The sequence below is a fragment of the Kitasatospora sp. NPDC038210 genome (assembly GCF_055600605.1).
In genome coordinates, this window is record NZ_JBVJYK010000037.1 from 1 (window position 1) to 53,779 (window position 53,779).

Consider the following 53,779-nt stretch of genomic DNA (forward strand, 5'->3'; position numbering starts at 1 on the left):
GCCCAAACTCCTCCACAAACTCACCAACCTCACCTACAAACACACCACCGCCACCCAACACGCCCTCACCAACCTCCACCACCACCTCACCAACAACGCCGCCGAATAACAGCGCCGAATTACAGCGCCGGAAACCACAATCGGAAACAGGAGGGCCTCATGCAGACCGCCGTCGAAATCCCCGAGCTGCCGGCCGATCACGCCGTCACCGCCACCGATCACACCGCGACCACGGACGACTTCGCGCGTCTTGCCATCACGGTCCACCAGCCCGCGACGCCCGACCCGGCACGGCCGCTCGTGGTCCTCGTCCACGGGTGGGCCGCCTCTCGGACGGTCTGGCACAGCACCGCGAGCCAGTTGGCCGCGGCGGGGCACACCGTGGCCACGTACGACCAGCGGGGGCACGCCTCGTCGACGGTCGGGCGGGAGGCGATCGGCATCGAGCGGCTCGCGCGGGATCTGGACACCGTCGTGGGGACGCTGACGACACCGGAGCGGCCGGTCGTGGTGGTCGGACATTCGGGGGGCGGCTACGCGGCGCTCGCCTGGGCGGCGCAGTTGTCCGCGGCGCGGCCGGCCGATGCGGGTAGGCGGATCGCCGGGCTGGTACTGGTGTCCACGGCTTCGCACGGGCAGGAGACCCCCGCGAACGAGGTGAAGATGATGGGTTCTCAGCTGTTCAGCCGGGCGCTCCGGACGCCGTGGCTGGGGCGCAAGCTGCTCGGGCAGACGCACGGGCCGCGGGCGACCCTGGAGGCCCGCGAGGCCAACCGCCGGCTGTTCGCCCGTACGCTGCCGCAGACCCGAGCCGCCTGCTTCGCTTCGACGCAGGAGATGGACCATCGGGCCGGGCTCGCCGGGATCACGGCGCCCACCGTGGTGATCACGGGTACGGAGGACAAGGTCGTGAAGCCGAGCTTCAGTCAGGAGCTCGCCGTCGCACTCCCGCAGGCGACGTTGTACGAGGTGCCGGGGACCGGGCACATGCTGCCGCTCGAAACGCCCCGGTTCATCGCCCACCACATCCACCAGCTGGTCCTGGCCGGCCGCTGACCGCCGTGACCACCACCGCTCCCGCCGGCGTCCTGGGCTCGCTGCTCCCGCCGTACGTCCACTGCGCCGAGGCGTTCGGCACCCTGGATGCGGGCCGTCTCCACCCTTCGGAGGCGGCCTACATCCGGGACCGGTCCCCGCGCCGCCGGCAGCAGTTCACCACCGCCCGGACGCTGGCCCGCCGGGCCCTCGCCGAGTTGGGCCATCCGCCGGTGCCCCTGCTGCCCGGGCCCGGGGGTGCGCCGCAGTGGCCCTCGGGTGCCGCGGGCAGCATCACCCACACCCGTGGCTACACCGCCTGTGCCGTGACGAGTACCGGTCGGCACGTTTCGCTGGGCATCGACGCCGAGCCCGTCCGGCCGCTCCCGCGCGGGGTCCTGGACCTCGTCAGCAGCCAGGACGAGCGGCGGGGGCTCGCCGCGCTCCCGGTGGGCGAGGTCCCCTGGGACGCCGTGTTCTTCAGCGCCAAGGAGGCGATCTACAAGGCCGTCCACCCGCTGACCCGCCGGTGGACGGCACTGGCCGCGATCACCGTCGCGGTCCACCCCGACGGCACGTTCACCGCCCGGCATCCTCACCACGACGAGGTCGGCACGGGTCGGTGGGGCGTGCACCGCGGCATTCTGATGACCGCGCTCGCCCTTCCGCCGACGGCGTGAGCGCGGGCGTGCGGGTGCCCGGGTGCGCGGGCTGGGCCGGTGTCCCGGTCTACTTCTGCGAGCCCGCCAGCCCCTGGCAGCGGGGCACCAACCAGAACACGAACGGCCTGCTGCGGCAGTACTTCCCCAAGGGAACCGACCTCGCAGCCCAAACCCCCGAGCGCCTGGCCGCCGTCGCCGACCAGCTCAACAGCCGACCACGCAAAACGCTCGGCTGGGAAACCCCAGCCGAGCGCTTGCGTACACTGCTCGCGGCTTGATCAACTCACCACGTGTTGCAACGACCCTTCGAATTCTCCTGGTGCGCGGGGCCTCACCCGGTCGATCCGGGTCGCCGGGACCGGCCGCCGTTACGGCGCGATGGCGTAACAGAAGAACCGACCCTGCTGGGTGACACTGGCACCGGTCCCGTTGTCGGTGACGGTCACCTGCAGGGTGGCCGCCAGGTTCGTCCGGCACGGGCCGTAGGCGCTCGGGGCGGTGCGGCCGGAGAAGAAGCCCGCGTTGCTGACCGCACTCCACGAGTAGCTGTAGTTCCCGCTGCCGCCGGTGGCGTGGGCGTCGCAGGACCAGACGCTGTTGCCGGAGTCGCAGAGCACGGTGACGCTCGGCGCAGCGTCCGCGTGGGCGGGGGCGGCGAGCCCGAGGGCGGCGAGGGCGAGCAGCGGAGCCGCGAGGACTCCCGGGCGCCTGGTCGAGGTCTGGAGCACGGAGCTGGTCATCTGACCTCCTGTGTCGGGGTGTTCGGGTCGAGCGGGAACGAGTGTGCAGCGCGCACAGAATCCTCACAACCCCTGATCCCCGAACGCCGGACGGGCTACGTCCGGGTCATTGCGCACGGAGTAGTGCCGCCTCGGTAGTCCCCGTCGTACCCCGGTCGTGACGGACGGTCAGCGCCTTCGTCGCGGTCAGGGCGCCAGCGGGCCGCCCGGGGTGAGGGCCAGCCGGGTGAAGCGCTCGGCGATCAGGCGGTGGGCTTCCGGGGAGGGGTGGAGGCCGTCGGGGTGCGGGTGGGTGCCGTAGTCGGGCTCGCCGTAGAGGGCGAGTCCGTCGAGGTGGTGCAGGGCGAGGTCGCCGTCGGCGCGGCGTTCGGCGACGATGCGGGCCAGGTGCTCGCGGATGACGGTGAGGGTGAGGCGGCCGGCGGCGCGTTCGGCCGGGTCGCCGGTGGCCCGGAAGCGGAGGGTGCCGCTGCTGAAGTCGGGGGCGAGCGGGCCGGGGGTGTCCTCGTGGATCGGGCAGAGCAGCGGGGAGACGACGAGCAGCGGGGTGGTCGGGTGGCCCTCGCGGACGGTGTCCAGGAAGCCGTGGACGGCCGGGGTGAGGGCGCGCAGCCGCATCGCGTCGCTGTTCACGAGGTTGATGCCCAGCTTCAGGCTGATCAGGTCCGCGGGGGTGTCGCGGATGGCGCGGGCGGTGAAGGGGTCGAGCAGGGCACCGCCGCCGAAGCCGAGGTTGACCAGGTCGAGCCCTGCGCCGTTGGCGACCAGGGCGGGCCAGGTGCCGGTCGGGTGGCTGGCGTTCGAGCCGTGGCTGATCGAACTGCCGTGGTGCACCCAGCGCTTGCGCGGGCCGGCCGGGACGGGCTGCAGGGGTGCGTCCGTTTCGAGCGCGATCAGTTCGGTGGTCTCGGTGTGCGGGAGCCAGAGTTCGACGGTCTTGTCCCGGGCGGGCAGGCCGGTGAACCGGGCGCTGCCGGGCGGCCCTTCGGTGAACTCGAAGCGGCCGGTGGCCAGGTCGACGGTGCGCAGGTTGCCGCCGGGGACGGTGGCCTGAGCTGCGAGGACGCCGTCGACGAGGAGGTCGTAGACACCGTCGGGCACGTCGGGGACGCCGGGGTAGGCGCGTTTGGTGGGGACGGCGTGCAGTGTGACCGCGGTGGCGCGGGTGCGGAAGGCGAGGCGGACGCCGGAGGGCTGGGACTCGGCCATCGCGAGCTGGTCGTCGGGTATCTGTCGGCGGGCGCCGGCGGGTAGCCGGTGCGGCAGCAGGCCTCGGCGGGTGTGCTCGACGTCGAGGTGGCCGTGCAGCAGGTCCTCGGTGACAGGGGTGGTGATCGTGGTCATGGCGTTTGCGTCTTCTTCGGGTCGGTGTACCGGCGGTGGCAGCGAGGCGCGCCGCACGGGCGGCTCAGGCGGTCGGGCGTTCAGTCGGTCGGGCGTTCAGGCGTTCAGGCGGTCGGGCGGGCGCCGCCCTGGCGCAGCAGGGTGTCGAGGGAGTCGACGATCCAGTCCCAGGACTGCCGGGCGTCGACGGCGGTGTGGCTGAAGCCGCCGGCCGCCTCCAGGCTGATGTAGCCGTGGAAGACGCTGCCGAGCATCCGGACCGCGTGGGTCTGTTCGGGCTCGGTGAGGTCGTAGCCGCGCAGGATCGCCCGGGTCATCTGGGCGTGCCGGACGCCCGCGCTGGCGGCGGCCGTCTCGGCGTCCAGGCGCAGCCGGGTGGCGTCGTAGCGGCCGGGGTGGCGGGCCGCGTAGTCGCGGTAGGCGTCCGCGAAGGCGCCGAGCGCGTCGCGGCCCGCCCGGCCGGCGAGGGCCTCGGCGACGAGGTCGGCGAGTTCCTCCAGGGCGTACAGGGCGATCCGGGTCTTGAGGTCGTGGGAGCTCTTGACGTGCGAGTACAGGCTGGCGGTCTGGACGCCGAAGCCGCGCGCCACGGCGGCGACGGTCACCTGGTCGAACCCGACCTGGTCGGCGAGTTCGGCGCCCGCGACGACCACGCGTTCGACGGTCAGTCCTGCCCGTGCCATGTGTTTCCTCCCGTACCGGCGCGCGCCGACGCGTCGGCGCACTGGTACGCCGACGCACTACGGCCAGTATGGGATTACCTAAACGGTTTAGGCAAATGGGAAACCACTATCGGGCGGAAGCCCCCGGCCTCGGCCTCAGCCTCGGTCTCAGCCCGCCAGGATCACCGTCTCCGCCGGACCCGAGAAGCCCACCGGCTGCGGCGGGGTGCCCGTGGCAGCGAGGCGGCGGTGCTCCTGTGGGCTGATGCCGCGCACCCGCTTGAACGCCGCCGAGAGGGCGAAGGCGTTGCTGTAGCCGACCTTGCGGGCGGCGAAGGCGACGGTGCACTCGGGCTCGCGCAGCAGGTCGGCGGCGACGGCCAGGCGCCAGCCCGCGAGGTAGGCCATGGGGGGCTCGCCGACCAGGGCGGTGAAGCGGCGCGCCAGGCCGGCCCGGGAGACCCCGACCCGCTGGGCGAGTTCGGCGACCGTCCAGGCGGTGGCCGGGTCGTCGTGCATCATCCGCAGGACCGGGCCGACCACCGGGTCGTGCTGGGCCCGGTACCACGCGGGGGCACCGGAGTCGGGGGCGGCGAGCCAGGACCGCAGGACGGAGACCACCAGCAGGTCGAGGATGCGGTCCAGGACGAGCTCCTGGCCGGGCTCGTTGCGTCCTATCTCGGCGGCCAGCAGGTGCACGAGGGTGTCGTCGGCGCCGGTGCCGGCGGGACGCACCAGCAGGGCGGGCAGGCAGCCGAGCAGGCGCTGGCCGATCTCGTGCTCGGCCTGGTAGGTGCCGGAGAGGACCACCGAGGAGGCCTCGTCGCCCTCACGGCCCTGTCCCCAGGTCCGGACGCCGAGCGACATCACCTCGGAGACGTCCACCCCGCCCTTGGTGCAGACCTGGCCCGGGCCGACGATCACGTCCACCGGCGTGTCCGGGTCGTCCGCGACGGTGTACGGCTCCGGGCCGCGCACGATCGCCACGTCACCCGGGTGCAGCAACAGCGGGGTGCCGCGCTCGGGCAGGATCCACGCGGCGCCGCGGACCATCGTCACGACCGAGAGCGGGGCCCGGTCCTCGATCCGCAGCGACCACGGCGGGGTGAGGATCGACCGCAGCAGGAACGCGCCGCGGGCCTTGGGGCCGTCGAGGAGTCCCGTCAGAGTGTCCATGCCGACAAGTGTAGACGGCAAAACATCATTTGACGGCTCGTCATTTGAGGGACTCTTGAGTGATCGAGGTGGCTCGCGGGCGTCAAATGCCGGATGATCTGCCCACGGGGGTAGGAAGCGACACGCAGCGACAGCGACGCAGCGATACCGACAGCGAGAAGTGAGGGGCTCACGACGATGGAAACGGCACGCACACTCGTCCTGGTGGCGGCCACTGTCACCTGTGGACTGACCGCCGGACTGTTCTACGCCTACGCGTGCTCGGTCATGCCCGCGCTCGCCCGGGTCGAGGACCGGACCTTCATCGAGGTCATGCAGCGCGTCAACGTGGCGATCCTGAACGGCTGGTTCGTCCTCGGCTTCGTCGGCGCCCTCCTGACGACGGCGGCCGCGGTCGCCCTGCACCTGCCCTCGGACGGCCACGACGTGCTGCCGGCGACCATCGCCGCGCTGGTCCTGTACGTCGCGATGATCGGGGTCACCCGCTCGGTCAACATCCCGCTGAACGACGAGCTGGCCGCCGCCGGTACGCCGCAGCGGATCGCCGACCCGGCCGGCGTGCGCGGCCGCTTCGAGGCGCGCTGGGTGCGCTTCAACGTGCTGCGGGCCCTGCTCTCGACGGCCGCCCTCGGCTTCCTCGCCTGGGCGCTGGTCCTCAACGGGCAGAGCTGACCGGGGTTCGCCGGCCTTCGGAGTCCACCCGACGGCCTGCGGACTTCACCAAGGGCCTACGGACTTCACCGACGGCCTACGGCTTCACCCGACGCCACCCTGGGCGGCCTCAGCCGCACAGGGTGGCGAAGCCGTACCCGCGCGCCTTGAGCGCGGAGATGACGGCCGGCAGCGCGGCCACCGTCTGACTGCGGTCGCCCCCGCCGTCGTGCAGCAGGATCACCGCCCCGGGGCGGACGCTGTTCAGCACCCGTGAGCGGATCGCCGCCGTCCCCGGGCGGGACCAGTCCGCCGGGTCGACCGACCAGAGCACGACCTGCTTGCCGAGCGCCGCCGCGTGCGAGCGCACGGTGGCGTTGACCGCGCCGTACGGCGGGCGCAGGCAGGTCGGAGTGCGGCCGGTCCGGGCGCGGATCGCCCGGTCCGTGGCGCTCACCTGGGAGTCGAGCGCGGAGCCGGAGAGCCTGCGCAGGTCCGGGTGCGACCAGGAGTGGTTCTGCACGCTGTGCCCCTGCCTGGCGACCTCCGCGGTCAGCGCGGGGTGGGCGGCCACGTTCTGCCCGATCTCGAAGAAGGTCGCGCGCACCCCGTAACGGGCCAGCGCGGCAAGGACCTTGGGCGTGTAGGCGGAGCTCGGCCCGTCGTCGAAGGTGAGGTAGACGACCTTGCCGCCCGTACCCCCGCCCGCGGCTTCCGCCGGTGCGGCAGGCAGTGCGACCGCCGCTCCCGCCGCCAGGGCGACGGCGAGCGTGCCGACCGCCGTCCGGATCGCTGCGAGCTTCCCGCGCCTGCGGAGTCGTACGGACATGCCTGCCCCCTGCGGTCGGAACTCCGGTGCCGACGGCCAGTCTGCTCCGACGGCAGGGCGGCCGCGACCCGCCGGGTGGCGGAACCGGGCGGATCCGGCCAGGTCCGGCCGGCCGCACGACGGGCCGAACCGGACGGACTCCGCATGACGTTCGCCACCGGGCCCAGCTGGGCACGCGGCGGTACCGAGCGGGCGAACGCCGGCGGATGCGGGCGGATGCGGCCCGGGCGCGGCGGCTTCACCGGGCACGTCGAGCGCCCCCGACGGGCTCCGTCGGGGGCGTCGATCGCGCTGCGGGGCGGCCTCGTTCAGCGCCCGGAGCGCCCGTGCAGCACCAGGGAGCGGGTCAGCGCGAGCAGACCGCCCGTGCACAGCGCGGTGCGGAGCATGTTGACCGGCACCCAACTGTCCGCGAAGTGCGCCCGCACCGAGGCGAAGTCCTGGATCTGGGACGGGTCGCCCGCCGCCGCCAGCTGGTTGTTGAGCGGGATGTTGACGCCCATGGTCACCATCAGCGCCACCACATACAGCGCCGTCGCCAGCGCGGCCCACAGCGCCGCCTGCCGCCGGCCCGCCTTGTGCAGCAGCCACGCCGCGACACCCGTCGCGACGAAGGCGCCGACGAAGACCAGGCCGAACATGCCGTTCTCGATCGACTTGTTGATGTGCTGCATCGCCGTCACGTACGTGCGGTCGTCACTCGCCGCCAGGCCCGGCATGACCGACACGTCGAAGGCGAAGAACAGCCCCGCCATCAGCCCCATCGCGACGGTGGCACCCACCAGCAGCGGCCCGGTGGCCTTGCTGCGCGTGGCGGGCGCGCCCGCGCCGCCCGGGGCGAGGCCGGTGAAGGTCTGTGAGGCGGTGTAGGAAGCAGGAGTCGCAGTCTGGTGTGTGCTCATTGGTGATCCTTCGGTTCTCCCCGGTCCCCGCCCTGCGCGGGGACCCTCCCGGCACCCGGCGCACCGGCCTCCTCACCGCCCCCGGACGCAGCCGGGTGGACGATCAGGCGGCCGGCGCCGCCCGGCGCCGACGATCTACTGAACTGCCGTACGCACGGCAGGTGTTGCTCTCCGGGTGGGCCGGTTCCGCCGGGTGGGACGGTTCAACCACGGACCTGCAGCCGGTCACGCGTTCCACACGCCCGAGGCGGCGGCCTCCCGGGCGTAGTCCGCGAAGTCCCGCGGCTCACGACCCAGCGCCCGCCGCACCCCGTCACCCAACGACGCGTTCCGGCCGTCCAGGATCATCGAGAACAGCTCCGCGAAGTCCGCCGGCAACCCCGCCTCCTCCAGCACCCGCCGGTACGACTCCAGCGACACCGCCTCGAACCGCACCTCACGCCCCACCGCCCCCGACAACTCCACCGCCACATCCGCGAACGACAGCAACCGCGGCCCCGTCAGCTCGTACACCTCACCCGCGTGTCCCGCCTCCGTCAACGCCGCCACCGCCACGTCCGCAATGTCCTCCACATCCACGAACGGCTCCACCGCACCACCCACCGGCAACGCCAACTCCCCCGCCAGCACAGGCTCCAGGAAGAACGACTCGCTGAAGTTCTGGTTGAACCACGCGCACCGCACCACCGTCCACGCAGCCCCCGACTCCATCACCGCCTTCTCCCCCGCCTCCGCCGCCTCCTCACCACGCCCCGACAACAGCACCAGCCGCCCCACCCCACGCGCCGCCGCCAGCCGCGAGAACGCCCCCACCGCCTCCACCGCACCCGGGAACGCCAGATCCGGGTAGTACGTCAGATACGCCGCGCTCACACCCTCCAGCGCCGCCTCCCACGTCCCCTCGTCGTGCCAGTCGAACGGCACCGCACCCGACCGCGAACCCACCCGCACCCCGTACCCACGCGCAGCCAGCCGGTCCGCCACCCGCCGACCCGTCTTCCCGGTACCACCGACCACCAGCACGACACCGGCATCCGTCGAAAGATCCACCACACCAGCCATCACGATCACCCTCGCTCGGAGTAGAAACCAGTCGGATCGGTCGGACGGGCCCCGGATCCCGCGGCCCTTCGCGTCCGTCCTTGTGTCCACCAGTCAATGTCACTCCGGGCCGGCGAACCATAGCCTCCGCACTCAGCTCCATGCGCGAGCGTCTACGCGCCCGACACGCCCTCGCGCTGCCCCGCCCGGCCCCGTCCGTCCGGGGCCGCGCCTTCTCCGTCCACCACCAGAACACACCCAAGCCGTCACGAACCACCCGTCTCGACCGGCCTTCCACCGGCCCTTGAGCCGTCCGGCGGCGGCACGTCGAAACGGTGTGGCGGGCGGGCCGCCGGGGGCGCTATGCTCCCCGGCGATGACCACTCACGCTGATCACAGAATGGGGGTCCCGTCCGCGAAGAGTGAGTGCTGATGCTCACTTCCACCGCGAACGGGAACGACTCCCGCATCTCCTTCTGGCGGCGCGTACGCGAGTACGCCGTGCCGCCCTCCATGATCGAAACCGCCACCGCCCGCCGTCTGGCCGGCGACTGGGCCGGGGCGTGCGCAGCCGCCAACGTCGAGGTCGACTTCCGTCTCGGGGACGTCGCGAGTCTCCACGGCCGAGAGCTCGCCGACCGGGTGCGCAACGATCTCCGCTGCCTCGCACCGGACTTGCTGCGCTGGCACCTGCCGCGATCCGCGCCCGACGGGCTGCTGCGGCCCGGGCTCACCACGGCCCTGGCCCGCTACCCGGGCGAGCGGCCGGTGCACCTGGTGGTCCGGACACCGCCCGCGTGGGCGGAGTACGGCCAGCGGATCGCCCTCGCGCTCTGGGACGGGTCCGGCGGCGACGGCCTCCCGCTCCACCCGCACCCGCGCCCGAGCCGCCGCTTCCGCTACGACCTGCACCGGCACCTCTGGGACGCCGGGCGCAGCGGGGAGCTGGCCGAACGGGCCGGGTCGGGTGCGCCGACCGGCCTTCCTGACAAGGGCGTCGGCGATCCCGGGGAGCGGCACGCCGTCGACCGGTGGGCCGCCGAGGCCGCCCTGCTGCGTCGGGCCGACGGGCACCCCGACGGGCCCGTGGTCGTACGGCTCGGGCGGCGGCGGTTGCTCCTCGGGCCGGACGGGTCCACCACCGGCGCCGCCGGGGACACCTCGGGGCTGCCGCTGCTGCCCGACGCCGCGACCTGGGTGCCGCCCGACCTCGATCTGCTCCGCCGGGGCGCGATCGAGCCGGAGCGCCTGCATCCGCTGGTGGCGGCCGCGCTGGTGCCCGGGCACCCCTCCCGGACGCCGGGCCGGACGGGCCCGGCGGCGGGGCCCGCGCCCGAACGGCTGGTGGACTGCCGCGGGGAGTGGCACCGGATCGGCCTGGTCGACGGGGCACTCGCCCCGCTCGACCACGATCCGGCCCAACTGCGCCGCGAGGAGCTGCTGGCCGCCCTGTCCGGCAGCCCGCTGCCCTGCCTGGTCGCCGTCGACCTGGCGCACCGCCGTCCGCACGAACTGACCGGTTTCCGCGAGCGGTTGGACCACGGCGACACCGCCGGGGCGCTGGCCGTCGTCGAGCACCTGCTCGGCCCGGAGGCGGTGCTGCGCGACGGCCCGCTGCGGGACGAGCTGGCGGCGGCCGCCCACCGCCGGATCGCGTACGGCCTCTACCGGACGGGCCTGGTCCGCTCCGGCCTGACCTACCCGCTCGACCACCGCTCCCCGACGTACCGCACGCCCGCGTACGACGACGCCTACCGGCCGCGGCCGCGCCACTTCGCCTACCGCGCCCACCCGCGCCTCGCCACCCTCCGCTGACTCCCGGACCGTCACCCGGCACGCGCCGGGACCGTTCCGCCCGTGACCCCTCAGGTGATCACCCGTGACCATGACCATGACCGTGCCCGCACCCACCCCCGAGGCCTCGCAGCGCGAAGCCGACCGCCCCGAAGCCGACCGCCCCGAGGCCGCGCAGCGCGAGCCCTCGCGGCTCGACGTCGCCCGCCGGCTGCTCGACCTGCTCGACGACACCGCCACCGAACCGCGCGCCGACACCCAATTGGAGGCCCTCACCCTGGCCGTGGCCGCCGACCTGCCCGTGCTGCTCTGGGGCGAGCCCGGCATCGGCAAGACCGCCGCGATCAACCAGCTCGCCGAGGCGCTGGAACTGCCGCTGACCACGGTGATCGCCAGCGTCCACGAGCCCTCCGACTTCTCCGGGCTGCCCGTCGTCGGCGACGACCCGGCGCACCAGGGCGTGCCGATGGCCCCGCCGGACTGGGCGGTGCGGCTGGTGCGCGCCGGGCGCGGGCTGCTGTTCCTCGACGAGCTGTCCACCGCGCCGCCCGCCGTCCAGGCCGCACTGCTCCGGGTGGTCCTGGAGCGCCGCATCGGCACGCTCCGGCTCCCGCCGGGCGTCCGGATCGTGGCCGCCGCCAACCCGCGCGCGTCGGCGGCCGACGGCTGGGAGCTGAGCCCGCCGCTGGCCAACCGCTTCGTCCACCTGCAGTGGGTGCACGACCACGAGGTGGTGGTGCGCGGCCTCGGCGGGGTCTGGCCGGTGGCCACCCTGCCCCGGCTCGACCCGCAGGCGCTGCCGGCGGCCGTCGCACACGCGCGGCGCGCGGTGTGCGGGCTGCTGACCGCCCGCCCGGAGCTGGTGCACCGGCTGCCCACCACCGAGACCCGGCGCGGCGGCGCCTGGCCGTCCCCGCGCAGCTGGGACATGGCGCTTCGGCTGATCGCCTTCGCGACCGCGGCCGGGTCCGAGCGCGAGGTGCTGTCGCTGCTGGTCCGCGGCACCGTCGGCGACGGCCCTGGGCTGGAGCTGATGGCCGGCATCGACCGGATGGACCTGCCCGACCCGGAGGACCTGCTCGCCGACCCGGCGGGCGCGGAACTGCCCGAGCGCGGGGACCTGCGCCAGGCGGTGCTGGACGGGGTGGTCGCGGCGGTGCGCAACCGGCCGGACCGTCAACGCTGGGACTCGGCCTGGGCGCTGCTGGCCCGGGCGCTGGAGACCGGCGCGCCGGACCTGGTGGTCGTCCCGGCCACCACGCTCGCCTCGCTGCGGCGGGAGGACTGGGACGTGCCGGAGGCGATCGAGCGGCTGGCCCCGGCGCTGGCGCTCTCCCGGCGGGCCGACCGCGCCGCCGCCCGGGTGGCGCAGAAGGCGGGCCGATGAGTACGGCTGCCGTGCCGGGCGCGGGCAAGGCGGGCGCCGGGACGCCGGGCAGTGGTGAGTCGGGCGCCGGTGGGCCGGGCGCCCGGAGGCCCCGTCCCGGACCGCCGCACCCCGCGAAGCCGGCTGCCGGGACGCCCCGCGCAAGGAAGCCGGTCCCGCGAGCGCCGGCCACCGCGAAGCCGGACGTCGAGACGCCGTCCGCCGCCGAGCCGGACGCCCGGAAGCCGTACGCCGCGAAGCTGGACGTCGACAAGCTGTACGCCGCCCGGCTGCAGGCCGTCCGCGCCCGGCCTTACCTGTCGACGGCCCTGTTCGCGCTGCACCTGGTGGAGTCGCGGGAGGTACCGACGATGGCCGTGGACAAGTACTGGCGCTGCTACGCCTCACCGGTCTTCGTCGACCGCACGCCGGTGGAGGAGCTGGCCGGCGTCTGGGTGCACGAGGTCTCCCACCTGCTGCGGGACCACCACGGGCGCAGCGACCGGATCGCCCGCGAACTCGGCCTGGAGGGCCCGGCGGCGCAGCTGCGCACGAACATCGCCGCCGACAGCGAGATCAACGACGACGTGTACGGGGACGGTCTGGTCCGGCCGGCCGGGGCGCTGCGGCCGGAAAGCCTGCTGCTGCCGGAGGGTCTCCTGATGGAGGAGTACCTGCGCGCCTACCGGTTCCACCCGCGCGACCTGGACGCGGCCTGGCTGGACTGCGGAAGCGGCGCCGACGGCACCGACCGCCCCTGGGAGTTGGGCCCCGACGGGGCACACCGGTTGAGCGCACAGGAGCGCGACGCCGTCCGCTTCCGGGTCGCCGAGGGGATCCGGGGCCGCCCCGGCGACACCCCGGCGGGCTGGCGGCGCTGGGCCGAGGAGGCGTTCCACCCGCCGCAGCCGTGGCGGCAGTTGCTGGGGGCGGCGATGCGCTCGGCGGTCTCCGGTCCGGGCACGGGCGAGGACTACAGCTACGGCCGCCCCGCCCGCCGTTCGGCCGGGGTGCCGGGCGTGGTGCTGCCGAGCCTGCGGCGGCGGCCGCCCCGGGTCGCGGTGGTGATCGACACCTCCGGGTCGGTCTCGGACGACGAGCTGGGCAGCGCGCTGCTGGAGGTCGCGGCGATCGCACGCGCGGTCGGCGGCCGCCGTGACCAGGTCACGGTGGTGCCGTGCGACGCGGCTCCCCAGGCCGTGCACTCGGTGTGCCGGTCGGCGGGCATCCCGCTGATCGGCGGTGGTGGCACGGACCTGCGCACCGGCTTCCGCGCGGCCCTGGGCTCGACTCCCCGGCCGGACGTCGTGGTGGTGCTGACCGACGGTCAGACCCCGTGGCCGTCCACCGCACCGCCCTGCCGTACCGTCGTCGGGCTCTTCCCCCGCCCCGGCAGCTACGACGAGTCCGACCCGGACTACCGGCCGGAGGCCCCGCCGGAGTGGGCCAGGGTGGTGACCATCGGGTGAGCGGGCCCGATCGGGCATGATGCGTCGGTGTTCTACGAAGATCTGACCGAGTACACCTACAGTGCCGACGACTCGTTCACGGACCCGCAGTCCGGGTTCTACGCGCTCTGGTACCGGCCCGCGTACACCCGCCTGAACGTCGGCTGGCTGCAGCAGGGCGAGCCGTACCCGACCGGGGAGGTGCCCGCCGGGTTCGTGGAGAAGCTGGCGGCCGTCCAGCGGGTGCAGTGGATGAACGTCTGCCTCGGGGTGCACGAGTGCGACCTCTGCCCGGACGAGGGGCCGGAGGGCAACGGCGAACTGCGGATCCCGGGTGCGCCGTCGATCGCCTACGCGGCGCCGTTCCTGATCACCCACTACGTCACCGCCCACGGCTACCGGCCGCCCGCGGAGTTCGTGGCCGCCGTCCTCGCGGTCGACCTCGACGCGTGGGCGGCGGCCCGGTGGCCCGAGGTGCCGTTCCCGTGGGTGCCGCAGGAGGGTGTCGAGTGGCTGCTGGAATAGCAGCGGCTTCGGCGGCTTCTGCTGCGTCGGCTGCTGCCGTGGCCGGGCGGAGGGGTCCGCTGCCCGAGGACCCCTCCGTCCGGAGCCTGCTCGACCGTCAGCCGACCATGGCTGCCAGCACGCTGCGCCAGTCCTCGCCCGGCTCGGGCGTGAGCGCTCCGCCCAGGGTCCCGGCCCGGTAGCGCCAGGGGCGGCGCAGCTCCGCATCGGCGTCGGGGCCGACGGTGAGCGGGCTGGCGGAGCCGAGCAGGCGCACCAGTTCGGCCGTGAAGTCCGCCCAGGAGACGTGCCCGCTCACCGCGTTGACGACCCGTCCGGCCGCCGGGTGCTCCGGGACGGCGCAGGCCGCGAGCGCGCGGGCCAGGGCCGCGGCGTGCACCCAGGAGGCGCCGTACCAGCCCTCGTCCTCCGGCAGTCGGATGGGCCGGCCGGCCAGGGCGGCCTGGTAGAGCTCGCCGGTGGAGCCCCACCGGAGCTGGTCGCGCAGGCGGTGGTGCGGGCCCCAGACGATCGGGGCGCGCACGGCGGTGACCGGTCCGCGGCCGGTGGCGGCGGCGTCGAACAGGATCCGCTCGCAGTCCAGCTTGGCCTGCCCGTACGGGGTGACCGCCGTACCGCTCGGAGCGCCCTCGGGGACCTCGGTGCCCACGGGGCGGCCGTACGCGTCGATGCTGCTGACGAAGACGAACGGGCCGCCCCGCCAGCCGTCCACCAGGGCGCGCATCGCGGCGAGGTCGGTGGCGTGGTCGGTGAAGGTGCACGCGGAGTGGATCACGGCGTCCACGCCCTCGACGGCGCTGCGCAGGCTGTCCGCGTCGGCGAGGTCGCCCTCCGCCACCTCGGCGCCGTTCAGCGCGGGCAGGTGCGCGGACTCGGGCCGGACCAGGACGCGCACCGGCCTGCCCTGGGCGATCAGCTCCTGCAGGACGGCCGCACCGACCCCGCCGGTCGCGCCGGTGAGCAGGACGGTGCCGGTGCGGGGGCGGGTCCGCGGGCGGGTACCGGTCCTGGCCTGGGCGGCGCGGCGCTCGTCCTCCCGGGCGGCCAGTACGGCGGCGAGGGCGCGCGGGGTGCGCTGCTCCAGGATGTCGAGGCCGGTGAGCGGCAGCCCGGTGCGGGTGCGCAGGCGTTCGGCGAGTTGGACGGCGACCAGGGAGTGGCCGCCGAGGGTGAAGAAGTCGCCGTCGGCGGGCGGGGTGGTGCCGAGCAGTTCGCCGAAGGCCGTACGGACGGTGTCGATCGGCCCCTCCCCGGCCGGGCTGCCCCCGGTCGCACCGTCCCCTGCCCGGCTGTCCCCGATCGGGCCCTCCCCCGTCCGGCTGTCCCCGGTCGCGCCGGGGAGCCGGCCGCGGTCGGGGGTGCCGTCGGGGTGCCGGGGGATCCGGTCCAGCAGCGTGACCGCGAGCGGGAGTTCGGCGGCCGGGAGGCGTCGGCGCAGGGCCGCCCTCAGCTGGGCGCCGTTCGGGGCGACCGGCCCGCGGGCCACCGCGTAGGCGAGCGGCGGGCCGTCGGCGCGGTCGACCACGGCCGCCTCGACCACCCCGGGATCGGCCAGCAGGCCCGCCACCACCGGGTGTTCGGCGGCGACCAGCAGGCGGCCGGGCAGCTCGGACAGCGGCCGGTCCGCCTCCTGGGCCACGGCCGCGAGCAGCGCGGCGAAGGCGTCGAGCAGCCGTCCGGCGGTGGTCGCGTCCAGCGCGTCCCGGTCGTGCTGCACCAGGCAGCGCGGCGCCGGACCGTCCTCCACGAGCAGCGCCAGGCCGAACTTGGCGAGCCCCAGGTCGAGTTCGACGCTCTCGGACTCCAGGCCCGGCAGCGTCAGCGGGGCGACGGGCTGGACGAGGTCGCAGCTGACCGACAGCAGCGGGGTGCCGTCCGCGCCCCGGGCGGCCGCGCCGAGCCTCTCGACCACGAGGTCGAAGGGCACGTCGTGCTGCCGCTGGGCGTCGAGCAGTTCGCCGCGCACCGCCGTCAGCAGCTCCGCGAACGTCGGGTCCGCGAACGACGGGCGCCCAGCCGGATCGACCCGCACGGCAAGGGTGTTGACCGCGAGGCCGACGGTGTGCCGCAGGTCGGGCCTGGCCCGGTGGCCGCTGGCGCACCCGAGGACGAGGTCGTTGCCCTGCCCGGTGGCGGCTCGCAGAGCGGCGAACGCGGCGGCCAGGACGACGGTGAACAGGGTGGCACCGTGCCGGGCGCCGAGGCCGCGCAGTCCGTCCAGGACGGCGGGGTCCAGCGGGGCGGCGTGCAGCACGGCCCGGCGCTCGCGGGCCCCGGGCGGGACGGGCCGCAGCAGCGCCGGCGGGCGGGCTCCGGCCAGCCGGGCGGCGAGGGTGTCGGCGGCGGCGGTGAGTTCGGCGTCCCGGGCGCGCTCCTCGCGGGCGTACTCGGCGTACGACGGTCCGGGGAGCGGCAGTTCGGGAGCCGCGCCGTCGCGGGCGGCGGCGTAGAGCGCGGCCAGGTCGGCGGCCAGAACCGGCAACGATCCCCCGTCGACGGCGATGTGATGGATCGTCAGTACCAGCGTGTGGTCCTCCGGCCCGTGCCGCAGCAGCAGGGCGCGCAGCACCGGGCCGGCCGCGAGGTCGAAGGGCCGGGCGGCCTCGGCGGCGAGCCGGTCCGAGGCGGCGGCGTCCGTCCCGGCGTCCACGACCGGCAGCGGCACCGGCGCCACCGGGTCGACCTGCTGGTACGGCTGTTCGCCCCGCCGCGGGTAGCGGGTGCGCAGGACGGCGTGCCGTTCGGTGAGCCCGGTGATCGCGGCGGCGAGGGCGGCCCGGTCGAGCGGGCCGCGCAGCCGGGCGGCGATCGGGACGTTGTAGAGGGCGCCGCCCTGGCCGAGGTGGTCCATCAGCCACATGCGCTGCTGGGCGTGCGAGAGCGGGGCCGGTCCGTCGTCGGGCACGGCCTGGCGCCGCGGCGGAGTGGCAGCGGCGCTGCGCCGGCTGCGGGCGCGGCGCAGCAGGTCGGCCTGGTCCACGGCGCTCATCGGCCCGCTCCCGGGGTGTCGTCCGAGCCGGCCGGGCCCTCGGGGGCCGCCGGATCCCCGGCGCCGTCCGGCCCGTCGGCTTCGCGCAGCGCTCGTTCGAGCAGTTCCGCCTGTCCGGCGACGGTCGGGTGGCCGAGGAAGTCGGCGAGCGACAGCTCGACCCCGAGGTCCTCGCGCAGGTCGTCCACGACCCACATGGCGAGCAGCGAGTGCCCGCCCTCGGCGAGGAAGTCGGCGGCCGGGTCGGTGATCGGGCGTTCCAGGCCGCGGCTCCAGGCCTCGGCGACGACCTGCTGGATCGGGGTGAGCGCGCCGGCCCCGGAGGGGCGCTGGCCGGCCGGTTCGTCGGCGGCCAGCGCCCGCCGGTCCACCTTGCCGGTGCCGGTCAGTGGCAGGGCGTCGAGCACGGTCCACGCGGTGGGCACCAGGTGGGCGGGCAGCCGATCGGCGAGCCGGGCGCGCAGCGTGTCGACGGCCTGGCCGGCGCCCTCGGTGAGGACGAGGCATGCGGTGAGGGCGGCGTCGGTCTGCCCGGCCCGGCGGACGACGACCGCCGCCTCGGCGACCTCGGGGAGCTGCAGCAGCGCGTGTTCGACCTCGCCCGGTTCGATCCGGAAGCCGCGCAGCTTGACCTGCTCGTCCGTCCGGCCGTGGAACTCCAGGGTGCCGTCGGGGAGTCGGCGGGCGAGGTCGCCGCTTCGGTAGGCGCGTCCGACGCCGGGCAGCTCGCGGAAGCGCTCGGCGGTCAGCTCGGGGCGGTTCAGGTAGCCCTGGGCGAGGCGCTCCCCGGCGATCCACAGTTCGCCGACGGTGCCCGGCGGCACCGGGGCGAGCTGCTCGTCCAGGACCAGGGCGCGGGCCCCGCCGAACGTCCGGCCGATCGGGATGGCGCCGGCGCAGTCGGCCCGGGTGACCCGGTGCAGGGTGGTGAAGGTGGTCGCCTCGGTGGGCCCGTAGACGTTGACCAGTTCGAGCCACGGGAAGGCGCGCAGCACGGCGCCCGCGTGCTCGGGCGACAGCACCTCGCCGCCGACCGCCACGGTGCGCAGCACGCCGAAGATCCGGGACTGCCGGGCGGCCAGGTGGTGGAAGAGCGCGCTGGTGAGCAGCAGGGTGGTGACGCCGAACCGCTCGACGTCGCGGCCGAGTTCCTCGGCGGTGGGCCGGTCGGCCGGGGAGACGGCGACGGCGGCGCCGCGGGCCAGCGGGGCCCACAGTTCGAAGGTGGAGGCGTCGAAGGTGACGGCGGAGTGGAAGAGCACCCGGTCGCGCGGGCCGAGGGCGATGGCGTCCGGGGCGGTGACCAGGTCGGCGACGGCGCCGTGCGGGACGAGCACACCCTTGGCGCGGCCGGTGGAGCCGGAGGTGTAGAAGACCAGGGCCGGCGCGGCCGGGTCGGCGGCGTCGGGCGTCACCGGCCCGGTGGCGTCGGTGCCGTGGTCGGTCAGGACGAGGGTCTGCTCCTCGGTGAGCCCGGCTTCGGCGAGCAGGGCCTTGTCACCGAGGACGAGCCGCACACCGGCGTCGGAGGTCATCTCGGCGATGCGCGGGCGCGGGTAGGCGGGGTCGAGCGGCAGGACGTGGGCGCCGGTGCGCCAGATCGCGAGCTGGGCGACGACCAGGCGGGTGGAGCGGGCGCAGAGCAGGCCGACGGCGCTGCCGGGGCCTATCCCCCGGGCGGTCAGCACGGCGGACAACTGCACTGCGGCGTCGACGAGTTCGCGATAGGTGAGGATGGTGGAGCCGTCGGTCACGGCGAGCGCGTCAGGCTGCCGTTCGGCCTGCCGGGCGATCAGCGCGGGCAGGGTCGCGGTGGTCATGGTGGTTCCCTTCCGGGCGCCCCGGCGCAGGGCCGGGGCGCCCCAGTGAGGAGGTGCGGGCGGAGTCGGTCGGGGCTCAGGCGGTCGCGGCCGAGGCGGCGACCCGTTCCTCGACCAGTCGGGCGACGGCCCGCAGGTCCGGCTGGCGCAGCACGAGGGGCGCGCGCAGCCGGATCCCGTACTCGCTCTCCAGCGCCTCCAGCAGTCGTGCGGCCGCGAGCGAGTTGCCGCCCGAGGCCAGGAAGTTGTCGGCGGGCCCGACGTCGGCGCGGCCGATCAGCTCGCGGCAGAGCTTGAGCACGGTGCGCTCGACGGGGGTGTCGCCCTCCTCGCCGACCGGCTCCGGCTGTTCGGCGGCCAGCAGCGCGTGGCGGTCGACCTTGCCGTTGGCGTCCAGCGGGTAGCGCTCCACCAGCCGGACGGCCGACGGGACGGCCTGCTCGGGCAGCCAGGGCCGGACGGCGTCGAGCAGCCGCTCGGGGTCGGCACCGCCGTCCGCGCCGGGCGCGCCGTCCTCGGGCTGGACGAAGGCGAGCAGCCGGACGCCACCGGTGGGCGCCTGTTCGGCGGCGACCACCGCCCGGCGCACCCGCGGGTCGCGCTCGAACGCGGCCTCGACCTCGGCGGGTTCGATCCGCACGCCGCTGACCTTGACCTGGTCGTCCAGGCGGCCGTGGAACTCCAGCACCCCGTCGGGGCGCATGACGACCCGGTCGCCGGTGCGGTAGACGCGGTCGGTGCCGTCCACGCCCTCGGGCGCGCCGACGAAGCGGCGGGCGGTCAGCTCCGGGTCGAGGTACCCGGCGGCCAGGCCCCGGCCGCCGATCCGCAGCTCTCCGGCGACGCCGCGCGGCACCGGCCGGCCGTCCTCGTCGGTGACCAGCACGACCGCGCCCGCGATCGGCAGCCCGATCGGCGGGGCGCCGGCGCCGTGGTCGGCGCCGGGGGCCATGGTGTGCACGGTGGTGGTGACGGTGGCCTCGGCGGGGCCGTAGGCGTTGTGCACGGCCGCGGTGACGTCCGGCCCGGGGGCGCGGCGGAGCCGGTCGCCACCGATGGTGAGGTGGCGCAGCGCCGAGCCGGCGGGCCAGGGCCGGCCCAGGACGGGTTCGGCCAGCGGGGTGGGCAGCACGGCCACGGTGATTCCGGCCTCGCACCACCAGTCGGTGAGCGCGCCGGAGTCCCAGCGGACGGCCTCGGGGGCGACGACCAGGGCGGCGCCGGAGGTGAGGCCGGCCCACAGCTCCATCACGTGCGGGTCGAAGGCGACGCCGATGAGCAGGCTGTGCCGCTCGCCGGGGCCGAGGCCGGTCAGTTCGCGGTACCAGTGCAGCAGCGCGCCGAGCGCGGGCTCGGTGACGGCGACGGCCTTCGGGGTGCCGGTGGAGCCGGAGGTGAGCACCGCGTAGTGGGTGCCGGCGGGGACGCGCACCTGCTCGCCGGGGGCCAGGGCGGCCACCACGCCGCCGGTGGGCAGGTCCAGCGGCAGCCGGTCGCCGCCGGGCGGCAGCAGGTCCGGCTCGCCGATCAGGCACGCCGGGCGCAGCTGCTCGGCGACGGCCCGCAGCCGGTGCTCGCCGGGGCGCGGGCCGAGCGGCAGGTGGACGGCGCCGAGCTTGGCGGCGGCCAGGGTGACGGCCACCAGGTCCACCGAGTGGCCGAGGCAGACGCCGAGGAGGTCACCGGGGCCGACCCTGTCGCGCAGGGCCTCGGCGGTTCTGTCGGCGAGGTGGTCGAGTTCGGCGTAGCTGTAGGTCCGTTCGCCGTCGATCAGGGCGGGGGCGTCCGGGGTGCGGTGCGCCCAGGCGGTGAACAGGTCGAGGACCGCGCCGTCCTGGTGCGGACGGCCGTATCCGATGCTCGGGGAATCCATCGTGGTCTCCAAAGTCATGACGAACCGTCAGTTCAGGCCCATGGAACGGGCGATGATCACCTTCTGCACCTCGGAGGTGCCCTCGATGATCGTGGTCATCCGCACGTAGCGGTACAGGAACTCCAGCGGGTGCCCGCGCACCCAGCCGGTGGCGCCGTGCACCTGGAGCGAGCGGTCCACCGCGCGCACGGCGGTCTCGGACGCGGTGAGCTTGGCGAGCGCGGCGTTCTCGGGCGACTCGGTGCCCTCGTCGACCAGCCGGGCGCAGGCAAGGGTGAGCAGCTTGGAGGCCTCGACCTCGGCCCGGGTGGACACCAGGTGCTCCTGGACGTGCTGGTACTCGCCGATCACCCGGCCGAAGGCGCGCCGGTCCTTGGCGTACTCGACGCCGACGCGCAGCGCGTACTCGGCGATGCCGTTGCACATCGCGGCGACCACCAGCCGGCCGCGGGAGAGGCTGTCGATGGCGAGGGCGGTGGCCGCGCCGACGCCCTCCTCGCCGCCGATCACGGCCTCCGGGCCGACGGTGACCCGGTCGAGCAGCAGCTCGAACAGCGGCTCGCCGGACATGCCCTCGTAGCGCTGGCCGATCCGCAGTCCGGGCTGGTCCATCGGCAGCACGAAGGCGGTGGAGCCGCCGGTGGGGCCGGCGCCGTCGCCGAAGTCGGTGGCGGCGACGACCAGCGCGATCCCGGCGTGCTCGGCGTTGCTGACGAAGGTCTTGCGGCCGTTCAGCACCCACCGGTCGCCCTCGCGCACCGCGGTGGTGGTGAGCCGGAAGGCGTCGGAGCCGGCGTGCGGCTCGGTGAGGGCGAGGCAGCGGGTCTGCTCGCCGCGCACCAGCGGGATCAGGTGGCGCTCGACCTGCTCGGGGGTGCCGTTGCGCAGCAGCGGGCTGGGGCCGTCCGAGCCGGCCAGGGCGTACGGTGCGAGGACGCAGCCGCTGCGCCCGGCGGCGTGGTGCAGCAGGACGACGGCGGTGAAGGGCATGCCGGAGCCGCCGAGCTCCTCGGGGTAGTCGCCCGCGTAGAAGCCGAGCGCGGCGGAGCGCTTGCGGACGTAGGTGCGCAGGTCGCCGGGCACCTGGTCGGCGGTCTCCGGCAACTCGGCGGCCAGCGGGACGAGTTCGCGGCGCACGAAGCTCTCGAAGGCCTCGACGAGTTCGCGGTGGCCGTCCTCCAGGACGGCGGAGGGGGCGGTCACTTCTCTCCTCCGGTGAGGACGCGGGCCTGGTCGGCCAGGACGGCGTGGCGGAACAGGGTGCGCAGCGGCGGGCGGCTGCCGAGGTGCGGTTCCAGCTGGGCGGCGAGCTCGGCGGCGAGCAGCGAGTGGCCGCCGACCTCGAAGAAGTGCGAGTCCGCGGTGAAGCGGTCGTGGCCGAGCACGGCGCGCCAGGCGGCGGCGATCAGCTCCTGCCCGGGGTCGGCGAAGGTGCTCGGCGCGGCGGGCGCCTCGGCGGCCTGGTCGGCGCTCGCGTCCGCGAGCCGGGCGAGGGCGGCGCGGTCGGGCTTGCCGCCGGGCAGGGTGGGCATCGCCGCGACGGCGGTCCAGGTCGCCGGAACGAGTCCGCCGGGCAGCCGGCGGGCGAGCGCGTCGTGCAGGGCGGCCTGGTCGGGTCGCTCGGCGCCCTCCAGGAAGCCGATCAGGCGGGGGCCGTTCTGCGGGTCGCTGTGCAGCACCACCGCGCAGGAGCGGCCGCCGAGTTCGGCCGAGGCGGCGGCCTCGATCTCCTCCAGCTCGATCCGGTGGCCGCGCAGCTTGACCTGGTTGTCGGCGCGGCCGAGGAAGCAGAGCCGGCCCTCCAGGTCGCGGTAGCCGCGGTCGCCGGTGCGGTAGACGCGAGCACCGTCGAGCGCGGGGACGGTGACGAAGCGGGCGGCGGTCGGCTCCGGCAGGCCGGGGTAGCCGTCGGCCACCATCGCCCCGCCGACCACGAGTTCGCCGACGCAGCCGGCCGGGAGCGGGCGCAGCGTGTCGTCCAGGACGTGCATCCGTACGCCGTCCAGCTCGGTGCCGAGCGGGACCTCGCCGTCCGCGGCGACGTCGGCGGCGGTCACCTCGTGGACGGTGGAGGTGACGGTGGCCTCGGTGACGCCGTAGGCGTTCAGCACGGTGGTGGCCCCGGCGAGGTCGGCGAGGGCCCGTGCGGGCAGGCGCTCGCCGCCGAGGACGAGCAGCCGGGGAGTCCAGCGGCCGTCGCGCAGCGCCTCGCGCAGGTCCTCGCGGACGGCCAGCAGGTAGCTGGTCGGCAGGTTGGCGACGGTGACGCCGCGGGCGGCCAGGACGGCCACCAGCTCGGGCCCGGTGGGCACCTCGCGCTGCGGCACGACCAGGGCGGCGCCGACGGCGAGGGCGGGCAGCACCTCCTCCAGCGCCACGTCGAAGGACGGCCGGGCGAACAGCAGGACGCGGTCGGCGGGGGTGAGTTCGTACCGGGCGGCGATCGCGGCGACGTACCCGGCGAGCGCCTCGCGGCCGACCTGCACGGGCTTGGGCACCCCGGTGGAGCCGGAGGTGTGGATCAGGTACGCGGCGCCGTCCAGGACGGCGGCGGGCTCGGCCTTCGGGAAGGCCGGGCCGTCCAGCAGTGCCGGGGTGACGCCCTCGGCGGGCAGCGCGAGGGCGCTCTGCCGGGTGGCCAGGACGAGCGCCGGGCTCAGCCGCTCCAGCAGCAGCCCGAGCCGGGCCGCCGGGTCCTCGGTGGACAGCGGCGCGTGGACGGCGCCGAGGCGCAGGCAGGCGAGCAGGGCGACCACGCTGTCGGTGCCGCGCGGCAGGACGGTGGCCACCGGCTGGCCGGGCGTGACCCCGGCGGCGCGCAGGCGCTCGACCAACTCGGTGACGCGGCGGTCGAGTTCGCCGTAGCTGATCCGTTCGCTGCCGGCCAGCAGGGCGAGTGCGGTCGGGTCGTGGGCGGCGGCCGGGTCGAGCAGGGCCGGTGCGCCGGCGGGCGCGGCGCCCGCCCACGCGGTGTCCGTCCGCGCGGCTCCGGCCTGCGCGGCCTCGGACCCGGCCTCGGACGCGGGGGCCAGCTCGGCGATCGGCGCCTGCGGACGGTCGAGGTAGCAGCGCAGCAGCTCCAGCAGCCGCTCGGAGAGCAGCACGGCCTCGGACTCGCGGAACAGGTCCGCGTCGTAGTCCCAGACCAGGGTCATCCCGGCGGCGCCGTGCTTCTCGCCGACCACCCGGCGGTCGTCCGGCAGCAGCACCAGGTCGAGGTCGAAGCGGGTGGTGCCGGTGTTGAAGCCCTCGTACAGCGAGACCTCCAGTCCGGGCGCCTGGACGTCCGGGAGCGCGGCGTCGTGCGCGCTGAACATCACGTTCCACAGCGGGTTGTCGGCGCCGCTGGTGTGCAGGCCCAGGCGGCGGGTCAGCTCCTGCACCGGAAGGTCCTGGTAGGGCAGCGCGCGCATCAGGACGTCGGTCGCCTCGTCGACGGCGTCGGTGCCGGACGCGGCGGGGTCGAGCCGCAGGCGCAGCGGCACGGTGTTCACGAACATGCCGACGGTGCCCTCGAAGCCCTCCGGGCGGTTGCCGACGGCCGTGCCGATCACCATCTCGCGGTGGCCGCTGTGCCGGCGCAGCAGTTCGGCGAGCAGCGCGAGGAGGGTGCTGAACGGGGTGTGGCCGTCCGCGGTGCTGCGCTCGCGCAGCCGCTCGGCCAGGTCGGCGCCGATCGCCTGGCGCAGCTGGCCGCCGCGGTGGCGGCGCTCGACGCCCGGCCGGGCCAGGCCGGGCAGGGCGACCTCGCGCGGCGCGTCGGTCAGCTCGCGGGTCCAGAAGTCGAGGGCGCGCTCGCGGGAGACGTCGGCGGCGGTCCGCGCGTGGTCCTCGTACGAGGGCGCGGCGGGCAGCTCGTAGGGCTCGCCGAGGACCCGGGCGCGGTAGACGGTGAACAGGTCGCGCAGCAGGATCGCGAAGGAGTGGCCGTCGTGGACGAGGTGGTGCTCGACGTGGATCAGCCGGTGGTGGTCCTCGGCGAGCCGGACCAGGTGCCAGCGCAGCACCGGCGCCCGCTCGGTGTCGACCGGCTCCTCGGCCTCGGCGGCCAGCAGCCGGCGGAAGGCCGCCTCCGGGTCCTCCTCGGCGGTGAAGTCGCTGTCGCGCAGCTCCGGGCGGCACCCCTCGGCGACCCGCTGGCCGGGCAGCCCCTCCGGCGTGGGCACCAACTCCAGGCGCAGGCCCGGGTGGTGGTCCAGGACGGCGCCCAGACCGGCGTGCAGGGCGTCCCGGTCGAGGGTGCCCCACAGGTCGAGGACGGCGGTGAAGTTGTAGGCGCGGCTTCCCGGCAGCATCTGCTCGTGCAGCCAGACGATCTCCTGCGACGGAGAGAGTGCGAACATGGGCGGTTCCCTTGTGTGGTGGGCTTTGTCGGCACTGCGGTGGCCGGGGAGCGGGTGTGGGGTGGTCCCGCTGCGGCCGGGTGGCCCGGGGCGCACCGGGGTGTCGGTGCGCCGCGGGGCGGGGCGACCGGGCGCCCGTGCCCGTCGGGGCACGCGCGTCCGGGCGCGGTGGATCCGGCGAGGCGGATCCGGTGTGGGAGTTCGGGCCCGCGGGGTGGGCGCGGGAGGTCGGGCGGGTGGGGGCCCGGGGTACGGGAGGCGCGATGCCCTCTCGGGGCACGCGCGTTCGGGGGTGCTCGGGTGCGGGTGCTCGGGCTCGGCGGCTCAGGCGTGGGTGTGCAGGAGCGGCCGGGCCGGCAGGTGCTGCCGCAGTACGGCGAGCAGGTCGTCGAAGGCGGCGTGGGCGTCGGCCTCGGGGAAGCGGTCGCTGTCCCAGGCGAGTCGGATCAGCAGGTCGTCGCCGTGCGAGGCGGAGACCGCGAGCGGTGCGGCGAGCGGGCGTCCGGCCAGGTGGGTCTCCCGGCCCGGCGTGCCGCCGAGCACCAGCGGCGGGCGGCGGTTCAGGTCCTCCAGGGTGAGCATGGCGTCCAGGGCGCCCGACCACGGCGCCCCGGCGGTACGGGCGGCGCGGACCACCTCGTCGAACGGGGTCCCGGCGTGGTCGAGGTCGTCCCACCAGGCGTCGGCGAGCGCGTCCGGGTCGCTCGTGGCGGTCGGACCGGCCGGGTGCACCAGGGTGTTGAGGAAGCAGCCGAGCGCGGCCGGCGCGCCGGCCGGCCGGCCGCCCCACGGGTAGCCGAGCGCGAGCGCTCCCTCCCCCGGGTAGGTCCGGTGCGCCCGGTGCAGCCGGTGCGCGGCGACGCCGACGGCGTCCAGCAGGGCCGGGAAGACACCGCTGCGCGCCGCGCCCCCGGCGGCGGGCAGCCGCTCGGTGAGCATCCCGGTGGACGCGGCCGCGCCGCCGCCCGCCCCGGTCAGTCCGCCCAGCCGACGGCCCCAGTGGGCCTGCGCGGCGGGCCCGCCGGCGGCGTCCTCGGTGGCCAGTTGGAGCTCCACGGCCTGGCGGTAGTCGGCCAGGGCCTGCGGATCGGGCCCGGCCGCCGCCGGTTCGTCCGTCTCGTACGCCTGGCTGAGTTCGGCGGTGAGCAACCCGAGGGACTGCTCGTCGCAGGCCGCGTGGTCCAGCGCGAGGGCCAGCAGCTCCTCTTCGCCGTCCGGCTCGTGGGCGAACAGCAGGCGCAGCGCGGGCCCGTCGGCGGGCCAGTCCAGCAGGGCTTCGCGCAGCGCCTCGCGGGCCGTGCCGCCGGGGGCGACGGCGATCCGGGCGGCCTCGGCGGAGGGGCCGCCGACCCGCAGGACGGGTGTGCCGCGCACGGCCGCGAAGCTGCCGCACAGCGCGGGGTGGCGGGCGGCGACCGCGGTGGCGGCGCGGGCCAGCCGGTCCTGGTCGAGGGTGCCGCGCGGGTAGGCGAAGAACAGCGGGACGACGTCGGAGCGGCGGAGCGGCGCGAGTCGGCGGGTGATCAGGAACCGCCGCTGAGCTCCGGTCAGCGGGAGCAGCTCCACCGGGGATCGGGCGGCGGCGGAGCGGTACCGGGTGAGGTAGGCGGAGGTGATGCTGGCGTGCACGGGAACGGTCTCCGGTTTCCGGTCGCGGCTCGGCAGGTCAGGGGTGGGTCAGTGGGTGGTGGGGCTCGCGGCGATCCGCTCGACGGCGGGCTCGGCGGCAGCGGTCGCCCCGGTGGCGTCGTTCACGGCGGTGTTCTCCCGGGCGGTGGCGGTTTCCCCGGGGGCCTCGTCCACGGCAGCGGTCTCCCCGGCGGTGGCGTTCGCCTCGCCGGGCGCCTCCTCGGCACCCGGCGCCCCGGCACCCGGCAGCTCGCGCATCCGCCGCAGCGGCGACAGCAGCAGTGGCACGGGCACCAGCAGGAACCCGACCGCGCAGAGCCAGAGTGCGGCGCGCGGCCCGGCCGCGTCGGCGACGATCCCGCCGCCCAGCGCGCCGATCGGCAGCGTGCCCCAGACCAGGAAGCGCATGGTGGCGTTCATCCGGCCGAGCAGTTCGGGCGGGCAGACGCTCTGCCGGAAGCTGACCTGGGCGACGTTGTAGGCGACCGCGCCGAACAGCACCACCCCGGAGGCGAGGCCGAACAGCACCACGGCCGCGCCGCCGCCGGACAGCGGCCACAGCACCGCGAACGGCGCCGTCACCACCGTGGACAGCCAGATCAGCCGGGCCTGCCCGACCCACCGCGCCAGGTGGCCCGCGCACAGCGCGCCGGCCAGCCCGCCGACGGCGGAGGTCGACAGCAGCACGCCGATGGCTCCCGGCGACAGGTCGAGCACCCGTACCCAGAAGACCGTCTGCACGGCCATCAGGACGGCGGCGAACAGGTTGGACACGGCGGTGGCGGTCGCGATCGCCCGCAGCAGCGGGTGCCCGAGCACGAACCGGACGCCCTCCCCCACCTCGGCGCGCAGCGAGCGCCCGGGCGCCGGCTCCGGCCGCGGCTCCTCGACCCGGATCCGGGCGAGCAGCAGCGCGGAGGCCAGGTAGCCGCAGGCGTCGGCCACGATGGCGAGCGGCGCGCCGAGCAGCTGGACCAGCCCGCCACCGAGGCCGGGCCCGGCGATCTGCGCCGAGGAGCGGACCGTCTCCAGCGCCCCGTTGCCGCCGACCAGTTGCTCGCGCGGCAGGACGGCGGGCAGGAAGGACTGGTGGGCGACGTCGAAGAACACCGTCGCGACCCCGGTGACCAGCGCCACCAGGTACAGCTGCGGCATGGTCAGCACCCCGAGCGCCGCGGCGGGCGGGATCGACCCCACCGCCAGGCAGCGCACGACGTCGGCCCGGATCAGCACCGGCAGCTTGCGCATCCGGTCCAGCCAGGCGCCGGCCGGCAGGCCGACCAGCAGGAAGGCAGCGGTCTCGGCGGCGGTCAGCAGACCCACCTCGAACGGGGTGGCGTCCAGCACCACCACCGCCACCAAGGGCAACGCGACCAGGGTGACCTGACTGCCCGTCTGGGCGGCCGCGGCTCCGGTCAACAGGAGCCGGAAGTCGCGGTGGCCGAGCAGACGGGCCTGGCGGGGGCTAGGCATCTCGTTCATCGATGCGACTCTCGGCCACCCATTCGACACGGGGCAAGCACCAGGTCCGTTTCCGGACGAACCGCAGCTCGGCCGGATCCCGCCACTCCCCCGACCGCCTCTTGCGCGTCTCTTACGCCCCCTTATGGACCGGCCGCGGGAGCGGCACCACCGGTCGGTCAAGGCTGCACCGGCCGAGGGGCGTGCGGGCCACCGCCGGTGCCGACCGTCCATTCCGTCGTCCGGTATTCGGACACGGCCATTCCGGCCACCGGACGGCACCAGTCAACTTGGCCGGATCCTGTGGAGTACCGCCCCGCCGTCACCTCATCGTGATATCCGCGTGACGGTGGGCAACCGTCGAAGGGGGCACGACCGGTGTCGCCGCGCCCGCTTCTCAGCCGTCCGCCCGGCGGGTGATCGCGAGGACGGCCATGTCGTCGTCCCGCGGCCCGCCGACCCACCGCTCGACGTCCGCCACCAGCGCGTCCAGCACCGCGCCCGGGCCGGCGAACGGGCCCAGCGGAGCCAGCCCGAGCGCCGGGTCGTAGAACTCGCCCGCGCCGTCCCGGGCCTCGGTCACCCCGTCGGTCACCAGCAGCAGCGTGTACCCGGGCGGGAAGGGCCGGCTCTCCGGGGCGGGCCGGGCCACCCCCAGCACGCCCATCCCCAGGGGCAGCCCCGGGTCGGCCGCGTCCAGCCGCCGCACCGGCGGGTCGAGCCGGTCGGGTGGGCCGGGCGGGCCGGGCGGGCCGGGCGGGCCGGGATCAGCGGTCGACAGGTCCGGGACGACGGTCCGCAAGGACGGCCCCCGACTCGGCACCGACGGGCCCGGGCCCAGCAGGTACGGACCGGGGTGCCCGCAGTCGAGCGTGCGCACCACCCCCTCGCCCGGAGGGAACTCCACCAGCAGCGCCGTGATGAACCCCTCCAGGCGCAGTTCCTCGCTCAACTGGTCGGCCTCCCGGAGCAGCGAGGCCTCCAGGGCGTCCGCGAGCGCCGCAAGGTCCGGCACCCGGTGCGAGTCCTCCCGGAAGGCCCCCAGCAGCACGGACACCGCCCCCACGGCGTGCAGGCCCTTGCCCCGGACGTCCGCGATCAGCGCGCGTACGCCGTACGGGGTGGTCTGCAGCGCGTAGGCGTCCCCGCCGATCAGTGCCTCGTCAAAGGCCGCCTGGTAACAGGCCGCGACGGACAGCTCGCCCACCCGTCCCGGCGGCTCCGGCAGCACCGCCCGCTGCGCCGCCTCCGCCACCGACCGCACCCGCTCCAGCCGCCTCCCCTGCCGGGCCACCACCCGGTTCACCCCGACCCCGAGCAGGGCCGCGAAGGCCGTGTTCACCAGCTCCAGGTAGCCGTCGCCGGTCCCGATCGAGGCGTCCTGGGTGGACAGCACCAGGATCCCCGTCACATTGGCCAACCCGACCGCGATCGTGTCGCGCAGGGTCAGCAGCGCCCCGGACAGCACGGCCGCCGCCGCCAGCAGCGGATCGCCCCAGTAGTCGGACGGATCCAGTGAGTTCCACACCAGCCCGCCGATGATCAACAACCACGGTGCGACCCGCACGTACGGCGGCCACTGCACGGACCTCGGGGGCATCGGCGACCTGGCTTCCGTCTCACCACCATCCGGAAGGGCTTCTTCCGATCGTAGTCACGGGCGCCCGGAACTCGCATGACGGCCGTGAGGGGCGTCCGTAGGCTTCGGGGGCTCCCGTCGCCAGACTTCGGGGCTCCTGTCGCCGCTCCCCGGAGGAGAACCCGGTGTCCATCTTCGCCACCCGACTGCTGTTCGCCGACGACGGCGGACTCGAAACCGCGCCCGCGCCGCGGATCTACCGGGGCTCGCACGTCAACCCCGCCGCCGCCGACCCGCGCGGGGGCTGGCTGGAGCTCGCCGAGATCCCCGACCACTGCCACCCCGACGTCCGGTTCCGTGACGATCCCGAGTCGGCGGGCGGCCGGCCCGTTCCGGTGGAGTACCTCCGACTGGGCCTGGGGCGGCCCGCCGAGAGCACCCCGGCCGACGGCACCCCGCACGACGGCCGTTCGGGCGATGCCGACTCTGACGAGGCGGGCTCGGGCCGGGGCGGTCCGGACGGCGCCAGCGCACAGACGACGGTGATCCTGGACCGCACACAGGTCGAGCTGCTGCACGCCGCCCTCACCGAGTGGCTGGCCGCCCGGTGACCCGCGGCCGCGGCCTCCCGCTCACCCGCCCAGGGCGAACCGCCCGGCCCCCGACCCGGCGAGCAGCCCCTCCGGCACCCGACGGCCGTACGCCACCAGCAGCAGGTGCTCGGCCCGCCCCTCGACGGTGAGCGGGCCCTGCCCGTACGACCAGTCGGCGTCCGTCGCCGCCAACCGGACTCCGTCGAGCCGCGCCCCGAAGAACCGGAGGCTACGGGGGGTGACGGCGTCCAGCAGCGCGGTGGTGCGCGCCACGGGCAGCCGGGCGGGCAGACCGAGCGCCACCGTGATGTCGAGGCCGTGGACGGCATCGTGCGCCAGGGCCGCGATCCGGCCGCCGACCGGCGGGCGCCAGGGGTGGTCGGCGTGCTCGGCCAGGGCGGAGGCGAGTTCGCGCACGGTCAGGGCGGCGGCGTCGCGGCGGGCGATCCGGTCGGCCATGCGGTGGACGTTGCCACCGGAGCGGACCAGTTCCAGGAGGGTGCGCGCCGTCGAGTGCCGGAAGCCGGTGCCCATGTGCGCGACGACCTCTCGCACCCGCCAACCCCCGCACAGCGAGGGCGCGTTCCACTGTTCCGGGGCGAAGGCGGCGAACACCTCGGCGAGTTCACGGCGCTCGGCCGCGATCTGTTCGCGGATCCAGTCGAGCCGCCCGGCGTCCGGGGCCGTCGGCTCACTGCTCCGCGGCAGGCCGTTCCCGGGCACGCTGTTCTCGGGCCCGGCGGTCTCGGGCCCGGCGGTCTCGGGCCCGCTGTTCTCGCTCACGCTGTCATTCGGCACGGTGTTCTTCCGCACGCTGTTCTTCGGCACGCTCTCCATGCGTCCAGCCTGCGGCCGGATCCGGACGCCCGTCCAAGACCGGGATGTTCTGCCGCCTATGATCATGAGTTATGGAACTGCGGCAGCTCCAGTACTTCGTCACCGTCGCCCAGCACGGCAGCTTCACCCGGGCCGCGCAGCTGCTGCACCTGACCCAGCCCGGCGTCAGTTCCCAGATCCGGCAGCTGGAGCGCGAGTTGGGGCACCGGCTGCTCGACCGCTCGGGCCGAACCGTACGCCTCACCCCGGCCGGCGAGGCGGTGCTGCCGCACGCCCGGGCGGCGCTCGCCTCCGCCGCCGCGGCCCGGCGGACGGCGCGGGAGTTCGACGGGCTGCGGCGCGGGCACGTACGGCTGGGCATGGTCGCCGGGGCGGCGTTCACCCCGCCGCCCGGGCTGGGCACGTTCCCCGGCCTGGCCACCACGCTGGCCGCGTTCCGCCAGGAGCACCCCGGCATCGACTTCTCGCTGACCGAGGACACCACCGCGGGGATGCTCGCCGCCCTGCGCGACGGGCGGCTGGACCTCGCCGTGATCGGCCTGCCCACCGCCGCGAGCGGACGCGAGGGCGACGACGGCTGGACGACACTGGCCGGTCTCGGCCTGCACACCGTGCTGGAGGTTCCGCTGGTCGCGGCGTGCCCCACGCACCACCCGCTCTCGACCCTCCCGGGTGACGGCGTCCGGGACGACGCCCTTCCGGTCGCCGCTTTGGCCGGACACGCCCTGGTCAGCACCCCGCGCGGCACCGGCATGCGCACGGCGCTGGAGCACGCCCTGGCCGAGGCGGGCGCGAGCCCGGCCGTCGGCGTCGAGGCCGCCGCCCCACCGCAGTTGGCGGATCTCGCCGCACACGGGCTGGGTGTGGCCGTCCTGCCGGACCCTGGCGCGGTCCCGGGGCTACGGGTCCGCCCGCTGGCGCACCCCGTTCCGTTGGTGCGGATCGCGCTGGCCTGGCCGGGCGAGCGGCCGGCCGAGCCGCCGGCCGCCGCCCTGCTCTCCCATCTGCGGGCCGCCTACCCGGGCCCGGCGGCCCCCCGGCCCCCAGCTGCCGCCGACGCCGCCGCGTCCGCCGCGACCTGCGCGCCGTCACCGATGTGCAGCAGCGCTGCCGCGCCGTCGAGGACCTCCCGGTCGAGCGGGAAGTAGCCCTGGGGCGGTGTGGTGTCGGTGCGGGTACGGCCGGTGGCGGGCAGCCGCGCCTCCGTCAACTTCCATCCAGTGCAGCTCCGTTGCAGGAACGCCTCGTAGGTGTCCGGCGCCGGTTCGCCCAGACCGATCGCTTCGCTGCGCCCCAGGCTCCCGGCGACGAAGGCGTACCGCTCGCCGAGCAGCGCGCCGACGATGCGGCCCGCACTGTTCCAGCCACAGTCCAGCTCCCCCTGCGCCCAGGCGCTCGGGTTCCGCTGCAGGTGCTGGTTGTGCGAGAACACCAGGGTCGGCCCACGCTGCGCCTCCAGCTCGCGGATGTCGAGGAGGTTCTGTGCCATGAGCGCGTCCCGCACGCCGATCAGGCCGCTCAACCGGTCGCTCGGGGTGAGGCCACGGACCGCCGACTGCGCGTGGTAGCGCAGGAGGCCGATGCCCGCGGTCAGCTGCGTCCTGGCCCGGAACCACGCGGCCGGGGAGGTCGCCGCGATCAACTCGGGTGCCCGCGCGTGGAGTCGGAGGAGCAGGTCGTCGGCGAGGCAGCGCAGCCTCCCGGCCTCGGCGGTGGCTCCGGGCGACTGCGCCGGGTCGAGCACCGCCTCGGCCCGGCTCCAGCGCTCGTCCTCGCCGGCCGGTCCGGCGATGTCGAGGTCGTGGCCGCGGCTGGCGCCGTGGTCGCGGTCCAGGTCCAGGTCCAGGCCGCGGTCCAGGTCCAGGCCGCGGTCCAGGTCGCGGCCACGGTCCAGGTCGCGGGCGTGGCCGCGTCCGAGCAGGTAGTCGCGGGCGTGCTCAAGGTAGCTGCGCGGGCTGGGGGCGCTGTAGGTCTCGGTCGGGGCGTCGAAGCCGTGGAAGGCCAGCCGCTCCCCCTGCGGTCGGCTACGGTTGAACTCGTGCATCCAGGCGACGAGTTCGCGGTTGGCGCGGAGCTCGCCGAAGCCGTGCGAGAAGCCCTCGGCCATCGCCGTCTCCAGGGTGCCCACACCCTCCCGGACGTAGTCGTCCACGGCGAGGGCAGCCACGCGGTCGGTTTCGAGGGCGATCGACCGGAAGCCCCGGTCGACCAGCCGGGCGAACAGTTCGTTGCGGACCCATCCGAAGGCCGGCTCCTGGTGCGTCGGCTCGCCGAGCCCCAGCAGCTCGCACGACGGGGTGACGAAGTCGTGAATGTCCTGACTCATGGACCTCAAGCGTATCCTTGAAAGATCGGTTGAGACTTTGCCCGAGCCAGCCCGCCGACTGCCAGGAGATCTGCCGCAGGAAGTCTCAAACGGGCCCGAACGGAAGACCACCATGCGCCCCTCCGATCTCGCGCGCGAGCACGGCATCTCGACCCAGGCGGTCCGCAACTACGAGCGCGACGGCTGCCTCCCGCCCGCCGCCCGCACCCCCACCGGCTACCGGATCTACACCGAGCTGCACGCGGCCGCCCTCCGCGCCTTCCTCGCCCTCGTCGCCGCGTACGGGCACCCGCTGGCGGGCCCGGTCATGACCGCCGTCCACGCCGACCGCCTCGACGAGGCCCTGACCACCCTCGACCGCGGCCACGCCCGCATGCTGCGCGACCGGGAGACGCTGGTCGCCGTCCGGGACGCCGTCGGTCACCTCACCTCCGCGGGTGCCACACCCGCCGCACCGTCGACCGCCGCCGACCGTCCGGTCCCGCCCGGTCCGCTCACCATCGGCGACGTCGCGCACCGGCTCGGCGTCACCCCCGCGACCCTGCGCACCTGGGAGGTCTCCGGGATCCTCGCCCCGGCCCGCGACCGCGCCACCGGCCACCGCGTCTACGGCCCGGCCGACGTCCGCGACGCCCAACTCGCCCACCTGCTGCGGCGGGGCGGCTACCCGCTGGACCGCATCGCCGCCGTGGTCCGGCAGATCCGCTCGGCGGGCGGCACCGACGAACTGGCCGCCGCCCTCGACGGCTGGCAGAAACGCCTCACCGACCGGGGTCTCGCCATGCTCACCGCCGCCGCCCGCCTCGGCGACTACCTGAGCCTCCGCGCCGTGCCGGCAACCGGCTTGACCTCAAGGTGACTTGAGGTACGAGAGTGATCCGCATGACCACCGAAGCCACCGGCACCCCGGTTACCGACACCCGCACCGCCGACGTCGACGCGATCGAGCGGATCGTCGCCACCGTCGAACGCACCCAGCGCGCCAAGGACCCCGAGGGCTTCCTCGCGCTGTTCCACCCCGACGCCCTCTGGACGACCGCCCACGGCAAGGTCCTCCTCGGCCTCGACGCGATCGCCGAGTTCACCCGCGCCGTCCTGCCCGCCGCGACCTGGGACGGCGAGGTCACCTACGAGGTGGCACACGTCCGCTTCCTGCGCCCCGACGTGGCGGCCGTCAAGGTGCGCCAGGTCTACCACTCCGCGGCGGGCGACTCCGAAGGTTCCCCGCTCTACGTCATGACCAGGCAGGACGACGGACGATGGCTCCTGCACGCCTGCCAGAACACCGAGGTGAGGCCCGCCTGAGGCCCGGCTCCCCGCCCGGGCCGCCCGGATCGGTCCGGGTGGATCGGTCCGGGTGGATCGGCTCGCACGGGTCGGCGCCGGCGGATCGGCTCGGACGGGTCAGCCGACGCGGCTGAGCCGGGCGGGGCGTGCGGCCACCCCGTCGGCGAGCACGGCCGGCTCGTCCTGGTCGGCCCGCTCGGGACCGGCGAGCAGGATGGAGCGCTGGAGGCGGCGCAGGGCGGCGGACGGTTCCATGCCCAACTCCCGTACCAGGGTGTTCCGCAGGCGCTGGTAGGCCTCCAGGGCCTCGCCGCGCCGTCCGGAGCGGTGCAGGGCGATCATGTACTGACCGTGCAGGCTCTCGTGGGTGCGGTAGCGGTCGACCAGGACGGTGAGTTCGGCGAGCAGCACGCGGTGCCGCCCGAGCCGCAGGTCCGCCTCGATCCGCTGGTCCAGCGCGCAGAGCCGGGTCTCCTCCAACCGCTTGGCCTCGACGGCGAGTTGGCCGCCGACCGGGATGTCCGCGAAGGCCGGTCCGCGCCACAGCGCGAGGGCCTCGCCCAACTGGCGGGCGGCGAGCGGATAGTCGCCGGCGTCCATGGCGCGGTAGCCGTGCCCGGCGAGGCGGTCGAACTCCCGGAGGTCGACGAGCCCGCCGCCGCTGTTCAGCATGTAGCCGCCGACCGAGGTGACCAGGACGTCCTTCGCGCAGGACGCCCCCGGACCGCCGTCCCCCTGGGCGAGCGCCCGGTCGATGAGGTCACGCAGTTGGAGGACGTACGTCTGCACGGTGGTGCGCGCACTGCGCGGCGGGCGGCCGCACCACAGCTCCTCGGCAAGGACACCGGCGGGCACGACCTGGTCGGCCCGTAACGCCAGCAGGGCGAGCACCTGCCGCGGCTTCGGGGCGGTCGGCACCACCGACACCCCGGACAGTTGGACCCCCAAGGCCCCCAGCACCCGGATTTCCACGACGACCACCCCAAATCCAGACGGATCGGCGACCCCGACGGCCACCGGCCGGGCGGGTGCTCCGCTGCTCGATCAAGGCCCCGCGATGCTGCGCGGAGGGATCGGTTGAGCACCCGACGCCTATCCAAAAACAGGACGGACGGTTTGTCAATACAAAACCGAACGCGCTGTTTGTTTTTGCGCGGAGGAGTCGCCCCTGGACCGGGCCGACGGGCCGACGCGGGTAGACCGGCAGACCGGCCGAGACACGGAACCGGGGAAACGGAACCGGGGAAACGGAACCGGGGAAACGGCGCCGGGGAAACGGCGCCGGGGAAACGGCGCCGGCGGCACAGAACCGGGCAGCGGAACCCGGGCGGTCAGCGCGAGGCGACCCCGCCGACGCCCGCCCCGGCGGCCGCACCCCGGCCGGCGCCACCCCCACCGGACTCCACCGGCTCCGCCGTCCGGGCCGCCTCCAGCTCGGCCACCACCCGGCCGCCCCGGTCCACGCCCAGGTCGAGGGTGGCGAGCACGCCGGGCACGGCGATGCTCGGCATCAGGTGCTGGTACAGCACCGCGACCCGGCGTTCCAGGTCGGCCCGGCCGGACATCTTCTGGGACTGGATCTGCACGCCCGTCCAGGCCCCGGTCACCAGCCACGCCGTCTCGGCCGGCACCACCTGCGGCAGCAGTTCGCCTCGCTCGCGGGCCGCCGTCAGCACGCTCTCGGCCCGCTCGATCCACCCGGGCGCGGCACCGCCGCTGAAGTCGCCGAACACGTCCTGACCGAGGGAGAGCCGCGCGCCCGCGCTCAACAGCGGGTCACGCGGCATGAGATGGGCGACCACCATCCCGAGGTCCACGAACTCCTGCAGCTTGCAGTGCCGTTCGGGGATCTCGTCGCGGCCGAACTGCTCCTCCACGACCCCCTGCGCGAGCTCCCGCTTCGACGCGAAGTGGAAGTACACCGCACCGCGGGTCACGCCGGCGCGGGCGACGACCTCGCCGATCGTCGCCCCCTCGTACCCGTACTCGTCGAAGACCGACGCCGCCGCCTCCAGGATCAGCCGACGCGTCCGGACCGCCCGTTCCTGCCGCACCATCGCTACCACCCCACCCGAAACGCTCGGCAAACAAAACCAAACACCCCGCATCTTACCCGCCCGCCCCCGAGGCGATCCCTGCGTGCCAGGTCACATAGGGCGGTCTTTGAGCGAGGAAAAACCGCGTGGACGGTATGGGTCGACCAGGTGGCCAGGACCCCCACCGAAGGGCTTCCAACCGGAACAGCAGCTCCTACTTGCAGCCGCCATACCCACGGGGAGGCACCTCATGATAATGAACCCGTCAAGTCTGAGCCCCGAAATCGCCGCAGGTCAACGGACATTCACCAACCCCACACAGCCCGCGGAACGGTTCAGACCTCTGCCGGGGGTATCCGAACGACCCCGCTCGGCCGCCGACGAACCTTTGTTCTGTTGCCTTGAAAAGCAAACCGGTAGGTACGTATCTTACGAGCCCTGAGCAGCCCACCCCGCCCGTTACGGCCTTTCGGAGCGCTCCCCATGACTCTGCTTGCCTTCCGCACGCCTGCCGCCGGCCTCACCTCGGCCGAGGCCCCCGGGGCCGTCCCCGGCCAGGGCCCGGACGCCGGCCCGGCACCCCGTCTGACCAGCACCGTCGCCAAGGAGTACGTCCACCGGGCCTGCCATGCCGAGGTCTTCCTCACCGGCAGCGAGCAGCTGAACGAGACCACCTTCGCGGTCTCCGCGCAATGGCCCCGGGCGCACACGTTCTTCAGCACCCCCGACGGTACCCGGCACGACCCGATCCAGGCTGCTGAAACGATCCGCCAGGCCGGGCTCTACCTCGCCCACACCCGGTTCGGCGTTCCGCTCGACCACAAGTTCATGATGTGGAACCTCGACTACACCACCCGCCCGCGCCAGCTGCTGATCGGTGCGAAGCCCACCGACCTCACCATCGAGGCGAAGCTCGTCGCCGAGCCGCGCCGCACCCGCAACACCGTCGACTTCACCTTCAGCGCGGTCGTCCGGCGCGGGCCGCAGCTGGCCGCCACCGGCTACGCCCGCTTCACCACCGTCCCGGGCTCGACCTACGAGCGGCTTCGCCGGGGTCGTGTCGACGTCGACACGCTGCCGGTGCCCGGCACCACCGCCGAGCCGCTGCCGCCGGCCCGGGTCGGCCGGCTCCGCCCCTGCGACGTCGTCCTCACTCCGGCCGGTGCGCCCGGCACCTGGCACCTCACCCCCGACTTCTGGCACCCGATCCTCTTCGACCACGCCAACGACCACATCCCCGGCATGGTCCTGCTGGAAGCGGCCCGCCAGGCGACCAACGCGCTGGCCAGCCCGGTCACCGTCACGCCGACCGCCGCGGCCACCACCTTCCACCGGTACGCCGAGCACGACGCGCCCACCCTCATCACCGCCCGGCACACCCCCGGCGAGGACCCGGACGCGCTCACCACGACCGTGACCGGCCACCAGCACGGCGAGCCGATCTTCACCACCGTCCTCACCGGACACCCGGACCACCGCTGAGTCGACGCGCACCGCCCACCGCCGCACCGAAGCGGGCAGCCGGTGCGGCGAGGGCAGCCGGTACGGCCCCACCGCCTGAACGTCCCCTCCCCGCGAACGTCCCGCACCGCCGCGACGGCCCGCCCGACCTCCCCGGTCCGGCGGGCCGACCCGCTCGGGGCAGCGCGCGTCAGCGGGGGCCGATCCCGGCCGGAACGGAGGCCCGCGCGGACGGCCCCCGGCCGGGACGCAGGCCGGCGGGACGGGCCTCGGCGGGAACGGCAGCCGGCCGGCGAGCTACGGCAGGGAACCCCGACCGGAACGCACCACCCCCGGGCTGGCACCGGAGCGAACACCTGCGCGAGGATGTCAGCCCTTGGATCCACTGCCACCGGGGAGCACGCAGTGAGTGAAGTCGCTTCGCACCAGCACGAATTGATCAAACTGACGGACCGTCCGGGCGCCGCCGACGCCCGCGGATGCGACGGGCGTACCGGCGGCCGCGACGTCCGGGTCCGGGTGCTCGGGCGGCACGCGCCGGGCTCCCTGCGCGGGCACGACTGGCTGGACTGCGAGATCACCGTCACGGCCGACACCGTGCGCGGACGCTTCACCACCGTGGTGACCGATCGCCATCTTCGGCGCTGGGAAACGGCGTTGGACCGGCTTCGCCAGGGGTTCGCGGTCCGCTGGCTGAACGAGGAGCACGGCCCGGAACTGCGGATAGAACCCGGGCGGCCGGGCGGGCTGTGGGTGACCGTCTCGGACACCGAGGAGTCCGGCGTCACGCTCCGGGTCGCCCTCTCCCCCGCCCCCGGCTGGCTGGAAGAGCAGCACGCCCTGCTCGAACTCGTCCGGAACGCCTATCCGACCGAGGTGATCGAGGCCGCTCCCGGCGTCCACGCGGAGCGGCGCGGGACGCCGGCCGTCGAGGGCTGAGTGGCCGTCAACCCGCTTTCCCGACGTGCTACCCGGCGTTCTTCTCGGCCGTGGTCCCGGCGGGCTCTTCGGCTGTGGTCCCGGCGGGCTCGTCGGTTGCAGTCCCGGCAGGCTCGTCGGTTGTAGTCCCGGCGGGCTTCGCGAGGCGGCCGAGGGAGCGGTCGGGCAGGGTGAGGAGGAACAGCAGGGCCGCCGCACCGAGCATGAACAGCGCGAGGCCGTGCAGGCCTTCCGTGGTGGCACCGTGCGGGAAGACGGCGGCGTTCGCCGCGGAGGCGGCCATCGCACCGAGGTACATGAAGGTGCGCAGCAGCCCGGCCGCGGAGCCGATGGCGGCCGGCTCGGCCTGGTGGTAGAGGGCGGTCTGGGTGCCGAGCCCGATCAGCCCCTGCGGGATGCCCGCCAGCACGCCGATCGCGATCAGCAGCCCGGCCGGGCTGTCCGCGTGCACCGACGACAGGGCGGCACAGGCGGCGATCTGGCACGCCGCACCGACCAGGAGCTTGCCGCGGACAGCCGGGCTGCGGCCGGTGAGGCCGGACACGGCGAGGGCCGTGAGCGAGAGCGGCAACAGGACCAGTCCGGCGCCGGTGGCGGACAGGCCGCGGCCCTCCTCAAGCCACTGGGTGTATCCGTAGAGGAAGGCGTAGCCGGCGGTGTAGCCGAGGAGTTGGCGCAGATACGTGGCGATCAGCGGCCGGTTGCCGGCGAGCGCCCGCAGGTCGATGAAGGGGGTGCGGGCCCGCGTCTCGCGGACGGCGAAGCCGGCGGCGGCGAGGAGGGCCAGCACGGGCAGGTACCAGAGCGCCGGGCTCGGCCTCATCAGGAACAGCATCAACGAGACCAGCAGGACGGCGAACAGCGCGATCCCGCTGCGGTCGAGGCGGTCGGGCTGACCGGTGTGGTCGGGCTGACCGGTGTGGTCGGGCCGGCCGGTACGGTCGGCACGGTCGGCACGGTCGGCACGGTCGGTACGGTCGGGCTGGTTCTGCGGGGCGCGGTGTTCAGCGGCGACGGGCAGCCGGGCCGCACCCAGCGCCAGACAGGCGAGCGAGAGCGGCACGTTGACGAGGAAGACCGTCCGCCAGCCGCCGACGCCGATCAGCAGGCCGCCGAGGGTCGGACCGATCACGGCGACGGTCTGGTTGGCGACGGCGAGCGCGGTCAGCACCCCGGTGGGGCCGGACCTCCCGGTCCGCTCGGCCTCGCTGCGGGTGAGGTGCATCGCGGCGGGGTAGGCCGCCGAGGTGCCCAGGCCGAGCAGTACCCGGGCGGCGATCAGCAGACCGAGGGACGGGGCGAGCGCGCCGAGGAGTCCGGCCGCGCCGACCAGCGCGGTCCCGGCGAGGTAGAGGCGGCGCGGGCCGTGGGTGTCCACCAGACGCCCGATCACCGGCTGTCCGACGGCCGTGGCGAGGTAGAGGCCGGTGACCAGCCAGGCGGTCTCGGCGGGCGGGGCCCCGAAGGCTGCGCCGACCGGCACCAGGGCGACCGCGATCATCGAGGAGTTGATCGGGTTGAGCACCGAGCCGAGCACCATCGGCGCGATCAGCCGTCGGTCGAACGCGCTGTTCGGAGCGGGCGCGCGGCGACGGCCCATCCGAAGGCGGCCCACCCGAAGGCGGTCGGCCCGTAGACGGCCGGCCAAGCCGCTGGCCCCGCGGCGGACTCCGCGACGAATCCCGCGGCGGGCCGGGCGGGTGGCCGGGCCGGTCATCGCTGGTTCAGCCGGTCGATCAGGGCGAGCGCGGCCAGGACGGTGGCGCGTTCGGCCTCGTCGTACTGCTCCTCCAGCGCCCGGGCCAGCCACTCCTCGCGCGCCTGTCGACTGTCCGCGATCCGGGCCAGACCGGCCCCGGTGAGGCTGACCAGCAGGCGCCGCCCGTCCTCGGGATCGGGCCGTCGCCCGATCAGGCCGTGCTGTTCGAGCACGGCGAGGCTGGCGGCCATGGACTGCGGCCGGACCCGCTCGGCGGCGGCCAGCGCACTGGCGGAGGCCGGGCCGTCGTTGATCAGCCGGCTCAGCACGGCGGTCTGGGAGGGGGTGAGGTCGCCGGTTCCGTCGGCCTCCCGGAGGGTGCGGCGCAGCCGGCTGAACACGGCGCGCAGCTCCCGGGCAGCCAGGGCCGCGGAGTCACCGGGGACGGCGGAGTCACCAGCGGCCACGGCGGCCGCGGGAACAGGGCGGGTCTCTCGCTTCTCGGTCATGCTTCCACGGTAGTTTTCATCAGTCTGGACTGTCCAGTCTGGACTGATGGTTTTCCTCTTGTCCGGCTACGGGGACGGCTCCGTCCGGCAGCCCGGAATAATGGCGGTATGACCGATGAACAGCTCCGCGTCGTCCTCGCCGAGGACTCGGTGATCCTCCGGGACGGGATGGTCGAACTGCTCACCGCGCGCGGCTGCGCGGTGGTCGCCACCGCCGGTACGGCGCCCGAGCTGGTCGCCGCCGTGACCGAGCACCGGCCCGACGTGGCCGTGGTGGACATCCGGATGCCGCCGACCCACACCGACGAAGGGATCCGGGCGGCCGTCGAGATCCGCGCCACCACGCCCGAGGTCGGGATCCTGGTCTTCAGCCAGCACGTCGAGACCGTCTGGGCGGCCCGGTTGCTGGCCGACGGCGCCGCCGGCATCGGCTACCTGCTCAAGGAACGGGTGGCCCGCACCTCCCAGTTCGTGGACGCGCTGCACCGGGTCGCCGCGGGCGGCACCGCCCTCGACCCGGAGATCGTCAACGGGCTGATCGGCGGCCGGCGGCGCAGCCCGGTGGACGCGCTCACCCCGCGCGAGCGGGAAGTACTGGAGCTGATGGCGCAGGGCCACTCCAACCGCTCGATCGCCGCGCAGCTCGTGGTGTCGGAGCGGGCGGTGGAGAAGCACGTCGCCGCCGTGTTCACCAAGTTCGACCTGCCTGCGACCGACACCGACAACCGACGGGTCAAGGCCGTACTCGCCTACCTCGCGGAGAGCGGCGCCTCGTGAAACCGGGCTTGCAGGCTGCGCATGAGTGCGCCTCATGAGCAACGCTCATGGGTGCTCCTCATGAAGTCCTCTCATGTCGAGGGCCCATGAAGACCTCTCATGGGCACGTCGACCCATGAACGCAGCTCATGGCCGACCCCATGAGAGGAGCTCATGGCCCGCCCCATGAGCTCCTCTCATGCCCCCGCCCCCACCCCTGATGGCTCCAACCGCTCCGACGGCCCATGAGAGTCCGTCACAGCCTGTCGGGCAACACGGCGCTGACCACGGTCGGCCCGCCCGGGGGGCTGTCCACCCGCAGCACGCCGTCCACCGCGGCGAGCCGTTCGGCCAGGCCCGCGAGACCGCTGCCCGTGCCGATCGCGGCGCCGCCGCGGCCGTCGTCGCGCACGGTCAGCCGGACCCTCCCGTCGACGGCGCTCGCGGTCAGTTCCGCCGATCGCGCGCCACTGTGCTTGGCCACGTTGGTCAGCAGCTCGGCCGCACAGAAGTAGACGGCCCGTTCGATCACCTCGACCGGCCGTTCCCGCAGGTCCAGCCGGAGCGTGACGGGCACCGGCGAGGTCGCGGTGAGCCCGGGCAGCGCCTCGGCCAACCCGCCGTCCAGTGCCACGGGGTGGATGCCCCGGGTGAGGCGGCGCAGGCCCGTGATGGTGTCGTCGGTCTGCCCGCGGGCCCGGTCGACCAGGGTGCGCAGTCGTCCGAGGTCGGGCTCGGCCGGGTCGGCGAGGGCGTCGTCGGCCAGTGAGAGGGTGATGGCGAGCGCGACCAACTGCGCCTGGGTGCCGTCGTGCAGGTCGCGTTCCAGGCGCCGCAGCCGGTCGCTGTTCTCGGTCAGCAGGGTGGCCCGTGCGCTCTCCAGTTCGCGTACCCGCTGCTGCGAGCGCACCGGGCCGAGCAGCGTCCGGGCGAGCGCCCGGTTGGCCCGGCTCAGGGCCCGCAGCACGGCGGGTACGGCGGCCAGCAGTGCGAGGCCGACCGGGATCGCCAGCACGTCCGACCAGCCGACCGGTCTCGGACCGGGCTCCGCCAGCCGTACCCAGAGGGGGAAGCCGACCAACCAGACGCCGCCGAGCGGCAGCCCGACCGCGGCCAGGAAGCCGAGCACTCCCACCGGCAGCCGTAGGAAGAGGTAGAGCAGCACCCGCCAGGCCACCGGGTCGGTCAGCACGATCCGGCCGCGGGCGATCAGCCCGGACGGGCGCGCCAGCGGCGGCGGCCCGGGCACCGTCTCGTCGAGCAGCCACTCGACCAGCCACCGGTGCATCCGGCCGATCCGTCGGGCCCCGAGCAGCGCGGCCGCCAGGAACGGCAGTCCCAGCACGGTGAGCGAGAGCAGCACCCCCGCGTAGAGGACGGCGACCGCGTAGACGCCGCCGAGCACCCCGAGCGGCAGCCCGAGGACGGCGAACGCCACCTCGTCACCGCGCACCGCCAGGAACCGCCGCCGCTCCGCCACCGTCCGCGTCACCGCCGCCCACCGGGCTGCCGCCCACCGCGCCACCGCACCGCCACCCACCGCACCGCCGTTCACCGCGCCACCGCCCACCGCTCTGCCGTCCACCGCACTGCCGTCCACCTCACCGCTCACCCGCCGACCGAGGCAAGCATCCACCAGGCCCCGCCGCAACGTCGCAACTACCGCATCCAGCGGCCTGCACCGGTCTCCTCAGGCCCCGCCGCCCCGCCCGCGCGCCCCCGCCCCCGCCCCCGCGCCGGTCACCTCACCCCCGCTCCCCGCCCGCGGACTCCACGGCCGATCCGCCGCTCGCCCACAGCCCCGTCCCCACGATCCCCGGCACCGTCAGGACCGCCGCGCCCAGCACCACCCAAGCGCACTCCGCGCCCGGCACCACCGGCACCACCGTTCCCCGGACCGCCCGGCTGAACGCCCCGGTGGCCGCGGCGGCCACCGCCGCGCCCAGCAGCACGCCGACCGCCGTGGTCAGCAGTGCCTCCGCCGTGAGCATCCGCAGCAGTTGCCGCCGCGTCGCGCCCACCAGGCGCAGCAGGGCGAACTCCCGGCGCCGGTCGGCAGTCAGCGCGACCAGGGTGTTGACCGTGGAGACCGCCGCGAAGCAGACCAGCAGGCCGAGTTCGGCCTGTCGCAGCCAGATGTCACTGGCCTTGGTGACGCTGGTCGCGGCGCCGGTCGCCCGGGCGACCCGCTCGGCGGTGCTGGTCATGATCAGCATCGTGCCGGAGAGCCCGACCAGCAACGCGACCGGAACCACCGCCGAGGAGAGCCGGGCGGCGTAGCCGCGCAGGTTGGCGTCGGCGAGCCAGCCGGCCCGCGGGAGGAGTGCCCGGACCGGGGCGCCGAGCACCGCGGCCGTCGCCCACGCCGCCGACGGACCCAGCAGGGCGACGGCGACCAGGAGCACCAGCGAACCGAGCAGCGACGCCTGTCCCGCCTTGTCCAGCTCCCCGGCGGGCCTGGTCGCGGCCAGTCGCAGCAGCAGCGCACCGCCCGCCAGCACGGCCACCCCGGCGATCAGCCGCGGCACGCCGGTCCGCCGCGGCACGCCCGTCTCCCCGGTCAGGGCGACGGCCGGTGCGGGCCGGGTGATCCGCCGGGCCGCGACGGCGGTGGCCGCCAGGCCGACCAGCAGCGCCACGCCGAGCGCGACCAGCACGGGCACCGGCGATCCGGGTACGTGCAGACCGGGAGCGGCCATCCCGCGCCGCTGCAGGGCGGAGAGGAAGGACCGGGCGGCGAGGAGGCCCGCTGCGCAGCCGGGGGCGGCGGCCAGCAGGACGGTCGCCAGGACCTGCGCGCGGACCACCCGCCGCACCTGCCGGGGCGTCGCGGCGACGGTGCGTAGCAGGGCCAGGTCGCGGTGCTGCTGACGGACGGTGAAGCCCAGCGCGTTGACCACGACGAACAGCGCGACCAGGACGGCGATCTCACCGAAGGCCGCGGCGATCACCATCACGCCCGGCCCGCTCACCGGTGTCCGTGCCACCGCCGCGGGAGCCGTCGCCTGCGCGGCGACCAGCGAGCCGAAGAGCGTCACCGTCGCCATCGCGAGGAACAGCGCCGCCCCCAGGCCGGCGAAGGCCGCAGGCCGCCGCCGGATCTGCCCGACGGACAGGGCCAACACGGGGCTGCTCGTCCATGCCGTACTCATCGGGCCCATCGTGCTCATCGTGCTCACCCGCCCAACCGGCTGAGCCGCTCGCCGACCTGCGCGGCGGTCGGCCGGAGCAGCTCGTCCACCAGCAGCCCGTCCGCGAGCAGCAGCACCCGGTCCGCGTAACCCGCGGCCACCGGGTCGTGGGTGACCATCACACAGGTCTGCCCGTCCACGTCGACGCCCGCGCGCAGCAGGTCGAGGATGTCGTGCCCGGTCGCCCGGTCGAGCGCACCCGTCGGCTCGTCGGCGAAGAGCACCTGCGGCCGGGCGACCAGCGCCCGGGCGATCGCCACCCGCTGCTGCTGGCCGCCCGACAGCTGTCCGGGCCGGTGCCGCTCGCGTCCGGCCAGTCCGACCCGGGCCAGTGCCTCCCGCACCCGGTCCCGCTCCGGTGGCCGACCGGCCAGCCGCCCGGGCAGTTCGACGTTCTGGGCGACGGTCATCGCCGGCATCAGGTTGAAGGCCTGGAAGACGAAGGCCATCCGGGTGCGGCGCAGCTCCGCCAGCCGTCGCTCGGGCAGCCCGGACACCTCGGTGTCGCCCCACCGGACGGTGCCCCGGGTCGGCCGGTCCATCCCGGCCAGGCAGTGCAGCAGGGTCGTCTTGCCCGAGCCCGAGGGCCCCATCACCGCGGTGAACGTCCCCGGCTCGAAGGCCACGGACACCCCGTCCAGTGCCCGTACCGCCGCCGTGCCGCGCCCGTACTCGCGGTACAGGCCCTCCCCGCTCAGTGCCGTGCCCGTCGTCCTGCCGTGCGCCGCCGGGGCGGCGGCTGTCGTCATCCCGTTCATGCCCTCCATCCTGGGCAGCGGGGGCCGGGGGATCGATCGAGCTGGCCCCCGAATCCGGGGTTCGGTTAACCGAACCCCGCAGGCAGGGGGCCGAGGACGGGCGCTACGTGCTCGCCGGCCGGCTCCGGCGCTGCCAGGACGACTCCGGCTGCGGGGCTCCCCGAGCACGTGGCAGGCGAACGGCGGGGTCCTTGCCGAGGACGGCCCAGAACAGGGCGTGGGAGCCCAGGTCCATGGCCCTCGGGCAGGGGTGCCGTCCCGTCGGGCAGCGGGCGGTCCGGGTCGGCGCCCTCCTCGACCAGGAGTTCGGCGAGCGCGTGGTCGAACCCGTCCACGGCGGACCACAGCAGCGGCCGTCCGTCCACGCCGCAGGCGTCGGGATCCGCTCCCGCGTCGAGTGCCGACCGCACCGCGTCGACATCCCGTGCCCGTACTGCCGCCGCCAACAGCCCGTCCGCCGTCATCCGCTCCCCTCGCGCCGTCCCACCACCGCCGCCGCGGACCGCGTCCTCACCGCCGGGGCACTGCCACGCACCCGGCGCACCCTGACCCGGCCGGAGCGGAACGGACCCGCCGATTTCCGCCCCGCGCTCCCCGCCACGCGCCCCACGAGGAATCATGAGCGGGTGACCATCGACCTGCTGCCCGGCCAGGGCGTCCGATTGCCGGAGCCGCTGCCCGAGTTGCCCTTCGGCCTGACCGAGACGGCGGTACGGGCGCTGCTGGCCCCGCACGACGGGCTGCTGCCCGACGGCGTGCGGAACACCTTCGTCTGCGGCACCCGTTGGGCGCTGGCGTTCCAACTGCCCGGAGTGAGCGTCACCCTCTGTTCGGACGACGACAACCGGCTCCGCAGTGTCACGGTCAACCGGAACCCGGGCGACGACCGGCCTGCCTGCCCGGTCGGCTACCTCGGGATCGACCTCCTCGGCTGGCCGGCCCACGAACTGGTAGAGGCGCTGCGCGCCGAGGGCCTGCCGGTGCCCGATCCCACCCGCGGCACCCTCCGCCACGGGCCGCTCCACCTGTGCCGCCACCCCGCCCCGCGCCGACCGTCCGCACCGGGCCGCAAGCCGCGCCACGAGGAGCCGTTCGCCTTCGACTGCGTCTCCTTCCACGTCGACACGTGGACCACGCGAACCGAACCCGCCGAGGCCACCGGATGACGACCCCGCCCCTGCCGCAGCCGACCGGCACGGCCACCGGTCCGCACGACGCCGCCTTCCTCCCCCGTCTGCAGTTCGCCCTGCGGCGGTCCGAGCGGCCGATCACCGCTCCCGTCCCCAAGCTCGGCGGCGACCCCTGCTGGCCGGCCCAGCCCGCCTGGCCGCTCTCGCCCCGCACCGGTGAACCGCTGGTGTTCGTCGGCCAGTTCGCCGTCCCCGGCGAGGACCGGCGGCTCGCCCTCCTCTTCCTCGCGGCGGACGGTGGCCTGGACGGCCCCATGGGCGGGCTCGACCCGGAGTCGGGCGACGCCGTGCTGCTCGTCCAGCCGGGCGGCCGGATCCCGCCCTTCGCCGTCATCGGCCCACCCGGCACCCGCGGCCGTACGCTGTGGCGCCTCGACCCCGCCGGGAATGGGGACGGGGACGGCAAGGGCAACGGCAACGGGACCCCGGTCGAGTTCCACCTCGACCTGGTGCCGCTGCCGGGCGACCTCGACCGGTCGATGGACGAACGTGCCGCCTTCCAACGGCACTTGCGCGGCGAGGGCCCCGAGGTCCGGTTCCCGGACGGTGGCCACGTGCACGACCACGTCGGCGGCCTCCCGTCCTTCCCGAGCGGCCGGGCCGGGGTCCCCGCGCCGTGGCGGTTCTTCTTCGCCCTGTCGGACGCCCCGTACCCGGACGATCCCTACTTCCTCGACTTCGGCCACGGCGACGGCTTCGGCTTCCTCAGTCCGGACGGCCTGGAGGGCCGCTTCCACTGGGACATCCCGTGACCACCCCCGCGACCCTCCTCTCAGCCCCGGGAGTCAGCATGACCACCACCCCCCTGACCGTCGCGGTCCTCGGACCAGGCGGCGTCGGCGGACTGATCGGCGGACTTCTCGCCCGCGACGGGCACCGCGTCGTCTGCCTGGCGGGCGAGCGGACCGCCGCCGTCCTCGCCCGGGACGGACTGCACGTCCGCAGCGGGCAGTTCGGCACGTTCACCGCCGAGGTGGAGGCCGCCGCCGAGCTGTCCGAGCCGGTCGACGCCGTCCTCGTGACCGTCAAGGAGACGGCCCTGGCAGCTTCGCTCGACCGGCTGCCGGCGGACGTGCTCGGCGCCGCGCTCGTGGTGCCGCTGCTCAACGGCCTGGACCACATGGCGGTGCTGCGCGAACGCTACCCGGCCGCCCGGGTCGTGGCCGGCACGATCCGGGTCGAGACCACCCGCACCGCGCCCGGGCGGATCGAGCACACCAGCCCGTTCGCCGCGATCGAACTCGCCGCACCCTCCGGACCCACCGAACCCGCGACGCCCGACGCCTCCGCGACGCCCGACGCCTCCGCGACGTCCGACGAACTCCGCCGATCCGTCGAGGAGTTCACCGAGCAGCTCCGGCACGCCGGCCTGACCGTGACGCTGCGCGAAGACGAGACGGCGATGCTGTGGAGCAAGCTCTCCTTCCTCGCCCCGCTGGCGCTGCTCACCACCCGCCACACGAGTGACGTCGGCACCGTGCGCACCGAGCACCGGCCCGAACTCCTCGCCGCGTTGGACGAGATCACCGCCGTCGCCCGGGCGGTCGGCGCCCCGGCCGACGCGCAGGTCCTGCTCGCGGTGGTCGACCGCGCCCCCGGGGCGATGAGGTCCTCGATGCAGCGGGACGCGGAGGCCGGCCGCCCGACCGAGCTCGACGCGACCGGCGGCGCCGTCCTGCGGGCCGCCGCCGCGCACGGGGTCGCCGTCCCGACGCTCGCCCGCCTGGTCGCCGAGCTGTCGGAGCCCGCCGAACGATGACGGGCCCGCGCCGGGCGCCTCCTGCGGCAGCAGCGGGCGCAACGGGCGCGATCCGGGTAGGAGTCGCGGCATGACGCCCTCCGAACCCGACAGCGCTCCCGCGTGGGACCGCATCGAAGCCTTCCTCCTCGCCCACGACGCCGACCGGATCCCCCACCCCGGCGGCACACTGCTGGCACATCTCCACCGCGTGGCCGGCCTGTTGGCGGACTGGTGCTGCGACCCGGCCGTCCGGGCCGCCGGGCTCTGCCACGCCGCGTACGGGACCGACGGGTTCGACCACGCCCTGCTGGGGCTCGACCGGCGCGGCACCCTGGCCGACCTCGTCGGCCCCCGCGCCGAGGCGCTCGTTCACCTCTACGCGAGCTGCGACCGGGCGGTGGTCTACCCGCGGCTGGGCGTCGACGAACCGGTGGTGTTCCGCGACCGGTTCACCGGGGCCGATCACACGCCGCCGGAAGCGGACCTGCGCGCCTTCCTCGCCCTCACCGTCGCCAATGAACTCGACGTCCTCGCGCACAACGCGGACCTGGCCGCCCGTTACGGACCGGGCCTGTACGAACTCTTCGCCCGCGCCCGCGCCCTGCTGCCGTCCGCCGCCTGGCGGGCCTGCAGCGATCTCCCCGGACGGCACACCACCGCACCTGAGGAGCGGAATTGACGCTTCGTCATGACCGTTTCCCAGGCCCGAGGTTTTGCCAACCGTTCATCCGCCCCGCCGGAACCACCGTACGGCACAACGGCGTTGTCCATGCCGGGAGGGATAGTGACATGACAAGGAAGCCGTACCGTCCGGCCGCCGCCGCTCTCGCGGTGCTCATCGCGGCCCCGTTGTTCACCGCGTGCAACAGCGCCGACCAGGCCATCGACTGCGGGAAGCGCGCGGTCAGCCTCGCCGGCGACGTCCAGGACCTCACGGACGCGGCGTCCAACGTCGGCCAGATCGCCGACGACGAGCGCCGCCGGCGCACCGTCGACGCACTGAAGAAGGTCGTCGACGATGCCAAGAAGATCCGCCACGACGGCGGGGACAAGCTCGATGCCGCCGCCGACAAGCTCTCCAAGGCCGTCTCCGATGCCATCGACAAGGTCAACGACAACAAGCAGCCCGACTTCGGCGCGATCACCAGCGCCGCCGCCGACGTGACCAAGGCCTGCGCCGGGGCCTGACCACCCCGGTCGTCCTGACCCCCTGACCGTCCGAGTGCACCGCGCGCCCCACCGGTACGATCCACCGCTCCCGGCCCGGCCCGGCTCCGGGCCGGGAGCACCCGGCACCACCGGCCGCACCCGGCGCCCCCGTCCGCCCCGCGCGACCCCGGTCCGGCCGCGCCCGGCTACGTCTTCGGTGAGCGTGGACGGCTTCGAACAGGACGGGCAGAAGGTCGTCGCGCACTTCTCCGACGGCTCCTCCGGCACGTTCGACCTCTCCGTCGACGCCGACGGACAGGGATCGCGCATCCGTCGAGCGATCCTCCCTGCGGACGCCGACCCGTACCGGCCGATCGGCATCCGCATGGCCTACTGGTTCGTGCCGCGCACAGCGTCCGACAGCAACATCCGGGACACCTCCATGGTTCCGGGCGGCCGCCAGATCATGCGCCGAAGCCACAACCCGACCGAGACCCTGTACTTCGTGATGCGGGCCGAGTCCGCGGAAGCCTGGGCGATGATCTCGGTCGCCCCGGACGACGACATCGGGCACGCCGTCGACCTGATGCGCCGGCACGCCGTGCGCCGGCTGCCGGTGCTGGACGACGGCCGGGCGGTCGGCATGGTCTCGCTCGGTGACCTCGCGCTGGAGCGGGACCCGGACTCCGCGCTCGCCCGGATCAGCGACGCGGCCCCCGGCGCCTGAGGGCCCGGTGCCGGGGCTCGCACCCGGCGAGGAGTACGCGGGCCCGCCGCACCGCGAGCCGTCCACCGTCGACCCGCCGCCCCGGCCCGGCCGCGGCGGCCGCGCGGGGCCGGGGCGGCGGGTCGAGGCTCTGCCCGAACCGGAGCCCGGCCACCACGACCGGCGGCCGAGCCCGAGGACGAGGGAATCCCGGGCCTCCAGGACGGCTCCCCGGCGCGGCAGTGGTCCCGGACCGCTGGGCCGCCCTGACCGGCAACGCCAGTGCGGCGTGCGGGGTGACGCCGAAGCGTTCCATCGTGATGCCGATGGCCAGGCCAGTGGAGTGCCGCCGGCCGAGCAGGTCGGCCACGGCCCGGTCGCGGCCTTCGCGCGCGTCCGTGGGGGCCACCTCCATGGGGTTCGGGGGTGCCCGGTGGGGCACCGGGGGACCCGTCGGCTACCCGGCGGCGGTCCCGCCAAACGGCTCCCGGGCTCCCCCGGACGTCATGTCCGGGCTGCCGGAGCCGTGCAGCCCGTAGACGGCGAACGCCCGGCCGATGACCGGCTGGGCGACGTTGCGCACCCGCACGCCGCCGGCGGTCAGGCCGCGCTCGGTGCCGAGGTGGGCGTGCCCGTGCACGGCGAGGTCGGCGCCCGCCCCGTCGATCGCCTCGGCGAGGAGGTAGCTACCGAGGAAGGGGTAGATCTCGGGCGGCTCACCCGCGAGGGTGTCCGGTACCGGTGCGAAGTGGGTCAGGGCGATCCGCACGTCGCACCGCTCGGCGGCCAGCCGGTCGAGGCCGGCCCGCAGCCCGTCCGCGCACTCCCGGCTGTGCCGGATGAACGCCTTCATCTCCGGCTCGCCGAACTCGCCGCCGCTGCGGCCCGCGAACCCGCCGCCGAAGCCCTTGGTCCCGGCCACGCCGACCACGCCCCCGCCCACCGGGACGCTGACGCAGTCGCGCTCCAGCACCCGGACGCCGCGGGCCGACAGGATCGCGGCCACCTCGTCCGGGCAGCCCGCGTCGTGGTCGTGGTTGCCCAGGACTGCGATCACGGGAACGGTCAGTCCGCCGGTCTCCTCCGCCACCACGACGGCCTCCTCGGGGAGGCCGTGCCGGGTGAGATCGCCGGCCAGCAGGAGCATGTCGGCGAGGTCCGCGAGGGTCTCGAAAGCCGGCCGCAGCAGTCCGCGGCTGTCGGGGCCCAGGTGGATGCCGCCGACGGCCGCAACCCGGATCACGGGAGGTCCTCGATTCCGGTCGGGGCCCGGCCGTCGGTCAGCGCGATGTCGGTGTGCACCACCAGCCCGGCCAGCACCTGGGCCGCGATGCGCTCCACGGCCGCACGGCGCTCCGCTGTGGACACGGTCCCACACACGGTGACGCGGGCGCCGTGGGCCTCGATCCGCAGCCCGAGTTCGCCGATCTCGTCGTCGGCGAGGCGCTCGCGCAGGTGCGCGACCCGGTACTCGGTGTCGTCGACGCTCGTCATGCGCCGGCTCCTTCCGGTTCGATCACCTGGAGCCGTTCCAGGAGGTACAGGAACGCCGCGGCCATCGGCGCGTCGCCGCGTTCGGCGCGGACCCTGGCCCAGTCGATCTTCTCCCGCAGCGGCCGCACCACGGCCAGCACGGCCCCGAAGTCGCAATGGTGCTCGGAGAAGGCCGCGAGGAGGCTGCTGACCAGGTCGGTGGCGGCCAGCACCGGCATGTGCACGGAGTCCACCGGCAGCACCTCGGAGCGGTCGAGCAGTTCGGAGGTGACCGGCCGTTCGGTGAGCTCAAGGATGAGGTCGACGTCCTGTCCCAGGCACCGTGCCTTGATCAGCCAGTCCTCAGGCGGCAGGTAGACCTGGAGGCCCGCCGCGCGCAGGCTCCGGGTGACACCCTCCGCGTCCTCCCGGCGGATGCAGAAGTCCGCGTCGTGCTGGAGGCGCACCACCGCGCCGTGCGCGTAGGCCGCGACACCGCCCGCCAGCGCGAAGGGATGGCCCCCTGGCCTTGAGCAGGGAGCCGATGCGCTTGGCCGCTTCCAGGATCGCCTGGGTGCGGTCCGGGGGCAGGCCCTCCGGGGACTCATCGAACGGCCGGTCCTCGGTACGGGGCCGCGCCGTGGGCGGCGGGAGGGGGTGTTGGGACAGGTGGTCCATGGCGGCCTCCTCGGCCTTGCGGGTCGGCAGGCGCTCCCGGCGCCCACCGGCAACAGGGCACCGCACATCACTCCGGGCGGAGGGGCCGCTCGGACAGCGCCGGCCGGGGCCGTTCAGGGCCTCGGCCACGATCTGCGCGATGCGCGTCAGATCGGCCATCCCCGCCGCGTTCGTCCTTCGACTGCCTCCGCCGCGTGGCGGTCGGGCGTCATGGCGGGCGCGCGCCCGTGCCGTGGTGTGAACACTGCGGTGTAGGTGGCCGCGCCCCGCACGCCGAGTGACCGTCGGGAGCCCGGTCACCCCCGCGTGTCTACCCTGATCGGTCGGCGACACACCCCGGCTGCGGCTTGACCGGTCCCGGTCCGGCAGCGTCCGTTGATTCAGGCCGGGGCCCCGGTGGTGTCGGGTTCCCGGTGGGGCCCGCCGAGGTCGACGTGGTGGTCCCAGTCGGGGTCGGCGAGCGTATCGGGGTCGCCGGACCAGCCGGGGGCGTCCTGGTCCTCAAGCTGCTCGCGCAGCCGGGTCAGGGTGGCGGCGAGCAGTCGGGAGACGTGCATCTGGGAGACGCCGATCCGGTCGGC

The 53,779-nt window shown here is 75.0% G+C and carries 45 protein-coding genes and 4 pseudogenes; 21 read left to right on the forward strand and 28 right to left on the reverse strand.

Annotated elements, in window-relative coordinates:
• Positions 1-159: 159 nt before the first annotated feature.
• The 3 genes and pseudogenes from ACZ7KX_RS38885 to ACZ7KX_RS38895 form a co-directional block, all read left to right on the forward strand.
• Entirely contained in the window at positions 160-1,056 is an 897-nt protein-coding gene (locus ACZ7KX_RS38885) for an alpha/beta fold hydrolase (RefSeq protein WP_470330664.1), read from the forward strand.
• 5 nt (positions 1,057-1,061) lie between these two features.
• Positions 1,062-1,715, forward strand: a complete 654-nt coding sequence (locus ACZ7KX_RS38890) for a 4'-phosphopantetheinyl transferase family protein (RefSeq protein ID WP_470330665.1) — start codon at positions 1,062-1,064, stop codon at positions 1,713-1,715.
• Positions 1,716-1,753: 38 nt separating this feature from the next.
• Positions 1,754-1,975, forward strand: a pseudogene (locus ACZ7KX_RS38895) (IS30 family transposase); the annotation flags it as partial.
• 90 nt (positions 1,976-2,065) lie between these two features.
• On the opposite strand, the gene ACZ7KX_RS38900 reads toward ACZ7KX_RS38895, so the two are convergent.
• From ACZ7KX_RS38900 to ACZ7KX_RS38915, 4 genes are all read right to left on the reverse strand, one after another.
• Positions 2,066-2,437: a hypothetical protein gene (locus ACZ7KX_RS38900; RefSeq protein ID WP_470330666.1), complete on the reverse strand. Its 372-nt coding sequence runs from the start codon at positions 2,435-2,437 to the stop codon at positions 2,066-2,068.
• A 186-nt stretch (positions 2,438-2,623) separates the two neighbouring features.
• Positions 2,624-3,781 carry an SGNH/GDSL hydrolase family protein gene (locus ACZ7KX_RS38905; RefSeq protein ID WP_470330667.1) on the reverse strand — a complete coding sequence of 386 codons (1,158 nt, stop codon included), beginning with the start codon at positions 3,779-3,781 and terminating at the stop codon, positions 2,624-2,626.
• Positions 3,782-3,885: 104 nt separating this feature from the next.
• Complete coding sequence (locus ACZ7KX_RS38910; protein ID WP_470330668.1) at positions 3,886-4,464, reverse strand: TetR/AcrR family transcriptional regulator; 579 nt, start codon at positions 4,462-4,464, stop codon at positions 3,886-3,888.
• A gap of 147 nt (positions 4,465-4,611) precedes the next feature.
• Positions 4,612-5,619 (reverse strand): AraC family transcriptional regulator, encoded by a 1,008-nt coding sequence (locus ACZ7KX_RS38915; protein ID WP_470330669.1) that lies wholly within the window; start codon positions 5,617-5,619, stop codon positions 4,612-4,614.
• Positions 5,620-5,823: 204 nt separating this feature from the next.
• On the opposite strand from ACZ7KX_RS38915, the gene ACZ7KX_RS38920 reads away from it, so the two are divergent.
• A complete protein-coding gene (locus ACZ7KX_RS38920) occupies positions 5,824-6,291 on the forward strand; it encodes an anthrone oxygenase family protein (RefSeq protein ID WP_470330670.1) in 468 nt (155 codons plus the stop codon).
• A 109-nt stretch (positions 6,292-6,400) separates the two neighbouring features.
• Here ACZ7KX_RS38920 and ACZ7KX_RS38925 read toward each other — a convergent pair whose 3' ends face one another.
• The 3 genes from ACZ7KX_RS38925 to ACZ7KX_RS38935 form a co-directional block, all read right to left on the reverse strand.
• Positions 6,401-7,099, reverse strand: coding sequence for a polysaccharide deacetylase family protein (locus ACZ7KX_RS38925; RefSeq protein WP_470330671.1), 699 nt, complete (start codon positions 7,097-7,099; stop codon positions 6,401-6,403).
• A gap of 308 nt (positions 7,100-7,407) precedes the next feature.
• On the reverse strand, positions 7,408-8,001 hold the full coding sequence (locus tag ACZ7KX_RS38930) for a DUF1772 domain-containing protein (RefSeq protein ID WP_396553942.1): 594 nt from the start codon (positions 7,999-8,001) through the stop codon (positions 7,408-7,410).
• Positions 8,002-8,226: 225 nt separating this feature from the next.
• On the reverse strand, positions 8,227-9,063 hold the full coding sequence (locus ACZ7KX_RS38935; RefSeq protein WP_470330703.1) for a Rossmann-fold NAD(P)-binding domain-containing protein: 837 nt from the start codon (positions 9,061-9,063) through the stop codon (positions 8,227-8,229).
• A 411-nt stretch (positions 9,064-9,474) separates the two neighbouring features.
• Here ACZ7KX_RS38935 and ACZ7KX_RS38940 point away from each other — a divergent pair, with 411 nt between their 5' ends.
• The 4 genes from ACZ7KX_RS38940 to ACZ7KX_RS38955 all read left to right on the forward strand — a co-directional run bounded on the left by ACZ7KX_RS38940 (position 9,475) and on the right by ACZ7KX_RS38955 (position 14,175).
• Positions 9,475-10,857: a hypothetical protein gene (locus ACZ7KX_RS38940; protein ID WP_470330672.1), complete on the forward strand. Its 1,383-nt coding sequence runs from the start codon at positions 9,475-9,477 to the stop codon at positions 10,855-10,857.
• 70 nt (positions 10,858-10,927) lie between these two features.
• Positions 10,928-12,223, forward strand: a complete 1,296-nt coding sequence (locus ACZ7KX_RS38945) for an AAA family ATPase (RefSeq protein WP_470330704.1) — start codon at positions 10,928-10,930, stop codon at positions 12,221-12,223.
• Complete coding sequence (locus ACZ7KX_RS38950; RefSeq protein ID WP_470330673.1) at positions 12,220-13,671, forward strand: vWA domain-containing protein; 1,452 nt, start codon at positions 12,220-12,222, stop codon at positions 13,669-13,671. The genes ACZ7KX_RS38945 and ACZ7KX_RS38950 overlap by 4 nt, the downstream gene beginning before the upstream one ends.
• A 27-nt stretch (positions 13,672-13,698) precedes the next feature.
• Entirely contained in the window at positions 13,699-14,175 is a 477-nt protein-coding gene (locus ACZ7KX_RS38955) for a DUF7919 family protein (RefSeq protein ID WP_470330674.1), read from the forward strand.
• Between the two features lie 97 nt (positions 14,176-14,272).
• Here ACZ7KX_RS38955 and ACZ7KX_RS38960 read toward each other — a convergent pair whose 3' ends face one another.
• From ACZ7KX_RS38960 to ACZ7KX_RS38995, 8 genes are all read right to left on the reverse strand, one after another.
• Positions 14,273-17,164: a condensation domain-containing protein gene (locus ACZ7KX_RS38960; RefSeq protein WP_470330675.1), complete on the reverse strand. Its 2,892-nt coding sequence runs from the start codon at positions 17,162-17,164 to the stop codon at positions 14,273-14,275.
• Positions 17,161-18,984, reverse strand: a complete 1,824-nt coding sequence (locus tag ACZ7KX_RS38965; protein WP_470330676.1) for a non-ribosomal peptide synthetase — start codon at positions 18,982-18,984, stop codon at positions 17,161-17,163. Before ACZ7KX_RS38965 ends, ACZ7KX_RS38960 begins: the two co-directional genes overlap by 4 nt.
• A gap of 76 nt (positions 18,985-19,060) precedes the next feature.
• Entirely contained in the window at positions 19,061-20,857 is a 1,797-nt protein-coding gene (locus ACZ7KX_RS38970; protein ID WP_470330677.1) for an amino acid adenylation domain-containing protein, read from the reverse strand.
• A 27-nt stretch (positions 20,858-20,884) separates the two neighbouring features.
• A complete protein-coding gene (locus ACZ7KX_RS38975; protein ID WP_470330678.1) occupies positions 20,885-22,060 on the reverse strand; it encodes an acyl-CoA dehydrogenase family protein in 1,176 nt (391 codons plus the stop codon).
• A complete protein-coding gene (locus tag ACZ7KX_RS38980; protein ID WP_470330679.1) occupies positions 22,057-25,200 on the reverse strand; it encodes a non-ribosomal peptide synthetase in 3,144 nt (1,047 codons plus the stop codon). Before ACZ7KX_RS38980 ends, ACZ7KX_RS38975 begins: the two co-directional genes overlap by 4 nt.
• Before the next feature lie 324 nt (positions 25,201-25,524).
• Positions 25,525-26,829: a non-ribosomal peptide synthetase gene (locus tag ACZ7KX_RS38985; protein WP_470330680.1), complete on the reverse strand. Its 1,305-nt coding sequence runs from the start codon at positions 26,827-26,829 to the stop codon at positions 25,525-25,527.
• 48 nt (positions 26,830-26,877) lie between these two features.
• The gene (locus tag ACZ7KX_RS38990) at positions 26,878-28,311 is read right to left on the reverse strand and encodes an MFS transporter (RefSeq protein WP_470330681.1); all 1,434 of its coding nucleotides are present in this window, start codon (positions 28,309-28,311) and stop codon (positions 26,878-26,880) included.
• 376 nt (positions 28,312-28,687) lie between these two features.
• On the reverse strand, positions 28,688-29,890 hold the full coding sequence (locus tag ACZ7KX_RS38995) for a PP2C family protein-serine/threonine phosphatase (protein ID WP_470330682.1): 1,203 nt from the start codon (positions 29,888-29,890) through the stop codon (positions 28,688-28,690).
• A 164-nt stretch (positions 29,891-30,054) separates the two neighbouring features.
• On the opposite strand from ACZ7KX_RS38995, the gene ACZ7KX_RS39000 reads away from it, so the two are divergent.
• Complete coding sequence (locus ACZ7KX_RS39000; protein ID WP_470330683.1) at positions 30,055-30,480, forward strand: hypothetical protein; 426 nt, start codon at positions 30,055-30,057, stop codon at positions 30,478-30,480.
• A 21-nt stretch (positions 30,481-30,501) separates the two neighbouring features.
• On the opposite strand, the gene ACZ7KX_RS39005 is transcribed toward ACZ7KX_RS39000, so the two are convergent.
• Positions 30,502-31,299 (reverse strand): maleylpyruvate isomerase family mycothiol-dependent enzyme, encoded by a 798-nt coding sequence (locus tag ACZ7KX_RS39005; RefSeq protein ID WP_470330684.1) that lies wholly within the window; start codon positions 31,297-31,299, stop codon positions 30,502-30,504.
• 71 nt (positions 31,300-31,370) lie between these two features.
• On the opposite strand from ACZ7KX_RS39005, the gene ACZ7KX_RS39010 reads away from it, so the two are divergent.
• The gene (locus tag ACZ7KX_RS39010; RefSeq protein WP_470330685.1) at positions 31,371-32,447 is read left to right on the forward strand and encodes a LysR family transcriptional regulator; all 1,077 of its coding nucleotides are present in this window, start codon (positions 31,371-31,373) and stop codon (positions 32,445-32,447) included.
• A 2-nt stretch (positions 32,448-32,449) separates the two neighbouring features.
• Here ACZ7KX_RS39010 and ACZ7KX_RS39015 read toward each other — a convergent pair.
• Positions 32,450-33,772: pseudogene (locus ACZ7KX_RS39015) on the reverse strand (erythromycin esterase family protein); the annotation flags it as partial.
• On the opposite strand from ACZ7KX_RS39015, the gene ACZ7KX_RS39020 reads away from it, so the two are divergent.
• Complete coding sequence (locus tag ACZ7KX_RS39020; RefSeq protein ID WP_470330686.1) at positions 33,738-34,484, forward strand: TioE family transcriptional regulator; 747 nt, start codon at positions 33,738-33,740, stop codon at positions 34,482-34,484. The pseudogene ACZ7KX_RS39015 and the gene ACZ7KX_RS39020 sit on opposite strands and share 35 nt — an antisense overlap.
• Before the next feature lie 23 nt (positions 34,485-34,507).
• A complete protein-coding gene (locus tag ACZ7KX_RS39025) occupies positions 34,508-34,930 on the forward strand; it encodes an SgcJ/EcaC family oxidoreductase (RefSeq protein ID WP_470330687.1) in 423 nt (140 codons plus the stop codon).
• A gap of 99 nt (positions 34,931-35,029) precedes the next feature.
• Here the strand turns inward: ACZ7KX_RS39025 and ACZ7KX_RS39030 are convergent, their stop codons facing one another.
• Positions 35,030-35,884 (reverse strand): AfsR/SARP family transcriptional regulator, encoded by an 855-nt coding sequence (locus tag ACZ7KX_RS39030; RefSeq protein WP_470330705.1) that lies wholly within the window; start codon positions 35,882-35,884, stop codon positions 35,030-35,032.
• A 359-nt stretch (positions 35,885-36,243) separates the two neighbouring features.
• Complete coding sequence (locus ACZ7KX_RS39035) at positions 36,244-36,969, reverse strand: ScbR family autoregulator-binding transcription factor (RefSeq protein ID WP_470330688.1); 726 nt, start codon at positions 36,967-36,969, stop codon at positions 36,244-36,246.
• Positions 36,970-37,431: 462 nt separating this feature from the next.
• Here ACZ7KX_RS39035 and ACZ7KX_RS39040 point away from each other — a divergent pair, with 462 nt between their 5' ends.
• Both ACZ7KX_RS39040 and ACZ7KX_RS39045 read left to right on the forward strand, forming a co-directional pair.
• On the forward strand, positions 37,432-38,430 hold the full coding sequence (locus ACZ7KX_RS39040; protein WP_470330689.1) for a ScbA/BarX family gamma-butyrolactone biosynthesis protein: 999 nt from the start codon (positions 37,432-37,434) through the stop codon (positions 38,428-38,430).
• 384 nt (positions 38,431-38,814) lie between these two features.
• Positions 38,815-39,348 (forward strand): DUF5959 family protein, encoded by a 534-nt coding sequence (locus ACZ7KX_RS39045; RefSeq protein WP_470330690.1) that lies wholly within the window; start codon positions 38,815-38,817, stop codon positions 39,346-39,348.
• A gap of 28 nt (positions 39,349-39,376) precedes the next feature.
• Here the strand turns inward: ACZ7KX_RS39045 and ACZ7KX_RS39050 are convergent, their stop codons facing one another.
• Together ACZ7KX_RS39050 and ACZ7KX_RS39055 are read right to left on the reverse strand one after the other, a co-directional pair.
• Positions 39,377-40,948, reverse strand: a complete 1,572-nt coding sequence (locus ACZ7KX_RS39050) for an MFS transporter (RefSeq protein ID WP_470330691.1) — start codon at positions 40,946-40,948, stop codon at positions 39,377-39,379.
• Positions 40,949-41,061: 113 nt separating this feature from the next.
• Entirely contained in the window at positions 41,062-41,556 is a 495-nt protein-coding gene (locus ACZ7KX_RS39055) for a MarR family winged helix-turn-helix transcriptional regulator (RefSeq protein WP_470330692.1), read from the reverse strand.
• 108 nt (positions 41,557-41,664) lie between these two features.
• On the opposite strand from ACZ7KX_RS39055, the gene ACZ7KX_RS39060 reads away from it, so the two are divergent.
• Positions 41,665-42,333: a response regulator transcription factor gene (locus ACZ7KX_RS39060; protein WP_350522631.1), complete on the forward strand. Its 669-nt coding sequence runs from the start codon at positions 41,665-41,667 to the stop codon at positions 42,331-42,333.
• A gap of 235 nt (positions 42,334-42,568) precedes the next feature.
• Here the strand turns inward: ACZ7KX_RS39060 and ACZ7KX_RS39065 are convergent, their stop codons facing one another.
• The 3 genes from ACZ7KX_RS39065 to ACZ7KX_RS39075 form a co-directional block, all read right to left on the reverse strand.
• Positions 42,569-43,924, reverse strand: coding sequence for a sensor histidine kinase (locus ACZ7KX_RS39065; protein ID WP_470330693.1), 1,356 nt, complete (start codon positions 43,922-43,924; stop codon positions 42,569-42,571).
• Between the two features lie 133 nt (positions 43,925-44,057).
• Entirely contained in the window at positions 44,058-45,464 is a 1,407-nt protein-coding gene (locus ACZ7KX_RS39070) for an FtsX-like permease family protein (protein WP_470330694.1), read from the reverse strand.
• 23 nt (positions 45,465-45,487) lie between these two features.
• Complete coding sequence (locus tag ACZ7KX_RS39075; RefSeq protein ID WP_470330706.1) at positions 45,488-46,252, reverse strand: ABC transporter ATP-binding protein; 765 nt, start codon at positions 46,250-46,252, stop codon at positions 45,488-45,490.
• A 242-nt stretch (positions 46,253-46,494) separates the two neighbouring features.
• On the opposite strand from ACZ7KX_RS39075, the gene ACZ7KX_RS39080 reads away from it, so the two are divergent.
• From ACZ7KX_RS39080 to ACZ7KX_RS39105, 6 genes are all read left to right on the forward strand, one after another.
• Positions 46,495-47,427, forward strand: a complete 933-nt coding sequence (locus ACZ7KX_RS39080; protein ID WP_470330695.1) for a hypothetical protein — start codon at positions 46,495-46,497, stop codon at positions 47,425-47,427.
• Complete coding sequence (locus ACZ7KX_RS39085; RefSeq protein WP_470330696.1) at positions 47,424-48,203, forward strand: hypothetical protein; 780 nt, start codon at positions 47,424-47,426, stop codon at positions 48,201-48,203. Before ACZ7KX_RS39080 ends, ACZ7KX_RS39085 begins: the two co-directional genes overlap by 4 nt.
• A 38-nt stretch (positions 48,204-48,241) precedes the next feature.
• Positions 48,242-49,210: a ketopantoate reductase family protein gene (locus ACZ7KX_RS39090; RefSeq protein ID WP_470330697.1), complete on the forward strand. Its 969-nt coding sequence runs from the start codon at positions 48,242-48,244 to the stop codon at positions 49,208-49,210.
• A gap of 70 nt (positions 49,211-49,280) precedes the next feature.
• Entirely contained in the window at positions 49,281-49,871 is a 591-nt protein-coding gene (locus ACZ7KX_RS39095; RefSeq protein WP_470330698.1) for a DUF6817 domain-containing protein, read from the forward strand.
• Between the two features lie 110 nt (positions 49,872-49,981).
• On the forward strand, positions 49,982-50,380 hold the full coding sequence (locus ACZ7KX_RS39100; protein ID WP_470330699.1) for a hypothetical protein: 399 nt from the start codon (positions 49,982-49,984) through the stop codon (positions 50,378-50,380).
• Between the two features lie 184 nt (positions 50,381-50,564).
• A complete protein-coding gene (locus ACZ7KX_RS39105) occupies positions 50,565-51,068 on the forward strand; it encodes a CBS domain-containing protein (RefSeq protein ID WP_470330700.1) in 504 nt (167 codons plus the stop codon).
• A 436-nt stretch (positions 51,069-51,504) separates the two neighbouring features.
• On the opposite strand, the gene ACZ7KX_RS39110 is transcribed toward ACZ7KX_RS39105, so the two are convergent.
• The 4 genes and pseudogenes from ACZ7KX_RS39110 to ACZ7KX_RS39125 form a co-directional block, all read right to left on the reverse strand.
• Positions 51,505-52,290: a metallophosphoesterase family protein gene (locus ACZ7KX_RS39110; RefSeq protein WP_470330701.1), complete on the reverse strand. Its 786-nt coding sequence runs from the start codon at positions 52,288-52,290 to the stop codon at positions 51,505-51,507.
• Positions 52,287-52,541 carry a BON domain-containing protein gene (locus tag ACZ7KX_RS39115; protein WP_470330702.1) on the reverse strand — a complete coding sequence of 85 codons (255 nt, stop codon included), beginning with the start codon at positions 52,539-52,541 and terminating at the stop codon, positions 52,287-52,289. The genes ACZ7KX_RS39110 and ACZ7KX_RS39115 overlap by 4 nt, the downstream gene beginning before the upstream one ends.
• Positions 52,538-53,198: pseudogene (locus ACZ7KX_RS39120) on the reverse strand (nucleotidyltransferase family protein). Before ACZ7KX_RS39120 ends, ACZ7KX_RS39115 begins: the two are co-directional and overlap by 4 nt.
• A 380-nt stretch (positions 53,199-53,578) precedes the next feature.
• Positions 53,579-53,779, reverse strand: a pseudogene (locus ACZ7KX_RS39125) (hypothetical protein); the annotation flags it as partial.

Coding starts and splice junctions, on each gene's coding strand:
- ACZ7KX_RS38885 (WP_470330664.1), top strand. CDS start 160: ATGCAGACCGCCGTCGAAATCCCCGAGCTGCCGGCCGATCACGCCGTC.
- ACZ7KX_RS38900 (WP_470330666.1), bottom strand. CDS start 2,437: ATGACCAGCTCCGTGCTCCAGACCTCGACCAGGCGCCCGGGAGTCCTC.
- ACZ7KX_RS38905 (WP_470330667.1), bottom strand. CDS start 3,781: ATGACCACGATCACCACCCCTGTCACCGAGGACCTGCTGCACGGCCAC.
- ACZ7KX_RS38910 (WP_470330668.1), bottom strand. CDS start 4,464: ATGGCACGGGCAGGACTGACCGTCGAACGCGTGGTCGTCGCGGGCGCC.
- ACZ7KX_RS38915 (WP_470330669.1), bottom strand. CDS start 5,619: ATGGACACTCTGACGGGACTCCTCGACGGCCCCAAGGCCCGCGGCGCG.
- ACZ7KX_RS38925 (WP_470330671.1), bottom strand. CDS start 7,099: ATGTCCGTACGACTCCGCAGGCGCGGGAAGCTCGCAGCGATCCGGACG.
- ACZ7KX_RS38930 (WP_396553942.1), bottom strand. CDS start 8,001: ATGAGCACACACCAGACTGCGACTCCTGCTTCCTACACCGCCTCACAG.
- ACZ7KX_RS38935 (WP_470330703.1), bottom strand. CDS start 9,063: ATGGCTGGTGTGGTGGATCTTTCGACGGATGCCGGTGTCGTGCTGGTG.
- ACZ7KX_RS38940 (WP_470330672.1), top strand. CDS start 9,475: ATGCTCACTTCCACCGCGAACGGGAACGACTCCCGCATCTCCTTCTGG.
- ACZ7KX_RS38945 (WP_470330704.1), top strand. CDS start 10,928: ATGACCATGACCGTGCCCGCACCCACCCCCGAGGCCTCGCAGCGCGAA.
- ACZ7KX_RS38950 (WP_470330673.1), top strand. CDS start 12,220: ATGAGTACGGCTGCCGTGCCGGGCGCGGGCAAGGCGGGCGCCGGGACG.
- ACZ7KX_RS38960 (WP_470330675.1), bottom strand. CDS start 17,164: ATGAGCGCCGTGGACCAGGCCGACCTGCTGCGCCGCGCCCGCAGCCGG.
- ACZ7KX_RS38965 (WP_470330676.1), bottom strand. CDS start 18,984: ATGACCACCGCGACCCTGCCCGCGCTGATCGCCCGGCAGGCCGAACGG.
- ACZ7KX_RS38970 (WP_470330677.1), bottom strand. CDS start 20,857: ATGGATTCCCCGAGCATCGGATACGGCCGTCCGCACCAGGACGGCGCG.
- ACZ7KX_RS38980 (WP_470330679.1), bottom strand. CDS start 25,200: ATGTTCGCACTCTCTCCGTCGCAGGAGATCGTCTGGCTGCACGAGCAG.
- ACZ7KX_RS38990 (WP_470330681.1), bottom strand. CDS start 28,311: ATGAACGAGATGCCTAGCCCCCGCCAGGCCCGTCTGCTCGGCCACCGC.
- ACZ7KX_RS38995 (WP_470330682.1), bottom strand. CDS start 29,890: ATGCCCCCGAGGTCCGTGCAGTGGCCGCCGTACGTGCGGGTCGCACCG.
- ACZ7KX_RS39005 (WP_470330684.1), bottom strand. CDS start 31,299: ATGGAGAGCGTGCCGAAGAACAGCGTGCGGAAGAACACCGTGCCGAAT.
- ACZ7KX_RS39010 (WP_470330685.1), top strand. CDS start 31,371: ATGGAACTGCGGCAGCTCCAGTACTTCGTCACCGTCGCCCAGCACGGC.
- ACZ7KX_RS39020 (WP_470330686.1), top strand. CDS start 33,738: ATGCGCCCCTCCGATCTCGCGCGCGAGCACGGCATCTCGACCCAGGCG.
- ACZ7KX_RS39025 (WP_470330687.1), top strand. CDS start 34,508: ATGACCACCGAAGCCACCGGCACCCCGGTTACCGACACCCGCACCGCC.
- ACZ7KX_RS39035 (WP_470330688.1), bottom strand. CDS start 36,969: ATGGTGCGGCAGGAACGGGCGGTCCGGACGCGTCGGCTGATCCTGGAG.
- ACZ7KX_RS39040 (WP_470330689.1), top strand. CDS start 37,432: ATGACTCTGCTTGCCTTCCGCACGCCTGCCGCCGGCCTCACCTCGGCC.
- ACZ7KX_RS39050 (WP_470330691.1), bottom strand. CDS start 40,948: ATGGGCCGTCGCCGCGCGCCCGCTCCGAACAGCGCGTTCGACCGACGG.
- ACZ7KX_RS39055 (WP_470330692.1), bottom strand. CDS start 41,556: ATGACCGAGAAGCGAGAGACCCGCCCTGTTCCCGCGGCCGCCGTGGCC.
- ACZ7KX_RS39060 (WP_350522631.1), top strand. CDS start 41,665: ATGACCGATGAACAGCTCCGCGTCGTCCTCGCCGAGGACTCGGTGATC.
- ACZ7KX_RS39070 (WP_470330694.1), bottom strand. CDS start 45,464: ATGAGTACGGCATGGACGAGCAGCCCCGTGTTGGCCCTGTCCGTCGGG.
- ACZ7KX_RS39075 (WP_470330706.1), bottom strand. CDS start 46,252: ATGACGACAGCCGCCGCCCCGGCGGCGCACGGCAGGACGACGGGCACG.
- ACZ7KX_RS39080 (WP_470330695.1), top strand. CDS start 46,495: ATGGCCCTCGGGCAGGGGTGCCGTCCCGTCGGGCAGCGGGCGGTCCGG.
- ACZ7KX_RS39085 (WP_470330696.1), top strand. CDS start 47,424: ATGACGACCCCGCCCCTGCCGCAGCCGACCGGCACGGCCACCGGTCCG.
- ACZ7KX_RS39090 (WP_470330697.1), top strand. CDS start 48,242: ATGACCACCACCCCCCTGACCGTCGCGGTCCTCGGACCAGGCGGCGTC.
- ACZ7KX_RS39095 (WP_470330698.1), top strand. CDS start 49,281: ATGACGCCCTCCGAACCCGACAGCGCTCCCGCGTGGGACCGCATCGAA.
- ACZ7KX_RS39100 (WP_470330699.1), top strand. CDS start 49,982: ATGACAAGGAAGCCGTACCGTCCGGCCGCCGCCGCTCTCGCGGTGCTC.
- ACZ7KX_RS39115 (WP_470330702.1), bottom strand. CDS start 52,541: ATGACGAGCGTCGACGACACCGAGTACCGGGTCGCGCACCTGCGCGAG.